The sequence below is a fragment of the Virgibacillus salexigens genome (assembly GCF_000723585.1).
GTDB lineage: Bacteria > Bacillota > Bacilli > Bacillales > Amphibacillaceae > Virgibacillus > Virgibacillus salexigens.
The window spans coordinates 634,386-692,056 of the sequence record NZ_CCDP010000001.1 but is presented as its reverse complement, the minus strand read 5'-3'; the positions used below and the strand labels follow the sequence as shown (position 1 = coordinate 692,056).

At 34.5% G+C, this 57,671-nt stretch carries 47 protein-coding genes and 2 pseudogenes (2 of these 49 cut by a window edge); 18 read left to right on the top strand and 31 right to left on the bottom strand.

The window, feature by feature from the left end; genetic code table 11:
- The 16 genes from BN990_RS03235 to BN990_RS03170 all read right to left on the bottom strand — a co-directional run.
- Window positions 1-511 carry the 5' portion of a sugar phosphate isomerase/epimerase family protein gene (locus BN990_RS03235; RefSeq protein ID WP_021289715.1) on the bottom strand. The gene continues 362 nt to the left of window position 1, outside the view, so only the first 511 of its 873 coding nucleotides appear in the window; its start codon is at window positions 509-511; its stop codon lies off the left edge, out of view.
- A 25-nt stretch (window positions 512-536) separates the two neighbouring features.
- A complete protein-coding gene (locus BN990_RS03230) occupies window positions 537-1,847 on the bottom strand; it encodes an alpha-L-fucosidase (RefSeq protein ID WP_081856100.1) in 1,311 nt (436 codons plus the stop codon).
- A 30-nt stretch (window positions 1,848-1,877) separates the two neighbouring features.
- The gene (locus BN990_RS03225) at window positions 1,878-2,939 is read right to left on the bottom strand and encodes a Gfo/Idh/MocA family protein (protein ID WP_038242331.1); all 1,062 of its coding nucleotides are present in this window, start codon (window positions 2,937-2,939) and stop codon (window positions 1,878-1,880) included.
- Window positions 2,940-3,190: 251 nt separating this feature from the next.
- Window positions 3,191-4,492, bottom strand: coding sequence for a glycoside hydrolase family 125 protein (locus tag BN990_RS03220; protein WP_021289718.1), 1,302 nt, complete (start codon window positions 4,490-4,492; stop codon window positions 3,191-3,193).
- A 38-nt stretch (window positions 4,493-4,530) separates the two neighbouring features.
- Window positions 4,531-7,056, bottom strand: a complete 2,526-nt coding sequence (locus BN990_RS03215) for an alpha-mannosidase (protein WP_306465007.1) — start codon at window positions 7,054-7,056, stop codon at window positions 4,531-4,533.
- Complete coding sequence (locus tag BN990_RS23460; RefSeq protein ID WP_306465008.1) at window positions 7,040-7,267, bottom strand: polysaccharide deacetylase family protein; 228 nt, start codon at window positions 7,265-7,267, stop codon at window positions 7,040-7,042. Before BN990_RS23460 ends, BN990_RS03215 begins: the two co-directional genes overlap by 17 nt.
- A gap of 165 nt (window positions 7,268-7,432) precedes the next feature.
- A complete protein-coding gene (locus BN990_RS03210) occupies window positions 7,433-9,034 on the bottom strand; it encodes a type 2 periplasmic-binding domain-containing protein (RefSeq protein ID WP_021289720.1) in 1,602 nt (533 codons plus the stop codon).
- Window positions 9,035-9,112: 78 nt separating this feature from the next.
- Window positions 9,113-10,018, bottom strand: coding sequence for a carbohydrate ABC transporter permease (locus tag BN990_RS03205; protein ID WP_021289721.1), 906 nt, complete (start codon window positions 10,016-10,018; stop codon window positions 9,113-9,115).
- Between the two features lie 14 nt (window positions 10,019-10,032).
- Window positions 10,033-11,037, bottom strand: coding sequence for an ABC transporter permease (locus BN990_RS03200; protein ID WP_051739007.1), 1,005 nt, complete (start codon window positions 11,035-11,037; stop codon window positions 10,033-10,035).
- A gap of 348 nt (window positions 11,038-11,385) precedes the next feature.
- On the bottom strand, window positions 11,386-12,750 hold the full coding sequence (locus BN990_RS03195) for an alpha-L-fucosidase (protein WP_038242328.1): 1,365 nt from the start codon (window positions 12,748-12,750) through the stop codon (window positions 11,386-11,388).
- 372 nt (window positions 12,751-13,122) lie between these two features.
- Entirely contained in the window at window positions 13,123-15,297 is a 2,175-nt protein-coding gene (locus BN990_RS03190) for a helix-turn-helix domain-containing protein (protein WP_158295215.1), read from the bottom strand.
- A gap of 99 nt (window positions 15,298-15,396) precedes the next feature.
- Window positions 15,397-16,017, bottom strand: coding sequence for a YesL family protein (locus tag BN990_RS03185; protein ID WP_021289726.1), 621 nt, complete (start codon window positions 16,015-16,017; stop codon window positions 15,397-15,399).
- A 173-nt stretch (window positions 16,018-16,190) separates the two neighbouring features.
- Entirely contained in the window at window positions 16,191-19,271 is a 3,081-nt protein-coding gene (locus tag BN990_RS03180) for a beta-galactosidase (RefSeq protein ID WP_038242325.1), read from the bottom strand.
- A 245-nt stretch (window positions 19,272-19,516) separates the two neighbouring features.
- Window positions 19,517-19,651, bottom strand: a complete 135-nt coding sequence (locus tag BN990_RS21760; protein ID WP_021289728.1) for a YvrJ family protein — start codon at window positions 19,649-19,651, stop codon at window positions 19,517-19,519.
- A 71-nt stretch (window positions 19,652-19,722) separates the two neighbouring features.
- Window positions 19,723-19,941 (bottom strand): DUF2922 domain-containing protein, encoded by a 219-nt coding sequence (locus tag BN990_RS03175; RefSeq protein ID WP_038242323.1) that lies wholly within the window; start codon window positions 19,939-19,941, stop codon window positions 19,723-19,725.
- A 32-nt stretch (window positions 19,942-19,973) separates the two neighbouring features.
- The gene (locus tag BN990_RS03170) at window positions 19,974-20,198 is read right to left on the bottom strand and encodes a DUF1659 domain-containing protein (RefSeq protein WP_038242320.1); all 225 of its coding nucleotides are present in this window, start codon (window positions 20,196-20,198) and stop codon (window positions 19,974-19,976) included.
- A 135-nt stretch (window positions 20,199-20,333) separates the two neighbouring features.
- On the opposite strand from BN990_RS03170, the gene BN990_RS03165 reads away from it, so the two are divergent.
- Window positions 20,334-21,395 (top strand): LCP family protein, encoded by a 1,062-nt coding sequence (locus BN990_RS03165; RefSeq protein WP_021289731.1) that lies wholly within the window; start codon window positions 20,334-20,336, stop codon window positions 21,393-21,395.
- Between the two features lie 36 nt (window positions 21,396-21,431).
- On the opposite strand, the gene BN990_RS03160 is transcribed toward BN990_RS03165, so the two are convergent.
- Window positions 21,432-22,166, bottom strand: coding sequence for a WecB/TagA/CpsF family glycosyltransferase (locus BN990_RS03160; RefSeq protein WP_021289732.1), 735 nt, complete (start codon window positions 22,164-22,166; stop codon window positions 21,432-21,434).
- A 204-nt stretch (window positions 22,167-22,370) separates the two neighbouring features.
- Between BN990_RS03160 and BN990_RS03155 the strand changes: the two genes are divergently transcribed.
- Window positions 22,371-23,441, top strand: coding sequence for an LCP family protein (locus tag BN990_RS03155; protein WP_038242316.1), 1,071 nt, complete (start codon window positions 22,371-22,373; stop codon window positions 23,439-23,441).
- A gap of 41 nt (window positions 23,442-23,482) precedes the next feature.
- Here the strand turns inward: BN990_RS03155 and BN990_RS03150 are convergent, their stop codons facing one another.
- Window positions 23,483-24,538: a glycosyltransferase family 4 protein gene (locus tag BN990_RS03150; RefSeq protein ID WP_038242314.1), complete on the bottom strand. Its 1,056-nt coding sequence runs from the start codon at window positions 24,536-24,538 to the stop codon at window positions 23,483-23,485.
- A 41-nt stretch (window positions 24,539-24,579) separates the two neighbouring features.
- Entirely contained in the window at window positions 24,580-25,689 is a 1,110-nt protein-coding gene (locus BN990_RS03145; RefSeq protein ID WP_038242311.1) for a glycosyltransferase family 4 protein, read from the bottom strand.
- A 133-nt stretch (window positions 25,690-25,822) separates the two neighbouring features.
- Here BN990_RS03145 and BN990_RS03140 point away from each other — a divergent pair, with 133 nt between their 5' ends.
- Genes BN990_RS03140 through BN990_RS03120 form a run of 5 tightly spaced genes read left to right on the top strand, consistent with a single transcriptional unit; the run spans window position 25,823 to window position 31,480 of the window.
- Entirely contained in the window at window positions 25,823-27,115 is a 1,293-nt protein-coding gene (locus BN990_RS03140) for an O-antigen ligase family protein (protein ID WP_038242308.1), read from the top strand.
- On the top strand, window positions 27,072-28,133 hold the full coding sequence (locus BN990_RS03135; RefSeq protein WP_051739005.1) for a glycosyltransferase family 2 protein: 1,062 nt from the start codon (window positions 27,072-27,074) through the stop codon (window positions 28,131-28,133). Before BN990_RS03140 ends, BN990_RS03135 begins: the two co-directional genes overlap by 44 nt.
- A gap of 53 nt (window positions 28,134-28,186) precedes the next feature.
- Window positions 28,187-29,281, top strand: a complete 1,095-nt coding sequence (locus BN990_RS03130; RefSeq protein ID WP_038242305.1) for a polysaccharide pyruvyl transferase family protein — start codon at window positions 28,187-28,189, stop codon at window positions 29,279-29,281.
- Between the two features lie 13 nt (window positions 29,282-29,294).
- Window positions 29,295-30,710: a lipopolysaccharide biosynthesis protein gene (locus tag BN990_RS03125; RefSeq protein WP_038242293.1), complete on the top strand. Its 1,416-nt coding sequence runs from the start codon at window positions 29,295-29,297 to the stop codon at window positions 30,708-30,710.
- A gap of 44 nt (window positions 30,711-30,754) precedes the next feature.
- Window positions 30,755-31,480, top strand: coding sequence for a glycerophosphodiester phosphodiesterase (locus BN990_RS03120; RefSeq protein WP_038242290.1), 726 nt, complete (start codon window positions 30,755-30,757; stop codon window positions 31,478-31,480).
- Window positions 31,481-31,571: 91 nt separating this feature from the next.
- Here BN990_RS03120 and BN990_RS23565 read toward each other — a convergent pair whose 3' ends face one another.
- The 5 genes and pseudogenes from BN990_RS23565 to BN990_RS03100 form a co-directional block, all read right to left on the bottom strand.
- On the bottom strand, window positions 31,572-32,012 hold the full coding sequence (locus BN990_RS23565) for a GW dipeptide domain-containing protein (protein ID WP_370457706.1): 441 nt from the start codon (window positions 32,010-32,012) through the stop codon (window positions 31,572-31,574).
- 129 nt (window positions 32,013-32,141) lie between these two features.
- Window positions 32,142-32,900: pseudogene (tagH, locus tag BN990_RS23560) on the bottom strand (teichoic acids export ABC transporter ATP-binding subunit TagH); the annotation flags it as partial.
- Window positions 32,901-32,915: 15 nt separating this feature from the next.
- Window positions 32,916-33,743 (bottom strand): ABC transporter permease, encoded by an 828-nt coding sequence (locus BN990_RS03110; protein WP_038242275.1) that lies wholly within the window; start codon window positions 33,741-33,743, stop codon window positions 32,916-32,918.
- 113 nt (window positions 33,744-33,856) lie between these two features.
- Window positions 33,857-35,044 (bottom strand): annotated as a pseudogene (locus BN990_RS03105) (CDP-glycerol glycerophosphotransferase family protein); the annotation flags it as partial.
- A gap of 38 nt (window positions 35,045-35,082) precedes the next feature.
- Window positions 35,083-37,716, bottom strand: coding sequence for a CDP-glycerol glycerophosphotransferase family protein (locus tag BN990_RS03100; RefSeq protein WP_038242273.1), 2,634 nt, complete (start codon window positions 37,714-37,716; stop codon window positions 35,083-35,085).
- A 270-nt stretch (window positions 37,717-37,986) separates the two neighbouring features.
- Here BN990_RS03100 and BN990_RS23090 point away from each other — a divergent pair, with 270 nt between their 5' ends.
- The 9 genes from BN990_RS23090 (at window position 37,987) to csaB (ending at window position 50,855) form a co-directional block, all read left to right on the top strand.
- Window positions 37,987-40,266, top strand: coding sequence for an SH3 domain-containing protein (locus tag BN990_RS23090; RefSeq protein ID WP_051739003.1), 2,280 nt, complete (start codon window positions 37,987-37,989; stop codon window positions 40,264-40,266).
- Between the two features lie 174 nt (window positions 40,267-40,440).
- Entirely contained in the window at window positions 40,441-41,490 is a 1,050-nt protein-coding gene (locus BN990_RS03090; protein WP_038242270.1) for an acyltransferase family protein, read from the top strand.
- A 147-nt stretch (window positions 41,491-41,637) separates the two neighbouring features.
- Window positions 41,638-42,036 (top strand): glycerol-3-phosphate cytidylyltransferase, encoded by a 399-nt coding sequence (tagD, locus tag BN990_RS03085; protein ID WP_038242268.1) that lies wholly within the window; start codon window positions 41,638-41,640, stop codon window positions 42,034-42,036.
- On the top strand, window positions 42,029-43,210 hold the full coding sequence (locus BN990_RS03080) for a CDP-glycerol glycerophosphotransferase family protein (protein ID WP_038242266.1): 1,182 nt from the start codon (window positions 42,029-42,031) through the stop codon (window positions 43,208-43,210). Before tagD (BN990_RS03085) ends, BN990_RS03080 begins: the two co-directional genes overlap by 8 nt.
- A 244-nt stretch (window positions 43,211-43,454) precedes the next feature.
- On the top strand, window positions 43,455-45,542 hold the full coding sequence (locus BN990_RS03075) for an SH3 domain-containing protein (RefSeq protein ID WP_051739002.1): 2,088 nt from the start codon (window positions 43,455-43,457) through the stop codon (window positions 45,540-45,542).
- A 48-nt stretch (window positions 45,543-45,590) separates the two neighbouring features.
- Window positions 45,591-46,328: a WecB/TagA/CpsF family glycosyltransferase gene (locus BN990_RS03070; RefSeq protein WP_306465010.1), complete on the top strand. Its 738-nt coding sequence runs from the start codon at window positions 45,591-45,593 to the stop codon at window positions 46,326-46,328.
- Complete coding sequence (locus BN990_RS03065; RefSeq protein WP_021289760.1) at window positions 46,325-47,893, top strand: putative polysaccharide biosynthesis protein; 1,569 nt, start codon at window positions 46,325-46,327, stop codon at window positions 47,891-47,893. The genes BN990_RS03070 and BN990_RS03065 overlap by 4 nt, the downstream gene beginning before the upstream one ends.
- Window positions 47,890-49,752: a DUF5693 family protein gene (locus BN990_RS03060; protein ID WP_038242261.1), complete on the top strand. Its 1,863-nt coding sequence runs from the start codon at window positions 47,890-47,892 to the stop codon at window positions 49,750-49,752. The genes BN990_RS03065 and BN990_RS03060 overlap by 4 nt, the downstream gene beginning before the upstream one ends.
- On the top strand, window positions 49,752-50,855 hold the full coding sequence (gene csaB / locus BN990_RS03055; protein WP_021289762.1) for a polysaccharide pyruvyl transferase CsaB: 1,104 nt from the start codon (window positions 49,752-49,754) through the stop codon (window positions 50,853-50,855). Before BN990_RS03060 ends, csaB begins: the two co-directional genes overlap by 1 nt.
- Before the next feature lie 97 nt (window positions 50,856-50,952).
- Here the strand turns inward: csaB and BN990_RS03050 are convergent, their stop codons facing one another.
- The 7 genes from BN990_RS03050 to BN990_RS21460 all read right to left on the bottom strand — a co-directional run bounded on the left by BN990_RS03050 (window position 50,953) and on the right by BN990_RS21460 (window position 56,878).
- Entirely contained in the window at window positions 50,953-52,317 is a 1,365-nt protein-coding gene (locus BN990_RS03050; RefSeq protein WP_021289763.1) for an ArnT family glycosyltransferase, read from the bottom strand.
- Window positions 52,318-52,320: 3 nt separating this feature from the next.
- Window positions 52,321-52,662 (bottom strand): EamA family transporter, encoded by a 342-nt coding sequence (locus BN990_RS03045; protein ID WP_021289764.1) that lies wholly within the window; start codon window positions 52,660-52,662, stop codon window positions 52,321-52,323.
- Window positions 52,659-53,030: a DUF2304 domain-containing protein gene (locus BN990_RS03040; protein WP_038242259.1), complete on the bottom strand. Its 372-nt coding sequence runs from the start codon at window positions 53,028-53,030 to the stop codon at window positions 52,659-52,661. The genes BN990_RS03045 and BN990_RS03040 overlap by 4 nt, the downstream gene beginning before the upstream one ends.
- Before the next feature lie 7 nt (window positions 53,031-53,037).
- Entirely contained in the window at window positions 53,038-53,757 is a 720-nt protein-coding gene (locus tag BN990_RS03035; RefSeq protein ID WP_021289766.1) for a glycosyltransferase family 2 protein, read from the bottom strand.
- Window positions 53,735-54,931, bottom strand: a complete 1,197-nt coding sequence (locus tag BN990_RS03030) for an acyltransferase (protein WP_051739001.1) — start codon at window positions 54,929-54,931, stop codon at window positions 53,735-53,737. The genes BN990_RS03035 and BN990_RS03030 overlap by 23 nt, the downstream gene beginning before the upstream one ends.
- Before the next feature lie 62 nt (window positions 54,932-54,993).
- Entirely contained in the window at window positions 54,994-56,046 is a 1,053-nt protein-coding gene (locus tag BN990_RS03025; RefSeq protein WP_021289768.1) for a glycosyltransferase family 4 protein, read from the bottom strand.
- A gap of 100 nt (window positions 56,047-56,146) precedes the next feature.
- Entirely contained in the window at window positions 56,147-56,878 is a 732-nt protein-coding gene (locus BN990_RS21460) for a glycerophosphodiester phosphodiesterase (RefSeq protein WP_021289769.1), read from the bottom strand.
- Window positions 56,879-57,064: 186 nt separating this feature from the next.
- Between BN990_RS21460 and tagD (BN990_RS03015) the strand changes: the two genes are divergently transcribed.
- Together tagD (BN990_RS03015) and BN990_RS03010 are read left to right on the top strand one after the other, a co-directional pair.
- The gene (gene tagD / locus BN990_RS03015) at window positions 57,065-57,463 is read left to right on the top strand and encodes a glycerol-3-phosphate cytidylyltransferase (RefSeq protein ID WP_021289770.1); all 399 of its coding nucleotides are present in this window, start codon (window positions 57,065-57,067) and stop codon (window positions 57,461-57,463) included.
- Window positions 57,456-57,671, top strand: the start of a protein-coding gene (locus BN990_RS03010; RefSeq protein ID WP_038242243.1) for a CDP-glycerol glycerophosphotransferase family protein. 930 nt of this gene lie beyond the right edge of the window; the window shows 216 of its 1,146 coding nt (coding positions 1-216); the start codon lies at window positions 57,456-57,458; its stop codon lies off the right edge, out of view. Before tagD (BN990_RS03015) ends, BN990_RS03010 begins: the two co-directional genes overlap by 8 nt.

Sequence of the window (57,671 nt, the reverse complement as noted above, 5' to 3'; positions counted from 1 at the left end):
CCATTTGTATTACACGATGTACTCGATCGCTATGTTGTACAGCCATTCCATGATTCTCTATTGTCGTAGTAATACCAAATGCCGCTGCATAATCAGCAATTTGTCTAGAACCCTCGATAATTTGTGGCAAACTGTTTTCAAAGTACTCAATCGTCCGTTTCTCTGGGGGGAGTGTGAAGGCAGTCACATCATGACGCATATGCTTTATCCCCATACGTCGAATTAAATCCACATGTGCTTTCAAACGATTTACTTCTGCATGAAATTCCTCATCCGTGGGCTGGACAAAGTTAGCTGGAAGCGCATAATTGGATAGTTCAATACCTTCCTTTACAGCTTTTTCCTTAATAGCATCAGCTAAATTTGGATTGTCTACTAAAGTAAAGCCATACGGAACGATTTCCATATGTTCTCCTCCATTTTCCTTAATCCACTCAACTATATCGAGTACAGTCATTTCTCCAGAATTAATTGCATCTAACAAACTATACGTACTTAAACCTACTTTCATTTTTTATCACCTCTCATAGTTACTATTATTTTAAAAACAATTCAATAACTGGAATACTTACATTCGGCTTCTGTACAGGTAGATTTAATACAACAGAATCTCTGTCAATCGTTGTTTCCGTACTTGTAATGACTTCTTTAGGATCGTATTCAGCAAATCTAACTTCTGAAGCATCATGTAGAAATTGGCAATAAGATACTCTACCTGCTAAGCCTTTTACATGGATATGCTTGTATGGCCATGAAAATATGTGAAGATATAATTGGCTACCTCTTTGGGTATAACGGCAATCAATAGGCGCTTCAAATTCACTTTGTTTTGAACCATAGATAGAGCGAGCGTGTAATCTCATCCATTCTCCTATTGCTTTCAGACGAACTACCGAGTTTTCATCAATTTCTCCACGACCATTTGGTCCTATATTCAGGAGAAAATTACCGTTCTTAGAAACTGTATCAATCAGCATCTTTAATAATGTATCTGAAGACTTCCAATTTAAATTATCTCGATGATAGCCCCAGGATCCATTCATTGTTTGACATGCTTCCCAAATGACAGGTTGATTATTTTCTTTGTTAAGCCTATTCGGTTGAAACTGTTCAGGAGTCATGATACCTCTATTTAAATCCAACCGATCATTTAGAAGTATATTCGGCTGTAATTCTAGAACTAACTTTTCTAGTTCCTCTGATCGCCAATCAACAGCTCCTTTTCCCTTTGCCCAGCCCCAGTCTCTGTGAGAGTAAGAAAAGTCAAACCATAGATAATTAATTTCTCCGTAATTTGTTAATAATTCTCGGATTTGCCCTTTCAAATATTCTATATACGTATCCATGTTGCGATTTGCTAAAGAGCGCTTAGAAACATCGTCTCTTAATGGATGAAGCCCGTCAATTATAAAGTCAGGATGGTTCCAATCAATTAGTGAATGATAAAACCCTATCTTTAAACCTTCCTCACGCATTGCTTCTACTATCTCATAGAGCAAATCTCTCTTTATTACTGTATTTGTAACCTTATATTCCGTGAGTTTTGAATCCCATAAAACAAATCCTTCATGGTGTTTTGTGGTGATCACAACGTATTTCACACCTGCTTTTTTAGCATACTGTGCCCACTGCTTTGCATGTAGTAAATCGGGATTAAAATAATCAAAGTACTTTTTATACGCTTGTAAATCTATTTTTTCGCGCGTCATGAACCACTCATGTCTTGCACCAGCAGAATAAAGGCCAAAATGAATAAACAAACCAAATCGGTCGTGTATAAACCATTGAGGATCTCCGTAATTATTAGGCCAATTAATATACTTTAAATTCTCAGTAGGTACATTCACGAAAGAATACCTCCATTAAAATAATGTCATTTAATCCAATCGAACCTCTTCTCTTTTTTCACTAGATTCATAGATACCAGTTAGTATTCTCATCATTTCTATACCATCGTCAACAGGGCAAAGTGTTTCTCGTTCTCCTTTAACACAAGAAATAAAATGGTCAATCTCATGCTGAAAGCCCGTTTTAAAATCAAATGTCAATGCATCAATTTGAGGTGTGGTGTTTAGAATCGTATTATTTTTCTCAGTGATAAGTTGTAATTCTGGCTCAATTTCAGCACCTCCCTTATCTCCAAATACACTAACAGCAATTGTATCTTCCCTTGCGTGGAGCGTAAAACTGACATCAACCATTAATGACGCACCATTTTCAAAACGAATTACTGCATTAGCCATATCCTCTACCGTATTTTTATAGGGATCATAATCTGCCGCTTTATAATATGATTTATTTTCTATATTCGAACGGTTTCCCAATTTATGATAAGCATTACCACTTATCGATTGAAGCTTTGGTTTCCCCATAAGGTACCAGCACATATCAATAACATGAACGCCAAGATCAATAAGCGGGCCGCCTCCAGACCTCTCTTTATCGGCAAACCATCCACCCGGATTACCTAATGCACGAATACATGATGCTTTTGCATAATAAATATCACCAATATCTCCAGAGTCGATAAAACGCTTTAATACCTGTGTATTGGTCCCAAATCTTCTAACAAAACCTACTTGCAATGTTTGTTCACTTCTTTTTACTGCTTTCTGTATGTTCAAAGCTTCTTCAACAGTTTTACATAAAGGTTTTTCGATAAGTACATGTTTACCTGCATCCAATGCAGCTATCGAAATTTCAGCATGCGTATTATTCCATGTGCAAATACTTACTGCTTCAATCTCCGAATCTCTCAGTAGATCATAATAGTTTGTATAAAATTTCTTAGCATGGTGTTTTCCTGCTTTTTCTCTAGCTCTTTCTTCATTTATATCGCAAACCGCATAAATTTCTACATCTTGATGATTCTCGTACGATGCCAAATGCATCTCTGAAATAGAGCCTAACCCAATTATTCCAACCTTTATTTTTGCCATTGTTTTAGCTCCTCTTCACTTTTATTCAAATCTAACCTTGAATCATGTATTACCCAACAGAGAAAATTGTGGCAGCACCTTTGTGACCTAAATCCTTGTATCCCCTAACAGAATCGGGTATTTACTGGTAGTTGGCTCCACTTATCCTCCTACGACGAACGATTTCTTACTTATTTTGTCGACATTTCCCAGGAAATAGAAAATAATGTCTTACTTTTTTACAACTATCTGCAAATTAGTATTTTAAACCTTTACTTAGCTAGTGGACTCCCCTTCACAAAATATCCTAGCCTACTTAATACAAATTCACTAAACATCGAATTAGCCCAGGAGAACCATGGTCTCGTAAACCTTTCAGGGTTATCAACATGAAACCCTTCATGCATGAAATTTGTATTTGCATCCGTTTCTTTGAGAAGATCAAGAATCTGATCCTTTTCTATGCCTTCCTTCGCGGTCATCCCTTGCATTGCCAATGCAATAGGCCAAACATAGCCTTTAGGCGTATGTGGACTTCCTATTCCATTAGCTATTTTACCCTCATAATAATATGGGTTATTTACGCTAGTAATGAACCTACGTGTATTTTGATAAATAGGATCCATCACATCACAATAGCCTAAGTACGGCATGGATAGTAAGCTAGGTACATTTGCATCATCCATTAAATTATAATTTCCCCGTCCGTCTGTCTCATAGGCATAAATGATGCCGTATAGCGGATGTTCGACCTTACCAAACGTTTGTATTCCTTGATTAATTTGATCGGCTAAATGAATAGCTCTTTTCTTAAGATTTGCATCATGAAAAACTTCATCAGAAATTGTAGCAACTTGGCTTAGCACTACCACAGCAAACATGTTTGCTGGTACTAAATATCCGTATTGACACGCATCATCGCTAGGACGAAATCCACTCCATGTCATACCAGTATTATTTACAGGTAGACCCTTTCCTTCATTTGCTAACGTATCTTGCGGAGGACAATTTTCTCTTATAAATTGATAACTAGACTTTCTAAAATGGTATTGTTCGATCTGCCATGTATGAATAACCTGATGAACGGCTTTTATAAAATCTGCGTTAAAATGAGATGTTCTCCCTGTTGATTTCCAAAACAAGTAGGCTAATTGTATGGGATAACAAAGGGAATCTATTTCATACTTGCGCTCCCATATCCACGGTGTCATATCCGTTTTATCTTCGTTATAGCAATTTCCATTTGCGGTTTCATTAAATGCATTTGCATAAGGATCATGATTAATATAATTAACCTGCTTTTGTATTACGCCTTGAATAAGATCTGCCATATGTTTATCATGCTCTGCTAAAAGTAAATAGGGTCTTACTTGAGCTGTTGAATCTCTTAACCACATCGCTGGTATGTCTCCAGTAATGACAAAGGTAGATCCATCCCATTGTGGTCGAATCGTCGTTTCATAGGTGTTCTTGAAACAACTTTCGAACATCGTTTGTATTTTTGGATCACCGCTGAACTTTTCCTTCACTTGATCAATAAGGTCGGTCATTGATGTAGGTAGGTTTTTTGACATAGTCCCCGTAACACATCCTTTGCAAGTTGCTACTAATTCTAACCAATGGTTTCAGCTTTCTTGAAGCCAACTGTAACGATTTCATTCTGATTTACTGGTATTACTAATTTGCTAGAACTAGTAGGTATGGATAAGGTCTCTAATTCTTCTTCAAGAATATTACTCCTGTATACTTGAACAGATCCTATTGGCATACGTGTTGATAACCAAGCTTCTGTTTCTGCCATATTAAATCCACGAAAAATGATATCATTTGATGTATGCGAAACCTTTAATGCTGTGAAACTAACTTTGGTAGACTCCCATTCGATAAAAGCGTATGTTGGGGGAAGCTCTCCTGTTTGAAGTCCCAACTGATTGACTGTCCATGGTACTTGAGATTGGTAAGAAGCTTGATAACTTGCAAGCCTGCTTTGTTCTCCTTCATGAGGAAAAATGGAATACGAAACGATGTGTTCACCTAAACATTGAGCGTCCGGTGTCGGAAAATAGCCCCAATCTCCCAATTCTCCTACAGCTCGAAGTAATGTAATTGCGATTGTATTTCTGCCATCACGTAATATTTCATATTCATTTAGACCAAGATTACTAACTGTCAAGCCACTCTTTTCATTACTTATATTTACAAATGCTTGCTGATGTTGCGAATGATCTGGGTTTTTCCATTCTTTTGCAGGCTTATTAAATCTTTTGACAACTTCAAACACCGAATCTGTATAATGAACATCGGATAGAATATCTGTTGGAAATAATACGCGCATACGGTGATCCTTAGCCTGATTGTTAAAGGAAGTAGTGATATACACTCCCTTACTATTTTTCTCCAACCTCACTCTTGTAGTAATTTTATGTGTAATTGTTTCAGATACTCGTTGCGACTTCCTCTCTGTAAACCAAACGAGCTCCTTCTGTTCTTGATGCAAATATGTGGAAGCACTTATTGGTAATTCCCATTCATGAACGATTTCATATTCAGCCTGAAAGGGCGTATCCTTCACAACAAATATTTTTGCTTGTATATTTCGCGTAGTGATTGTTTTTTCACCGCTTGGTTGTTTATACATGTATTCATTACCAATGTCACCTGTATCTTCATAAATACATAAATCGTTATATTGTTGACCATTTATTTTATTTGTTACTGTTAACGATCCATTTGGATTAATTTTTACATGCAAATAATGATTCTCCATTTCCCGATCATTACAAATTAAAGAATCCCACACACAATCATTTGCAGATCCCTCAGCTAATACCAAAGCAAATGAGTTATACCCTAGCGCAGGGATATTTTCAGCTTCAAAAGTCAGCCGTAATCTTCTTGCCATATAAGGCCGTCTGAATTCGTCCTTCGGTAAATCAAAATCAAACTCGATACCTAAATCTTCTATCTGGCAGTCTAGTATATTCCCGTGATTATCTAGCACTTCCCTATCCTGAATAGAAAAATTCTTCAGCTTTTGTTTATTTATTCCCTCAGATAGGTACTGTTTTACAACATCCAAATTAATCGTAATAACTCCTGTACGATTGTGACCAGTAGTATTAAACACAACAAATGGAATGGTTGATTTTCCCCATTTGTTAAACATGGACGTATCTATTTCTCCTGACAAAAATGTAAGGCTTTTATTAATCATCCCTTTTGCCACTTGGCGAGTCTTTTCAAACCGCGTAACCATTTCCCGGTGGACGTCATCAATGCTACAGCCACAGATACTATCATGCGGATGATTCTGCATTAATGTTTTCCATCCATATTCAAATAAGTCATGATCATATGCATCCCCCTGTAACCACGCAAATGAAGCAAGTGGTTCTGCAACCTTTTCTAGAAGTACTTGATTCTGTTGATTTAATTGTTTTAAATAAATACGTGAAGATGCTGTATTAACAAGTGTTCCCCATCCATCCGTATGTTGACTTCTCAACTCGCCATCAATGATTTTTACATCGTTTGGTATCGCTGAAGATAGTTCCTTGCAATAATCATTGAAATTCGAATGTTTAAAATCTATATTGGGATACAATTTCTTTGCAACTTGTATAGCCTCTGGTAAATTATATTGAACAGGTTGATGATCACAACCATTCATTACTAGCATCTGTGATGATGAAGCATATTTTTCTAATGACTTTAGTTGGCTTTGCCAATAGATTTTCGCGCTTTCATCATCCAGGGGTATTTCATTTCCATTACAGTACCAATTAGCAAATAGAATACCGATTACCGTAGATCCGTCTGGTGAGCGCCAGCACATTTCCGAATAAGGCGATTCATAACTGGATGCCTCTTGAATCATGTTATTAAATCCTGTTGGCTTTACCCCTCTCCCAAAGACAGCATGATGAATGCCGGCCTGACGTAATAGCTGAGGAGCTTGCCCAATATTACCGAATGTATCTGGAAAATAGCCAATCTTAGTCACGCCGCCCCAATCATTTGAATCCTTTATACCATATAATAAATTCCTAACATTTGATTCACTGCTCGTTAAAAAAGCGTCCTGCAAAATATACCAAGGACCAACATGAATCCTTCCTTCTTTAATATATGTTTTCAACTTTCATTTCAGGTCGAACTTGTACATAATCATCCAGCATAATCGTTTGGCCATCTAAGTGAAAGCTTTTGTAACCCTGATTATTTTCCAGTGCTTCTAAGAGTCGATCCATCAACTCAACCAGAAGAATATGATGTCTTTCATATGGTAAATACCATTCTCTGTCCCAATGAGTATGGGAAATAATATGCACTGTCTGATTATCTTCCAATCTTCTCCCTCCTCCTATTAGGATATTCGATAATTGTAAAGTATCTGCTAATTTGCCTTATCAAATTTACAGAACCTTAGTTCTATACAAACATGGCTAGTATGCTTTTCTTAAAAAACAAGCATACCAGCCACTTACAACTATTTGACCCTGACTGAACTACAGTTAACTATCAGCCCAGCGGTCATAGGCATCTTGATAGATTTGAATATATTCCTTGATATTCATCTTTTCGATCGTCTCCACATATGTTTCCCAATTTGACAGAGGTTCAACTCCCGTAATAAATTTAGCTTCCATCTGTTCAACATACGATTGCAAATCAACCTCAATTGTATTTGCCTTCTTTTGTTCATCTGATGTTAAATAAACTAATGGGTAGGGCACTTCAGCGTATGGTTCAATCTTTTCTTCCGTTTCTGAGGCAATAAACTTGTCGAATTCTGATAACGGTCTTCCCTCAATAGGCCCACTTATAGTAGGAGTTGAAATACCATAATCGGGTGTAATCGTTCCCCGATAATCTTCCTCTGAATTAAACCCTTCAGGTATCTCACGGTCGACCTTTTCTCCTCCTTCTTCATCCTTCCATTCCCACATGTAGCCTTCAGGACCGCGATTCAAAAATTCATACCCTTCATTCGTATAAAAATAATCCACCCATCTGATCGACGCCTCAGGACTAGGGTTATTACTTGTAATTGAGAATGTACCTCTTTGAATTGCGGGGCTTCGAGGTATAATTGCTTCTTTCGATACTGAACTTGTTAACGGCTGAAACATTGGGTTATTTGTTGCTTCTTCTTCTGTTTCGCCAGTAGTAAAAAAGGAATAATAATCAGGAAATACACCAATTCGATTTTCCTGTCCCTTGGCTTTCTTTTGTTCATCCGATTGCGAGAAGGTTTCCGGGTCTAACAATTCTTCTTTATATAATTTATTCATAAACGTTAAGTATTCTTTATAGTTCTCTGTAATTGGGGTATATCGCACGTTGCCATTAACTTCCTCTATCCCCCATTCTTTCATTCCAAAAGCGCCTAATAACCATGGCCTTGAACTATTCATTTTTACGTCAAGTAATGGTATTTCATCAGCTTTTCCATTACCATTTGGATCCTCAGTCTTGAATCTTTGCAGTAATTTATAGAACGCGTCTACTGTTTTAGGTAACTCTTCAACACCTAATTCTTTCAGCCATTTTCCGTTATACCATAAAGGTCCTTTGTACCAGCTCGATGTAGGACCATCCGCTACAGTAGGTAGTGAATAAATATGTCCATCAATCGTTGTAATTGACTTTTTGACATCTGGTCTCTCATCAAGAAGCTTTTGCAAATTCGGTGCATGCTCGGCAATTAGATCTTCTAAAGGTAAGAGCACATCTTGTTGTCCATAATCGACTTCCATTGCAGGGGTTAAATTACTAGTACCTGCACCATAGATAACATCTGCTATATCCCCACTAGCAAATGCTAGATTCAATTTTGTTTGGAAGTCATTGAGAGGTGGTGTAATGTATTCAAAGTTCATATTGGTCATCTCTGCATATTTTTGTAATGTAGGCATTTCATTCCACTCAGCAAGACCTGTTCCAGGAGCCATCATTGATAGCTCGATTGGATCCTTAACAATAGGAAATCCTTCGTCATTTACTTTTATATTCTCTTTTGCAGTAGTTTCTTCACTTGCATTTTCAGACTTACATGCGGCTAACCCAAATAAAATGAATGCAACAAGCGTAAATAGTATCCATACTTTCTTCATACTACAATTCCCCTTCCTTTAATGTTTTTTTCCTAACAAATCGTCCAACATTCCCCCCTTCTTCCAATTACCTATTAACTAGCCTTTTAAAGAACCAATCAAAACGCCCTTCACAAAATACCGCTGGAGGAATGGGTAGACGATTATTACTGGTAATGAAGAAACAATCATAACCCCATACTTAACAATCGCAGCAAGCTGCTGTTTACTATGCATTGCTTCCGCCATACTTCCAGAAATATTTGTATTTTGTGAGGCCATTTCTTGTAATACGAGTATTTCTCTTAACACCAATTGTAGTGGGTACATATCTTTATCAGATAAATAAATTAAAGCATTGAAGTAGCCATTCCAGTGTCCAACTCCATAAAATAGAGCCATCACAGCAATAATTGGTGCTGATAAAGGTAAAATGATTTTGGTGAATAATTTAAAGTTTGAAGCCCCATCAATGATCGCTGCCTCTTCTAACCCTTTTGGAATAGAAGTTTGGAAGAATACACGGGCAATTACAATATTCCATACAGCTGCAGCATTCGGTAAAACCATTGCCCATATCGTATCAATTAATCCTAAGCTTTTTACGACGAGATAGGTTGGAATTAATCCACCACTAAAAAACATGGTTAATACAAACATCCCCATCAATAAATTTCTTCCTGCAAAATCTTTTCGAGATAATGCATATGCTGCAGGAATCGTAACCGCTAAATTAATCAATGTCCCAAGAATGGTATAAAAAATCGTGTTGAAATAACCTCTCCAAATATCATTGTTTTGAAAGATTAATCTATATCCTTCTAGTGTTATATCTTTTGGAAGCAGCCACATTTCGCCGGAATTGACAGCCGACGGATTACTGATCGAGGCACTTATGATATATATAAGTGGATATAAAACAATAACAAGAGCAGCTGTTAAAAATAAGAACACCAAAACCTTAAACAACTTATCTTTTTTTGTTTCTTGAATTGAAGTACTCATAAGCTGATAACCTCCTACCAAAGACTTGTCTCACTTGTTTTCCTAGCAATGTGATTTACTATAACAAGTAAAATCGCATTGATCACTGCATTAAATAGTCCAACTGCAGCGGCAAAACTATATTGTGCATCTAATAAACCAGCCTGATAGACAAATGTAGCGATAACATTTGAAGATTCAAGGTTTAATGGATTTTGTAAAAGTAATATCTTTTCAAAGCCCATTGCCATTATGTTCCCCATATTCATGATTAAAAGGATAATCATCGTTGGAACAATCGCTGGAATATTAATATGCCATATCCGCTGTAGCCGGGAAGCCCCATCCACAATAGCTGCCTCATGATGCTGCGGGTCCACGCCTGACAGTGCAGCAAGGTAAATGATGGTTCCCCAACCTGTACTTTGCCAAACGCCAGAGAAAACATATACGGTTTTAAACCATTCTGGTTCACTCAAGAAAGCCACTGGTTCTAGCCCTAAGAGCTGCATTCCGTGATTTATAATACCAGTTGCAGGTGATAAAAATGCTATTACCATACCCGCCATAACTACTACGGATATAAAATGCGGTGCATAGGTTACTGTTTGCACTGTACGCTTATATAGGCCATCCTTTGCTTCATTTAATGCTAATGCTAGTATAATAGGTAGTGGGAATCCTACGATTAATTCATAAATACTTATTCCTAACGTATTTTTAATTAGATCCCAAAAATAATAGGATTCAAAAAATCTAGTAAAGTGTTCTAAGCCTACCCACTCACTTCCCCATATTCCAAGCGTAGGAATGAAATCCTTAAACGCAATTTGAACGCCATACATAGGCACATAATGGAAAATTATAAAATATAAGAAGGCTGGCAATACAAAGATGTATAATTGCCAATTTTGTAGGATCTTTCTATTTTTTCCTTTTTTCCTCGTTTTTTTCTTTTTCACCGAATCTTGATTTCTGATAGGCTGAGTATGCTGAACATAATTGTCTTCTTTAGGTAGTGGTGAATTAGCAGGGCTCATCGAATCTCCCCCTTTCCCATTTAAGAAACTGCTTACATGTTACATTTTTCAGAAAATACAATCAATATGTCGTTTTCGTCATCGCTTGTCAAAAAACATCTTTCTATATGCACAGCAATAGCTTTGCAGCTTGTACTATGTCATATTTAACTGACTATGTTTCACTTTACATAAGCAAAGACGGTAGCTTTAATGTCAATCCAAAAAACAAACCCTGCAATATATGCATGTATCATACATATATTGCAGGGTTACTAAAAAGAAAATAGTGGGGGGATATTTTACCCCCTCTACGTTTCCGTACAGTTAATACCTAAATACAATTACCGGGCCGCTCTTCCACCTTTGTTATCTAATTCGAAAAACCTCAACAATTGTCTTTTCGTCATTAAGTTGATCTGGTATTGTCACCTTTAACCCTTTATTTATTTGTTTAAAATCTAGGTTCCACTCATAGCCTACTAGCGTAACTTGTTGTGCAAGATGTTCGTATGGAATAAGCACCTCATTTTCATCCAAACCAACCTGTTTGGATAATCGAAAACAATAGGTTATGTCGTCCTTTCTGGTAAAAGCAAAATCATTCGTATAATAAGGGGCACATATTCTTGTTCCATAAATAGCTTCCCCATAAATGGCTAACCATTGCCCGAGTTCTTCCATTCGTTTGATAGCTCCTTCAGGTAGACGACCATCTGGTTGAGGAGCTACATTTAAAGCCAAATTGCCACCTTTTGCGACAACTTCTATTAATGTATGAATGATTTCTGTAGTTGATTTGTAGGTATCTTCATATTTAAATGAGAAGGAGGTTCCCATTGTAATACAGCTTTCCCAAGGTACCTGTATTGGATGATCTGGAATTGTTTGTTCAGGGGTAATATAATTTTCAAATTCTCCTCCCATCATTCGATCAGCAGTTAATAATCCAGGTTGGACACTTCTAGCTTTTTCAACTACTTCACCTAAGCAAATATCTTGTTGATCATTTCCAACCCATCCAGCATCCAGCCAAAGTATATCAATGTCACCATAATACATCATTAATTCCATTATTTGATTGTGATTAAATTGGACATATTTTTCCCATAACCGAGGGTATTGTTTGGGATCATAGGAAGGCCCCCTCCACGTTTTCTTACCAAACTCCGCCCCTGAGGACCAATAATAAGGAGTATGCCAATCTGCTTTAGAATAATATGCTGCGATTCCAAGGCCCCTTTCGCGAAACGCATGGAATACATGCTTACAGATGTCAGCATATTTATGCATATGGAATGGACAATCTTTAGCTGTAATTCGATAATTTGTTTCTTTGGTATCCCACATACAAAAGCCATCGTGATGCTTCGTCGTAAATATCACGTATTTAAAGCCTGCTCGTTTTGCTAAATCAGCCCATATCTGCGGTTGAAAGCGAATTGGATTAAATGTTTTATTCAAATTAACATATTGACGCTTAAACTCCTCTCCATCTGCTACCCAGTCAATACCTTCTCTTGACCACTCTGCATCGTCATCACTTAATGCCCACGATTCCACAATCCCTAATTGTGAATATGGCCCCCAGTGCATCATTAATGCCAATTTCTGATCTTTAAACCACTCTAATCGTTCTAACACCTTAGGGTCTCTAGGCTCTATCCAACTCTCCTCAGCACTATAGTGATGCTTTCCTTCTTCCACAACATGATTTGTTGTTTCATCTTTCATGACTATTAGCTCCTTTAACTAGAATAGACTCTACCACTTCCAGCTTGCTTTCTTCCTCGCACCTAATCAATATGTGGTTCATTTCTACTTGTACTTCCTTTTCACTAAAACGATACTAACAAGGAGCCTCTCTATTATTACTATGTGAAAGTTCTATTTCTATGTGGTTGTTGATAGAATAACGTCAACAATCACAAAAGGAAACTAATCAAAAGGCAGCTTACTTCCTACCCAACTGGGTATACTCCCAGTGCATAGAGCTATTATCCTCTTTTGAGCTAAAATCATTGACCTCTCGATATCTCTACACCACTTCCAATCCCCACAAGAGAAAAGTTACTGCAATTAAATAACCTTATAAGAATTCATTTATTACTGATTTAATCTTCGATACTCGCCGGGAGTAACACCTATTAACTTCTTAAATTTCCGTGTGAAATTAGCTACATCTTTATACCCTACTGCTACCACAATATCCTTTATTGGATGTTGTGTTTCCTTTAACTGTTTTTTTACGTTCTCCATCCGTAATTCTTGTACATACTGTGTGAATGTAGCTCCAGTTTGTTCTTTTATAAACCTACTAAGATAAGATACAGATAGTTTAAATTCAAGTGCTACATTCTCCAATGACAGCTCATATAATTGATAATTTTCATTTATATAGTTTAAAATATCATTTCTTAATTGGTCATTATGACTTTTTTTCTTCCTCTCTACTTCATGACAAATTTCAACAACTAAACTTTCAAGCTTTTGATGCAGCTGTTCCATCGAATGAAAGTCGACAATATGGTTAAAATCTTTTATTAAATTACTTAAACCAATTTCAGAGATTGTCTTAACGGTCGTATTAATTACATCAAAACAAATACATTTTAGCACCTGTATAGAGCAGTCATTATGAGCTAGTTTCGAAAAAATTTGATGCAACGTTTCAATTGCGACTATTTTATCTCCTTGTTTAATACTTTGAATCAGCTTTATTTGTTCTTCCTTTGGATAGCCAAGCGACTGTTCAGTCTCCACACTGATGTCTGCAAAGTAAATTACACTACCTGGCGGATTTATAAATTTATACTCTATCGTTGCCAAAGCTTCTATATAGGAGCGGTTAATCTGAGACTTCTTTGTATATACAGTCCCTACTCCTATCGTAGGTTCCTTTATAGTGAAATTCTTCATATATTGCTGCATTTCTAAAATAAGTTTCTTTTGCTGCTCACTAGGGTCTTTTATGTTTCTATCCATACTAATAATCATTGCCATGGCATCGTTATAAAGTAAATCAATACCATGAGCACTGGCTTTATCAAATGATAAATTGGATAATTTCCCAAAAAGTTTTTCTCTTTCTTTTATATTTCCTTCTTTAAACAACCCCTTATCGAAATATACGATACCGACAAAATAGTAGCCTTGCTCCATGTGTATATGCAGTGCATCTAAGATGACATCAATTTCACCATTATTTGAAATACTTCCTTTTAATAACTTTACAAAAACCTGATCCCTTGCAAATGGTTTTTGCATATACATCGTTTCGTTCAATGTTTGATGATCTTCAAATACACTGGTAATGGTTTTTCTAATGGTTTCTAGTTCATTCCTACCTTCGAACTCTCTATTCCCGTTATTTCCCTTCCTCGTAATTTCAACAATATTTCGAATTGGTTTGTATTGATTCTTCCCGATTAAAACAGCCAGTATAAAACCTATTATTAGTAGAATGATAAGCATCCCTAAGATTAGTAGGGTCGTATTATCCAGACGTTTAAAAAATTGATTGGTATCCATAAGCGTAATGAATTTCCAATTACTTATTTCTGATTCTACCGATACAATAGAATAATCTTTCCCATTTACATCTAAACTGCTTATGCCATGCTTTCTTACGGAATCGAAGTCAACTTCATTCTCTTGAATGAAGTCATCATTAATACTAGAAGCAATTACTTGGTTATCTTCATTAACAATATAAGCATTCCCCTTAAAATCACCTAAAATATTTTCTATTAGATCTGTCATGTTACTTTCTTTAATTAAATACATGACCGTTCCATATGGACTAGGGTTTCCAGGGGCTATTGGAAACAAATAGGCAATCATATTCTTATGTTCATCATCATTAATAACTACATGTTTTATTGGCTTTATGAAGGGCAATGGTGTATGTAAATCATTCATGAAATCTTTCTTTTCCCACTTATTAAAATGATATTTATTATTTAGTAAAGCACCAAATGAATAAGAACCACTAGTAGAATAAATTCGTTCATTATTATGATAGTAAATAAATAACTCCTCTATAATAGAACTGTTGGCTTTATATTTCCTCAATTCATCAATTGCTTCCCCGCTATAATAATCATGGCTAAACATATAAGGGGTTAGCCTTGGGTCATAAGAGATTCTAGCTGCTAATGTCTCTAATTCTTTCATGCGTTCATTTGTTATATTTTCTACTTGCTCTAATTTATTGATATTAGCTTGTTCTATTTCTTCCCGTAAGTTTGCAACTGAATTATAATAAATGATCATACTCATAATTAGAAAAGGCACTAGAAATACTAGCAGATAGGATATAATATATTTATACAACAAACGGGATTTATTCCTTTTTCTCCACATCGTTTCCCCCCCTGCCTATTCATTCGTCTGCTTCTTCTCTACTAGTACACATGCCCGTTTGGCTAACCACATCAGAGGAGTAGCAATTATTGATGAACCCGCAAAAAATAACATGATTGGTAGATAACTAAAAAAATAGAAGAGTAATATTAAACTAATAATCATTGCTATTGTTTCTAACGGCTGTGCCAAAGCTATTAGAAAGGCTTGTTTGACGTATTGGTGAAACTTTAGGTTATAGCGTGAAAGGATAGGGAAAATGTATAGAAGTATAATAATATAAAAAGAACTAATAATTAATAATAGACTATGTAAATAAAAGGATTGAATGTAATCATGAGAAATGGAGATATCAAAGTATAGAAATCCTCCTATTAATAATAAGACGACCCCCAAACCATTACTTACTTTAAATTTTTCTTTATAAATGCTAAAAAAATGTTTCATGGTTGGCTTATCAATATCCCTTTCAAACCAACTATGTAGTATTGCAAACAGAGCAGTAGTAGCTGGTGTAATACCGAATATAACGAAACCTAACGCTGTAAATAGAAGCCATAGAAAATGTAAGTAAGCAACTTTATACAACCAGTTACCAAAATCATAAAGTAGCTTTATAAAACCATGTAAGAGCATCAGTTTATCCCCCCTTTTTTGAAAACGCTTTCTTTTATGTTTAGAAAAATACTTTGCTAAAGGTAAATTAGTAGGTTTTCTCCATTATTATATCATACAAAATTTCTCATTTATTAACATATTTAAAAATAAGACTTAATTATCAGAAATTAAGTCTTATTCCATCATTTCCTTTAGATTCCCGTTGATACAGCCACTTCTTTCGGCCGATATACCGATATTATCTGACCGTTTTTGTCTGTAGAAAACATCACGATACGTTCTGATTGCAATAGGAATGAATAGTTTTGTTTTGTTAATTGGTCCGTAATGGCAACTTTCACATCCCTAGAGAATTCAGAGACAAATATAAATAAATTTCCGGTTTCAAACGATAACTTTCTTCCATAAATCCCTGGGAAATCACCTTCTTTCCAATAGAATTCAGGAGAAATCCCAATTTGTTCAATAACATAGGAGTACAATGCAGCTAACGGTTCGCTGCGTTCATTTAATTCCATTGGTAATCCACACCAAAATAATCTCCCTTTTCCCATTTGATACGTATTTACATCATTGGTGTATTTCTCTGTATTCACCTCTTTCATGGATTCAGCAATTCTGTCTTTTCCAAAGGCAGCAAAATACTGCTTTCCTTCTAGTTGAAAGACTTCTTCCCGGACAAGATTGGTTATTGTTGTTTCTCCTACTGTAGCCATCATTCGTTCGGTATTTTTCCAATAAGCATTTATATTAATTGGCCCTGTAAATAGCAAGTTGACTTCATTATTTTTAACAATCTCTACGATTTGATTAAGTGCCGTTGTACTAAAATTATGTGGACTTGGTACGATAATTAATTTAGGAATAGCCGTCGTTAACTCCGATAAATGATATTCACTAATAGCTCGAAATGGAATATTCATTTCATAAGCTAATGTTCGCGTTAATTTTGTCGTTGACTGTACAGAAAATCTACGATTGGAGAAATCGTTGGAATATGGATATACAACTACAATATCTTCTAATTTTCTTTTTTTAAAAAGATCTCTGATATTATTTATGAATTCGCCAAAATCATAGGATACATTTACTTCTGGTTTTTCAGTACCATCAGCTCGTATTGCCCCAATATTTGACTCATTAATATTATTCATATAATAATTCGTATTCCACAGCCATTGAACTGCACCTGCGCCACCGGTCGAAAAAGCATATGCATATTTTCTCTCTAAGATATTTCTTAGTTCTTCTTCACTTCTTTTAGCACGATTATCAGGGGTTTCAACATACATAATTCCAGTTTCCTGAATAAGGTTAGGTTTCGTAAGTGTTTTTGAGAAAATCCCATCCCAAATCAGGTCATCCAAAAGCCACCATGTATGATTCGTCGTATAATTAACAGAATCACTATAAAATAGAGGAGAAGGCCTAAGTCCCCCTAGTGCTTCATCTTGACCTACCGTAATAAGTTGATTGGTTGCTAGTTGTTTAATCGAATATGTTAATTCCCGTACCCAATTATTATGCATATCCATGGTATACAACGTATAATCTAACCACTTCATCCCCCTTTTTCCAGTTATCATATCTCGAATACTGAAATTGATTTCTGACGATTCGGGAGGATCGATTGCTTGAAAAGAAGGCAAATCTTCTTCGGTTACATTCCACCTTTCCCGAAGCTTACTAATGGACCGATGACGATTTTTTAGCCAAGCTTGATAATTCTTCCGATCAAATGAATCATGCAGCGACTTAGGTCCTGCAAATGGCCTTTTCGGATCAAACAAAGACGGTTCATTAATCAAATCCCAATTAATATTCGTCGTTTCAATATGTCTGGATACAATAGAGGTAATAAATCGCTTTTGCGCATGAATGCTTCTAGGGTCTAAATATGGATTATCACCCTCCCATGCTTCTGGAGTGAAAGTGAAGAACGTGAATGTTACTTCTAATTCATGTTTCTTTGCGCATAAGATGAATGCATCTATAGCACGTAAAATTCCTTCATCCATGTGCCCATCGATAAACATCATATGGCGCCATCCCGTCCATAATCCTGTCCGAATATAGTTGATACCAGCACGCTTCATATGGGCCATATCCTGATCCCACATATGTGGGTTCGGTAAAAATAAGTAATAACGAGCAACATCAGATGTCATATATGTCATTCCTACAATTGGCATTGGTCGTCCATCTTTTATAAAATAGTCACGCTCACAAGTTAATGGTTCCCCTTCTGCTAAGAGTCGCTTGTCCATTCCCCAAAAACCTTGTTGAAGAACTCTTGTCTCCCCTTTTTCTGACTCAGTAATACAGGTTAGCTCATACAAACCAGGTTCTATATCGATGGGGAGTATAAATGAATGATTTCTTTGCAGCTCCGTAACATTAATTCTCATAAACTTAGAATATAGAAGTTCATTATTTTTATAGATCTTAAATGACGTGGTCCATGCTATCGCACCCTCGATAAATGATTGCGATTGTAAATAAACAATCGGACGCTCCCCATTCTCATAAGAAGCGTAGTTCGTTTTTAAATGAAATTCGGTTACCTTCCTATTCGAATAGGAAATTAAATCTTCCAATAATTCGAAGCCTAATTCAGTCCAAAATTGTTTTTGTATTTTTTGATTGATAAATATCCATCGACCGCCTGCAAAACTTCCATTTGTGTTTTCAATTAATACACTAGGAGCAGTAACATTTCTACCATTGCTCGTAACTCCTTGAACCAATGGGTAAATACCTGCATCCATTGGTCCGGCTGAACCCATTTCTGCAGAAATGGAGCTTGTCTTGGTAACATGTAAGATAAAATTGTATGTATCCTGAATTGAAAATAATGTATCTTTACCCTTAAATATCGGAATATTTTGGTTATATGCTAATTTTTTCACATTTTCCGAACGAACGCTTAAGGCTTCATGAATATTCAGTTGCTGATGATAAGCAGTCTGCTCTGCTTCCTTCTGCCACTCTCCATTTTTGATAATACAAGGAATTCGAAAGGGGATCCCTCCCAAGTGAATGAATCCATTTCCAGACTTAAAATAGGTATAAATTGATTTCCAAGCTTGTTTTGGAAAATAGGAACCATGTAAGTTAATAAAACAAGTAACTTTATTATTATCAAAAGCTTCCTTTAAACAACATGCGTTTACGACTGTACTCGTTTTCTTTAGTTGATATAAGAAATATGAGCTTGGCCGTTCCCCATCAAAAGGAAAAAAAGGATCATAAAAAATTAGCGTTTCCGACATAATATCCCCCTACCTTAATGTATTATGTAGCTAGCTTACTTTGTTTAAATAAAGCCGTAAATATGTCATTTTTTATCTCTATGTCATTCTTTACCTATAACCTAAATGATAATTAACATGTTATTTTACTAGTACAAATAATAGTTGTTCAAACGTTTGTTTATCTTTTAAAACCCCAATAATAACACTGTGTACCCCCATTTGAAGAAAATAGGGGGTACATTAGTGAGAATGCTTTCCTTTTATTATTTCAAACGATCTGGCAATGCATGAATGGATTCAATTAGAACATTTAATTTCCCCTCAATACGATGCAACAGATAGAAAGTTACCGCAATTGGAAAACCCACTTCCGTCATAAACGGGACCCATGTCTCCATGCCCTTATTCTCCTCCTTTTTAATAAAATAGACCGGAAGCCAAGCCACCGGTCTACCTGTTATGCATTCATTTATACGTCAAGATCAATTTCTTCTACAACACGCTCAACAATTCTTGCACTCTTCTTTGCAACAAGATCTCCCCCACTTGAAGTGAACGCATTTTGAGCAATGACCTGTTCCATTGCTGTATTCACATCAACGGAATTAGCTGGCTCAACTGGATGATCAATGCTATACGTGACTATTTTACCTTCCACATTTTCAAACTTCAATTCGAGCTTTTTCAACTTGTTTCCCCCTTCCCTTTTGGTTTTTTCCGTTATTCTGCCAAAATTTCCGATGTGTCTTTACGTTCAACCACCTCAAGTGGTAACTGTTGCAGGTTAGTAAAAGCCTCAGCGATGATATAAAGTTGTTCCGCAGTTGCAGCAGTTTTGACATTATTAAAGCTCTTTGTTTTGGTAACCATTTTTCCTGTGCTTTCATTGATACCATTGTCAAAGACCAACCACAATGAAGAATTGGTTAATTGAGAACTCGCCATGTAATCACCTCCCTCTAGCCTTACAATCGAAAGAAGTTAACGTAAAGTGGCAAATTCTCAAAATACTTTTGCATTTACGAATAGAATTTTTAATAGTAAAATAATGATTAGTATAATAGATGAGGTGTAAACATAGTGTTTGTCGAAAATCAACGAATGGGGAAGCGAAAACAGGAGAAGAGACGCAAACGAAGAAAACTGCTCATATATGCGGGAATCCCCCTCACACTAATTATAATAGCTGTTCTTTCCTATGGATATCATATTTATTCTACTGCACAAGATACTGCAGATGACTCCTATCAAAAAGTCGGTCGAGAAAATGAACAATCCCAATTGCGTCATACAGCTGTAAATCCAATTGAAGATAATGTATCTGTGCTTATTATCGGGGTAGATGACAGTGAAAACAGAGGATACAATGAAAAAAGCAGATCGGATGCATTATTATTAGCAACATTTAATAAAGAAGAAAACAGCGTGAAATTACTTAGTATCCCCCGAGACTCCTATGTTAATGTTCCAGAATACGGTTATACCAAGATTAATCATGCCCATTTTATTGGTGGTCCGAAGAAAACGATGGAGACTGTGGAAAAATTCATGAATATACCTGTTGATTATTATCTTCGAGTAAATTTTGAAGCGTTTATAGAAGTAGTCGATTCCTTAGGTGGAATTGAATATGATGTGCCCTTTCAAATGAGGGAAATGGATTCGAATGATAATCAAAATGCCATTCAGTTAAGCCCTGGCCTCCAACAATTAAATGGGGAAGAAACACTAGCACTTGCAAGAAGCCGTAAATATGATAGTGATGTTGAACGTGGTAAAAGACAACAAGAAATTATTAAAACCATTGTAAAAGAAGCCGCTTCTGCATCTTCTATTTTTAAACTAGACGATCTTATTCAAGCAGTTGGAAGTAATTTAAAGACCAATCTCTCCTTTGATGAAATGAAAAGTTTTATGAGTTACGGGATGAATACGGATCTAGTAATGAATACTGTTAACTTTGAAGGAACCGGTGGAAAATTAGACGATGGTCTCTGGTATTATCAAGTAGATCAAACGAGTAGAACAGCGATCGAGAATGAATTACGGACACATTTAGACCTGTCCACTTCAAATGCTGAACAATCAGAATACAATAGTACAACGGATGAGGCAATGTCTAATTCAACTACGAACAATTAATAAAAACAAGCGTGGCTAGTGAAAAGCCACGCTTAGTTAATACCTTCTCGAGTAAATTCGCAACATAAATTCCAGTACTGTTAGAATTCGTTTAAAGCGAAATGGTTGCTTTAACAATCGATACAACCATTCCAAGTTAAGATCGACCCACATTTGAGGAGCACGCTTCACCTCTCCCGCTAATACGTCAAAGACACCACCAATTCCCATAAATAATCCTTTATCAAATTTATCTTTATGTTTTACGATCCATTGCTCTTGTTTTGGTGAACCTAATGCTACAAAGATCATATCAGGTTGACTTTCCTTAATAGATTGAGCAAATGTTTCATCCTCAATATCGATATAGCCATGATGGTGTCCTGCAATTGTAATATTGGGGTAAGTTTTTTTTACTTCAGATACAGCCTTATAATTAATTTCTTCCTTCGCTCCTAAAAAATAGCAGCTTAGCCCTTGTTCATTCGCATAATTTAATAAGTCAAGCGTTAATTCATATCCAGTAACCCGTTCTTGCAACGGCTGCCGCTGATATTGAGCTGCCTTTAATATGCCTACACCATCCGGAACGATATAATTGGCAGCCTGTATAATTTGTCGATACGAATCGTTTTCTCTTGCCTTCATAACAATTTCTGGATTTGCAGTTACTACAAAACACTTCTGTTGGCGATTTAAATGAGGGATTAAGTGATGGGTTACAAATTCATCCCTCGTTGTATTAATAAAGGGAATATCCATAATTGTAACGGTACTCTCAAAATGCTTCATTCCTATGCAACCTTTCATGTGCGATAAACGTCTATTCAATAGAGCTTACAGAATTGTAATATACATGTTATTTACGAATACACATATTCGTAGTAAAATTAAACTTAGTTTTAAAAAAAAGCAAGAAAATTATCATTTATTATTGTTTAATATTACCATTATATATTTCGATTTTCTATTAATTATTTAAGGGTGAATATGAAAATGTCTAATAAAACAACGCGCACAAGAGTTGTTAGAAGAAAGAAAAGAAAATTAAGAAAAAGAGCATACTTTATACTATTGCCGCTTATCCTCGTCTTTCTAGGAGTAGCTAGTTATGCATCTTATTTATATATAAAAGCGGATAGCGTTCTATCTGACTCCTATGAAGATGATGGTAGAGAAAAATCCGATCTAAGAGAAAGCAAAGTCGACCCCAATGTAGACAATGTCTCTGTACTAATAATGGGGGTGGATGCAAGTGATCTGCGTAATAATGCAGATAATGCTCGGTCAGACACATTAATGGTAGCTACATTAAATAAAGATGACAAAAGTGTTAAATTACTAAGTATTCCACGTGACTCCTATGTATATATTCCAGAAGTTGGTTATAAAACAAAGATTAATCATGCTCATGCATACGGTGGAACCCAAGCAACAACAAAAACAGTGGAAGAATTATTAGATATTCCAATTGATTATTATGTCAAGGTTAATTTTGAAGCATTCATTGATGTGGTTAATGCTGTTGAAGGGGTTACTGTCGATGTTCCATATGAATTACACGAACAGAATTCAAAGGACGAAGCTGGAGCTATCCATTTACAACCAGGAGAACAACAGCTTAATGGGGAAGAAGCCCTTGCATTAGCGCGTACAAGGAAATTAGATAGCGATATCGAACGCGGAAAAAGACAGCAAGAAATTATTAAAGCAGTAATAAATAAGGCAATATCGCTTGATTCTGTAATGAAATATGATGATGTACTGGAAGCAGTTGGCAGCAATATGACTACGAATATGACGTTTAGTGAGATGAAAAGCTTTATCTCCTATGGTACCAAAGGGAAGAATCTTGATTTTGAAACCATGACCTTAGAAGGGCATGATTACCAACCAAACGGTACCTATTACTGGCAATTAGATGACATAGCCTTAGAAGAAACTCAAGAAACACTGAAGCGGCATTTGGACATCTCAACAAACAGTTCCTTAACGGATTCAAATAATCAATCGAATGAACAAAGTTCAGAAACAGAATCTTCTGTTTCCAATGATGGAACACAATAAATATCAAAAACCCTTCTGGTAATTTACCAGAAGGGTTAATTTTATGGTTTATGTTTAAGCGCTTTGAAAAAATTCGTTAATGGTTTATATTTGCTATTAATCAACTCTAAATTCTCAATCAATGCTTGTAGTGCCAGCATAGCAACTGCAAAAATAGCTACTGACCCCCATACCGTAGTCATGGAAAATAGTATTGCCGCTAAACTAAACATCGTACTTAAAGCATAAATAAACAGTACTGTATGTTTATGCGAGAACCCCATGTGTAATAATCGATGATGTAAATGCGAACTATCTGGACTAGATAACGGCTGTTTGTTTACATATCTTCTAATAATCGCAATAAGCGTATCCGAAATCGGAACTGCTAGGATAAATATTGGTATAATAAATGAAATTATCGTCACATTTTTAAACCCTAACAGCGCGAGTACAGCTATCATATAGCCTAAAAATAAGGCACCTGTATCCCCCATAAAAATCTTTGCGGGATAAAAATTGTAACGAAGAAATCCAACGATACTAAAAAACAATATCAGCGCCATCGTTGCTACGTACACATCACCCATGGATACTGCCATTCCTGCAATAGTAAATAATGCAATTGCTGATACACCAGCTGCCAGCCCATCTAGACCATCGATCAGATTGATAGCGTTAGTCACCCCAACAATCCAAAATACTGTTATCAATGAACTCATAAAACCAAATTCAATTTGGCCTCCAAACGGGAGATTTACAAACTCAATATGTAACCCCCCACCAAAAACGACAATACAGGCGATCCCAATTTGTATAATAAATTTGAATTTTGCCGATAAATCAGTAATATCGTCAAAAAATCCTAATACAATAATAAGAAAAGCCCCAATAATAATAGCGAAATGATAAGTGCTTGTTGGCTGTAATATAAGTAACCCCAGTAAAAAACTAAGAAAAATTGCTAAACCACCCAATGTCGGGATAGGTGCTTTATGAACTTTTCGAACATTTGGCTTATCGGTTGCATTTAATTTCTTTGAGAATTTAATAATAATTGGAGTTATTATGAGTGAAAATAACAGGGTCAGACAGGCTAGCAATGCTATTTCAAGCATGTAGCCCACCTCATTTAAAACAAATTTATACGTCACGATAATTAGTTACTTTTTTTCATGCTTCGATATACATTATAAATGTTTTCGGCAAAAATCTCCAATGTAAATTTGGCGGAAGCATGATTGTATAACTTTTCTCCCATTAATCGTAACATACCCCGTTTATAAAAAAATAATGCATCATTCATTGCCGCAATTAACTCCCTTGTATTCCCAGGCTTAATTCTCCAGCCAACAGACTTATCTACAACTAACTCACTAACACCTCCAACATCTGTCGAAATAACTGGTGTTTTTACTTTTGCTGATTCTAATAATACAAGTGGAAAACTTTCACTTAAAGAAGTAAGCAACGTTACATCTGCCAACTGATAAAGATGTTCAATATCATTACGATAACCTAAAAAATGAACGTGATCTGTGATCCCAAGTTCAGTAACCATCTTTTCTAGCTGCTGTTGCAGAGCACCCTCTCCAGCTAGCATGAGATGACAGTTACCAGCTGACTTCAACACTTCGGAAAATGCTTCCAAGGCAAAATGATGCCCTTTTACTTCCTCTAGTCTTGCTACCATTAAGAAGACAAAATCATCCTCTGCTATCCCAAAATCTTGTTTGCGATATTTGCATTCGACATGATGCGTAAAATCAATTCCATTTAGTGCAATAACAATTTTTGCTTCATCAATGCCAGCATCAATTAAGAAATCTTTAAAAGGATGAGAAATAGCAACTAATTTATCAGCTTGTCTCATCGCATTAACATTTAATTTGCTAAGTAACTTTCCATACATTCCCTTTCCCATAAAATCCAAAAATGGATTACTATGTATGGTAACCACCCATTGAAATGGTACAATCTTCCTTAATATATTTGCGTAAACGTTGGCTCTTGGGCCATGTGTGTGTATACAATGAATGTGTTCTTGTTGGATATACGATTTCATTTTGTGTATTAATGGAATGCTGAATCGGGAATTGCAAGAAAAATGAACAGTTTGAATACCTGATTCATTGGCACGCTTTAATAATTCTCCGTCTTCCATTACCCCAAGTACAAACTGCTCGTTATTAAATTCCTTCATTAAATTTAAGATATGGTACATTCCACCGCCTGTCTCATTTCCAGCGTTTAAATGTAATATTTTCATGAATTATCCACCCTCGATGTTTACTAGTAACTCAATATAACCAAGTGTGGTGGAAATTATAATCAGAAGTGAATATAAACAGAAATCGTGTCAATAATTGTATACGAAGGAATTAAAATTCAGGGGAAATCATATGAAAATAGATGCTTATACGCGAAATAAACTCATTTTTGTGCTAATTATCATACAACCGATTATCGATTTGTTAACATCATTCACATCACAATTCCCAATATCCATCGGTGCTTTCTTTCGAGCATTCACTATGATGGTATTATTCATTTCATTGTTCGTTATTTTTTATCGCACAGATAAAAAATTACTTTTCTTTTTATCTGCTGCTTTCTTAGGAATAGGAATTAGTTTTTTTCTAAATGCTTTTACGAAACCAAATTTTATATGGTTCTCCGAATTTAATTTCTACTTAAAGGCAAGTTACTTCATCGTAATTGTTTTTGCCATCATCTATGTCAATCAAAAAAAGTCGCTATATAAACATGACTTATACAAAGCTACAACCATTGCTAGCTTTATTGTTGGACTTTCCTATTGGTTGGCCATTATAACCAATACAAGTATGGACAGCTATCGATATTATACTTCTGGTCATTCTGGATGGTTTTTTTCAGCAAATGAACTAAGTGTCATTATCCTTATTTTATTCGGAATATTGAGTATCAACCTCATGTACAATAAACAATTATCTTCATGGATTGCTTATCTACTTCTATTAAGCATGATACCAATGATTGGCACAAAAACTGCCTTCTTAGGTGGTTTGATCCTAATTAGTATGCTCATTATCTATCATCTATGGAGATTAAAATTACAAATCTGGAAAGATATACATGCTTCTGCCTTATTCGTTATTCTCATCCTATTTTTTTGTCTCATTCCGTATACCCCAATGGGGACAAATACGCAGCCTGGATACGGACTTCCAGAAGATCAACTAGAAATAGATACCACTGAAGAAAAGGCAATTTCTTCCAAAACGGCACTTTTTTTTCATAAAGTGCTCAGTTCCAGGGATATCTTTTTTGTAGAAATAAAAGCGGATTATATGGAAGCAAATACCTTCCGAAAACTATTTGGGCTTGGATACGCGGGTGATTATCAGAAGGAGCCAAAATTAGTTGAGATGGACTTCTTTGATCTATTCTTTAGTTTTGGAGTGGTAGCAAGTAGTTTTATTCTCTTGCCTATCATCATCTTAGGGAAACAATTACTCCTTTCCTTCGCTCTAACCGTAGAACATCTCTTTCTATTCGTCATCATTGGTCTAAGTCTTGGAATAGCTTTTTTAGCAGGTCACGTCCTTTTTGCACCATCTGTGATATCTTATCTTGCTATTCCACTTTTGCTTTTAGGAGTCGATGAATATGATTACACCGAAACTAGTAAGCTTCATAATTCCTGTTTATAATGCAGAACATTCCTTGTTCCCTTGTGTCCAGAGTATCTTAGGACAAATGTATCATCCTATTGAAATCATTCTAATTAATGATGGCTCAACAGATCACAGTAAAGATTTATGTAATAAATTGGCGGAAGTGTATGCATCCATTCATGTCATTCATCAAGAAAATACAGGTGTATCTCAAGCGAGAAATAGAGGTATCCGAGAAGCTAATGGAGAGTATATACAATTTGTTGATGCAGATGATTATATCGATTCCATGATGACTAAAAAACTCGTGCAAGCGATGAAGTCAAACAAGAAATGCGAACTTGTCATTTGTGGTTATGAAGCAATCACAACAAAAACAAGCCGAAAAAAATATACACCATGTATCGAAGGCATGTTAAAAAATAATAGGTATCTTACTCATATTGGTGAGTTATATAAACAAATTATCCTACCATCTCCCTGCAACAAATTATACCGTACCGATATCATACGCGAACATCAGCTATCTTTTACGGATAAACTATCAAATGGAGAAGATTTGCTATTTAACTTAGACTACTTGCGTCATTGCAAGCATATTCATATCATTGGTGATACGCTTTATAAATATCTAATGAAAGATTCCTATTCCCTATCTCGAAGATACCGTAAAGACTATCTTCAAGAACAACAGCGCCTACTAGAAGAAGTCACTCGGTTTCTAAGAGAGAAAAGGGCGTTAACGACAAAAAATCAGCAAGTCATAGGCGAAATTTATGCGAATAGTATTATTAATGCCTTGACCAATCTGTTTCATCCAGATAACTCGATGCCTCGCAATAGAAAAAAAGAACAAATGGATGACATACTTCTTACCGCCAAACGAAATGTCGACATGAAGTATTTTCGAGGAACATCTCAAAAACGGTTAGTAAGTATGTTAATTCGCCTTCGAGCTACCTATGGGCTCTATGCTTTTTTTCGAGTTAAGCCATTTCTCCAACATCAGCAACGGGTACTATCTACTATTGTAAAGAAGGTAAAACATGAGTAACTACCATGTCCAGCAAATAATTTAGGAAACACCAGTTACTGAGGAGGTTGTTTATGAACAATATCATGCTTTATGCTTACACCCAACATAATTTAGGAGATGATTTATTCATCAAAATCCTTTGTGATCGCTACCCAAATACAACCTTCCATTTACTTGCCCCTCGTGACTATGACAAGACATTTTTAAAATTAAAGAATTTGAACATTATCCCACGTGATTCGCTTTTTTTTCGTGGGGGAAATTGGCTAGCAACAAAGATGAATCAGCAACAACTACTCTCTGCTTTCCTATCAAGGGAATGTGATGCAGTCGTTTATGCAGGTGGTTCATTGTTTATTCAACATGCTGACTGGAAAAGGCAAATGAAACAAGTAAAAGCAATGTATATAAAGGAGAAGCCTTTCTTTTTATTAGGGGCGAACTTTGGTCCGCATTCAGATCAGGCTTTCCTAATGGAGTATCATCAATTATTTCAACAATTCACCGATATCTGCTTTCGCGATCAGTATTCGTATACATTATTTAATGATCTACCTAATGTTAGAGTTGCTACAGATATGGCTTTTCAGTTAGAAACAACGGATACAAAAACAGCGTCAATGATGTCGGTTATTATTTCCGTAATAAAGCCATCGATTAGGTCATCATTGCGTGGATACGATGCTATTTACTATAACAAGGTAAGTGAAATTGCGCGTTATTTTATGATTCAAGGATATACTGTAACGTTGATGTCCTTCTGTGGTTATGAACGAGACCATGAAGCAATCAACAGCATTATCCATTTGTTATCAGATGATGAGAAAAATCAGATTCGCACCTTCTATTATCAATATAAATTGGAAGAAGCTTTAACGCTCCTTTCATCATCGGCTTTTATTGTGGCTACAAGGTTTCACTCCATGATATTAGGCTGGTTATTTCAAAAACCTGTATTTCCAATCGTTTATAGCAGTAAAATGACGAATATTTTAAACGACATAAATTTTCAAGGGAGCTATACTACCTTCGATGGCTTAAAGAATTTAAAAGCGGAGAATGTTTATGAGAGTATAAACACGAATACAGTTGATATCTCGAATCAAATTTCTAAGGCAGGTAAACAATTTTTCCAACTAGATTCGTATTTAAAAACCAAGACGTAAAGGACTGGTTATCATGGCCAAAGGAGAAAAACTAGCAAAAGATACAATGTTATATGGTATTGCTACGTTTGGTTCGAAAGTACTTGTTTTTTTCATGCTGCCAGTTTATACACATTATTTCACCACGGAAGAATACGGAACATGGGACATAGTCCTTACTACTTCCAGTTTGCTAGCTCCATTTATTAGCTTTGAATTGGTTTCAGCTGTCTATCGTTGGTTAATTGTTGAAAGAGATAAACAACAACAAATAAAGATTATTACGAGTGGTACCATTGCTTTAGTACGAAACCTGCTTTGCTTCACAATCCTAGCTTTCATATGCCTTGCATTTATTTCCATTCCCTATGGAATGCTAACCTTACTATTAATTAATGTTGTTATTATCAATAGCTATATGCAGCAATGTGCTAGAGGACTAGGTTTCAATATCTTATTTGCTTTACTTGGATTGTTACAAACAACGATACATATCCTGCTTATTCTCCTATTCTTATTTGGATTTCATATGCGTATCGAAGCGTTCTTCTATGCTTATATTCTTGCTAATATGGCAGCAATCCTTCTCGCCTGGATATTGATGCGTTTTCATCGGTTTTTATCTCTTCAAACCTACTCGAAATCGTTAATTAAATCCTTTTTAGCCTACGCTATTCCAATTATTCCTGGAGCAATAAGTTGGTGGGTGATGAATGCCTCTGATCGGTTTATTATTGTACGTTTCTTAGGCATTGATTTCAATGGTCTATATGCGGTCGCAAACCAAATCCCTGCAATTCTTATTATGATCAGTACGGTATTTAACTTAGCTTGGAAGGACAGTGCCATTGTTTATTTTAATGAATCCGATAAAGATAATTATTATACGAATGTATTTCAGCATTTCTTCCGCTTACTTGCTACATCGGTTATTTGTATAACCCTTCTCACCAAGCCAATCTTTTCGATCTTTATCTCAGAAAAGTTCATTGAATCATGGCAATACACAGGCTTGTTATTAGTAGGAACGATGTTTAGCGCTTTCTCGTTGTTTTGGAGTGCTGGCTTTCATGGTGCCAAAAAGACCAACGTTATATTTATTACTTCCATCATCGGTGCAATCGTAAATATTCTCATCCATATTTTATTTATTCATTTTATCGGTTTATACGCAGCTGCTTGGTCCACGGTAATTGCATTTTTTATCACCTGGATTATTCGTGTACATACTTGTCGGCCGTATTTTACAATTCGCTTAAATCGAAAAGATATGCTGATTCTATTCCCACTGTTGTTCGTCGCAATCCTAGCACCTTACTTTGTAGGAACAGGAGAGTTAGGCTTGCTTACTGGATTGTCCATCATCCTGTTTTTGGCTTATAATAAGCCTATTATCATCGGAGTAACAAAGCTGCTTGTTCATCGGTTTAAAGATTCGAGAGACACATGATCTATGTTATACTTTCACTACGAAAAAGTTAGGGAGATGGACAAATGACATTAAATTTTGCACATAGAGGTTCGTTAACAGAGGCACCTGAAAATACATTACCTGCTTTTCAACAGGCATTAGTACATGGCGCAAAGGCGATTGAACTAGATGTTCAACTTACGAAGGATAACTATCTTGTTGTTTGCCATGACCATAAATTATCACGGTTCAACCCATCAGCCAATCAGCGAATCATTGATGTCACGTTAGAAGAATTAAAGCAAATAGATGTTAGTGCTCCGTTCGGGGACAATTTCAGCGCGGTTACCATACCAACTCTTGATGAAGTATTAGAGGATTGCCCAAATGATATCTTCTTAAATATTGAAATCAAGAACATTCCTGTTATTTACAACAAGATTGAAGAACGACTCATCCATTGCTTATCGGAACATAATCGTTTTAATAATATAGTGATCTCCTCGTTTGATCATGTCGCTTTAAAAAACATACAAACAGTCGTTCCAAGTGTACCTTTAGGAATGTTGTTTTACTATCGAATCCTCAACCCTTGGGAATATGCGAAGCAAAGTGGATTAAACATTACAAGTATTCACCCAAATCATGTCTATACGGATCAGCACTTTATCGAACAATGCCATGCCAATGGTTATCAGGTATATCCATTTACTGTGAACAAAAAAGAAAGGTATCATGAATTAGTCTCTTATGGTGTAGATGGTGTGTTTTCTAATAACCCGGAAATATTCTCACAAACGAAAGCATAACAAAACCCAAGCAGCTGACTTTGGATAAAGTTAGCTGCTTGGGTTTTATAGCGGGCAAATCAAAGAGAACAACGCTCTCATAGATTATCCCTTATTTTATATCTTCTAAAAAACGCTGATGTATCCACACGCTATTCCCTTCTAGGATACCATTATACCAAAGGTTTTTCCCTATTTTAATCGTTCGATTTACAACAAATTCTTTTCCTCTAAACGATCCAAGATCATCATAGACTAAGTTCCTTTTACCACCCCATGGGCGTTCAAAAGCCTGGCCAGCCCCCATTATAGAGTACCGCTTTTTATCAGAATCTATTAATACTTCATCTTTACTATTGACATCATTTGCTTTCATCCAACCTACTATTCCTTTTTCACCACTCGGCTCGTTACTTAGTAAATAAAAAACGCTATTGCTAAATTTCGCTTCTCTTTTTATATAGTATACGCAATTCTTATAGTCCTCAGAGGGAACTCTATCTTGTTTATTCGTAGACAGATGAGAATAAATAAATGAACGATTAGCATTTATATGCCCTATCTTTGATATAGGTTGGATAATAAATTTTCCTCTATTCTCAAAAGGATGATGTTCGTCAATAATTGCTTGATTTTCATCAGAATCGTTAGTATCTTCCGCTAAGGGGTCTATTCGATAAAGTTTATATTCTTCTTTTTCCTTTTTGGACATTTTTTTCCATTTATTTAGGAACGCTTCATACTTTGGTATTACTTCTTTTACTGGACCAAAATCTTTCACTTTTCCATATTCTAGCCAAAGTATTTTTTCACAAAACTGCTTCATCTGACCAATAGAATGACTTACAAAAATCATGGTTTTTCCTTGTTTTTTAAATTCTTTCATTTTATTTAAACTTTTCTCTGCGAAAGCTTTATCACCAACGGATAAGGCTTCATCAATAATTAGAATATCAGGATCAACGGTAACAGAAATTGCAAAACCTAGTCTTGATTTCATTCCGCTTGAATAGGATTTCACAGGCTGATCAATAAAATTTTCTAATTCTGCAAATTCAATAATTTCTGGTTCAAGCTTTTTAATATCATTTTTACTGAACCCAAGCATTAATAACTTTAGTTCAATATTATCCCTGCCCGTAAGATCATTTTTCAAACCAGCAGAAACAGCTATTAACGCAACTTCTCCTGAAATATCGACGTTACCATCAGTTTCTGGAACGATACCCGCTAAAATATTGGATAATGTTGACTTACCAGATCCGTTTACACCGACAAAGCCAATAATGTCTCCTTTTTCAGCTTCAAAATTAACATCCGTCAGTGCGTAAAAGTTTTCTCCATAGCTTTTCGGGGTGATTAAATCCAATAATCGTTCTTTTGTACCATTATATAGTTTATATTTCTTTGATACATTTTTTGCAATAATCGCTTTTTCCATTGTCATCACAAGCCTTTATAAGTAATCAATAAAATGTCTACGGAATTTCACATGAAGCATGGATCCAAACAGGAATAGTACAATAACAATTCCCCAGAACACCAAAGTATACTCCCATTGTGCAATGAAATGCCATTCCGTACCAAATAAAGCAGCTCGGTACCCTTCAATCAAATAATAGAGTGGGTTTAATTTTAAAATCGTTAATATCTCAGGAAACTCATTCCCAACTATACTAAGTGGCCACAAGACACCTGATACATAAAGGAACATTCGAAGTATGGAATTAAGTAACATATGAACATCCCTAACTATCGTCGATAATGTTGACGTTATTAAAGATAAAGCAAAGATTAAGGCACCCGCTGCAAAAATATAGTAAATTAATTGCAGATAATAAATGGAAGCGAAATGTCCAATAAAATTCAGTAGAATAATGGATATCCCCAACATCACAAGGTGGACATAGAACTGGGAAAAAATTACATACCCAGGAATAATACTCATTGGGAAATTCATTTTGGACAGCATCTTCAAACGTGCATAGATGGATTTCGAACCCTGAATCGTTCCTTGATAAAAGAATATCCAAAGAAAGAAAGCTGCTACTAGCCAAGGGAAGAAATCAACTTCTTGTCCATCAGCTAATACCACAGGTTCTCTACTTCTAAGTGTTGTAAATACAAACCAGTAAATAACGATTTGTATAGCTGGGTTTAATATTTCCCATAAGATGCCTAAATAATTATTTTTATTCTTACTTTTTAATTCATAAACAGATAGTCTTCTAAGCAAATAAAAATGATCAATTTGCTCTTTAATAACTTTAATTGCAGATTTCATACGTATATCCTTTCAAGTATCCATATACTATCTTCTTTTTTTCGTTATTAAATTATACAAGTAAAAATTATAAAACACAATGAAAATCAGGGCTACTTTGCCTGATTGAAATGCTATTGTTGAAAGACATTTTCTACCACTCTTTTACTTGCTTGGCCATCCTCTAGATAACAGAAACTGTTATAAAATTCCTCAGTGATTGTTGAAGGGATAAAACCATTTTCCTTTATTGCTAATACTTCGTTGATAATTTCTTCTGTAGTTTTCACTAAAGGTCCCGGTGCTTTTTGTTCGAAATCAAAGTAAAAACCTCTTAAATTATCCCGATAATCTTCTATATCGTACACATAAAAAAGCATTGGCCTCTTCAAATTAGCATAGTCAAAAAACACAGAAGAATAATCTGTAATTAATAAATCAGCAATTAAATAAAGTTCTCTAATATCTTCATGATGAGAAAAATCATAGACAAAGCCTTCGTATCCAGTAAGGTCTAAATTCTCAGCAACTAAATAGTGAAGCCTTAAGACAATAATATATTCATCACCTAACTCTTCCTTCAGTAGATCTAAATCCATTTGCAAATCAAATTTATATTTACCCTTTGCATAGAACTGATTATCCCGCCATGTTGGAGCATACAGGATAATCTTCTTATCCAAAGGTAAGTTTGTAACTTTTTTTATATCATTTACGCTCTTTTGGTTATTTGCATTAATTAAAAAATCATTCCTCGGGTATCCCGATTCAATGACATTACGGTTAAACTGAAAAGCTCGCTTAAATATCTCCGTTGAATATGCGTTTGGAGAAATAAGAAAATCCCATTTACTTGCTTCCTTAATAAAATTTTCTTTATATTTGGTAGTATTTGTACCCGGCATATGAACTTCATCCATATCAGCAGCTAATCGTTTTAACGGAGTACCATGCCATGTTTGAATATAAATTGTTTTTTGAGGTTTATGAATCCATAATGGCAACCTAGAATTTACTATCCAATATTTCGCTCTTCCAAATATCAATAACCATTTCAATGAAAATCTTTTTATATATGGAACATTTAATGAGGAAAAAATTTCTTCATATTTCTTATCAACACTCCAATACAACTTATAATTAGGATATTTTTCCTTTAGATATTCATAAATTGCCCTAGGATTATCACTAAACTGTTTACCATGAAAACTTTCAAACATTATTGTATATTTTTTTCTTGGCAAAAAACTAATTATAATAAAAATAAATTTATACAATTTAATTAATAAATTACTACGTTTGATTTTCCTAAATATTAATTTAAAATTATACATAATCAGTACTCCTTCGTACTAACAAATCAATCATTTTTCACCTTTGAAACGATTGATTTATAAATCCTTTTACAGTTTGAATGATCCTGATATTTAATAATTTCCGATATATCAACGTCATAGTTGGCAAAACCATGTTTGATTCTATCTTCAATTAGCTCAACTAGTTCTTCTTCATTGTTTGCAATACCTCCAATAAATGTTTCTTCTATCGGTCGGAGTATTCCTTTTCTGAAGAACCTCTTTTCATCGAAATGATAATAAATAACAGGTTTATTCATGAGAGTGAAATCGAAACTTACACTGCTAAAATCTGTAATTAGTAGGGCATGTTTGATTAATAAATCTTGGACACTAACTGAACCTAAAGATATAAATCTAATTCGATCATTTAAATTTTTTATATCTTTATTAAAATAATTCTGTGCTCTATAATGCGGATAAAAGTTTAAATTTATATTATATTTATTTAATAGATCAATTAGTTTTTCGTTATTTATTAAACTCATATATGAGTTGTAATAACCACTATTCAGGAATTGTTCGTCAGTGTTAATCCAGTCTCTCCATGTTGGCATTAGCAAAATATCCCTTGGTTTAAATTTCATAACTAAATTATCAAAACGCGCTAAACCACTAACAATTACTTCATTTTCATCATATCCCAATTGATCAACCGCAATATTATATTTTTCAGGATCGCTACTCACTACAAATAAGTCAAAAGGCACCTCATAATACTGTTTATGATATTCTACATTTTTTCTCCCTAAAACTCCATGTTGTAAGAAAACCTTAAATGTATCCTCATAATTAAAAAATCCTTTTGCTGGTTTGAATGGTAGAACATTCTCTAGATCATGAGTACCCATAAGAACTTTGGCTTTAAATGAAATATTATAGTGCTCTTTTGACCCAAAGTCTAATATATTTGGATCACCTTTTAGCTTTTCATAATCAACTGAATTTTTTTCTATTACATAGTACGCATCTATATTGGTATTTTTTCGCAACCATTTATATAATACAATTCCATTGTCTTGTGCAGTATTATACCTTTCTCCTATTAACCAAGTATTTGAATCCTTCTGAATTTTAGTAGGTAAACTAATTGTTTTTGGTATGCTAAAAGATTCTACTTTCAAGTTATCGAACGGAGTAGTTGTAATCAAAAAATGATGCTGATTTAAATCTACATCGCTTATTGCTAAGTAATCATAATAATTATCCTTTTTATAATCTGAATATTTATATTTAATCTTTTCTTTCCTAATAATTTTCTTATTCTTATCTTTAACTACAATAAAGAAATCCATGACTGTTTTATCTTTAGCTTTTATAGAAATCAGATTAAATTGTTTAAGGTCAATTATAAAATTATCTTGTATTGGTACAGCAATTGATTCCAAAGAATTTCTATCTTCAATAAATAAATAAGCCTGGCAATTTATAAATTGATTTAATGATGTCACAAAACCTTTTACTTTAAAATCATTTACATTAGTAATTAAACGCTTAATTTTAGGTTGCTTAATTTTTAAGCCTAAAGAATTGTCCGTACGCTTATAAAAAGTTAATTTAATAACCTGTGAACTATAAGTAATTTTAAATTTACCTTTATCCTTTAGAGAGTCAAGTAAATTAAACTGATATTTTATAGGTTGGGAATTTTTGCATAATATAAAAAAACGCTTTTTTGAAAAACTATTTAAGATTTGATTCTTTGGTACTTTCGCTTCCCATCCATTTAGATATACTAAATCACATTCTGTTTCTAAACCTGTTTCTACATCATTTATTACTAGTGAATATTCTAATTTAGTATCCAACTCTTCTATATCTAATAATAATTCTATACATTCTCGTTTGTCTTTGATATATCTAATTGATGTATTTAAACGATGAGACTTGAAACTCAAATATAAGTACGCATTTGATTTTTTAACATTCACTTTATGGTTATAAGTATTAAAAAATGAATTAACATAATTATGCTCTATACATATAGGGTAAAATTGATTATCGATGCTTACAAAAATTTGCCATTTACCAATTGAAAGCATAGAAAAGTTAGAAAGAGTAATTTTATTAGTTTGTTCAGCATATTGAGTATCTACGGTTCTAATTTTATTGTAGTTTAGAGCATATATTTCAAATTTATTAATTTCTTCAACCGGAAGTAAAATATTACCCTCTAATAAGTCAAAACCTGTTCTCATATTTTGCAGATAAAGCTTTTTACTATTGAATTTATATTTATTAAAGTAGTTTCTAATTGATATATTTTTATTTACACTAATTGCGTAGTATTTTCCATCAATAATTGCAAATTTACTATCTTCTACAAATTCTTCAGATGGTTTAATCAACATTAATTTCTTATTAATAAACAATTTAATGGAGCTTTTGCCATCTTCCATTTCTGTAAAATAATCAAAAGGTATTTTAATTTCTAAATTATTCCCTTGTAAATCACAAGGGATTTCTCTTGATATTTTTTTATCAACTAACAGAGACTTGACATTTTTTTTCATTAAAAAATTTTTTAATTGCAAATTAAACCGTAAGTAATTATTTTCAAGTTCGAACCCATGTACGGTAACTTTTTTTACGAGCTTATTTCTTAGATTTTTTATTAATTTGTACTTTCTCAGTTTCATTTAATACTCTCCTAATTCTAGGTTTATACTTATATTGCCTTTTTTATATCAAATTATACTATAAACATCCTTCATGAACGTGACAACTAAAAAACGACGAAATAATTATATCTCTTAACCTATTGAATTTCAAATATGGGAAAAATACCTTAAATTTCCTTAGCTTTTTTAGTATAATAGTTTTGTTGGGCGTAGAAAGGAGTGAGAAGTTTATTAATAATATATATCTATAGTCTCATATGAATCCATAAAAATTATAGGAGAGGTAAATTGAATAATAATAAAACAGTTTTTAAATTTATATTAATTTTTGCTTTTGCTTTTTTTTTAATGAAAGTCCCAAATACAACTAATGCTAATGAACTTGATCCAAGCTCATACTTAGTTTCATCTAATAAAGGCGATGTCGCTTTATTTGAAAAACAGAGCGACGCTAGTAATATATTGATACATATTAAAAGTAATGCTGAAATAACACTACTAGACAGTTTCGAGGACTTTTCTTATGTACAATATATTAATACTCAAACAGATGAAGTTTTACAGGGGTTTGTAAGAAATGAATATATTAAAAAAAATAATAGTGTCACCCCCAACATAAATAATGTGAAAGATCCAGAAAAAATAGAAAAAGACATTATTGCACCAGGAATTAATGAAGATTCGGAAAAAAACAAAAAGAAAAATGGACGTGAAATAGAAAATGGAGAAAAGAAGGAAAAAGTAGGAGAACTTGATGGAGAAAGGAGTAAAGCAGAGAAGAGTATTGAAAATAACAGGAGAAAAGAAGAAAATCATAAGATCACCAACTATTCTGTTCAGAAATCTAACTTACGTGGAATTGCACTAAAAAAACCAACTAATGTGTATGAAACGCAATCATCTAAATCTGACAAGCTTAAATCGTATGAGCAAGGAACGGTTCTTCAGTACAAATCATTTACTTCTAATTGGTATCAAGCAACCGTTTATATCAACGGAAAACCTACTACTGGGTATATTCATGTATCTGATGTTGAGAATAGTAATACTTCACAGGAATTTGAAGGGTTTGCACTTGATGGTAGCACTAATGTCTATTCAAAGGCTTCAATCAATTCGTCAGTAATAAAGACCTATAGAAAAGGTAGCTATTTAAGGTATAACTCTCTAATCCCGAATTGGTACCAAGCAACTGTATATGTCAATGGAAAACCAGTTACTGGGTATATTAACAAACTTGATGTTATAAACATAGATCCAAACAATCAAATTAGTATAAGAACTCTTGGATTGCTAGATACTACTAATGTATATATTAATACTCAGGGTTCTAAGATACTTAAAACTTATCCAAAAGGAAGTATCTTAGAAGTAAGAACGTTTTCTAAAGATTGGTACCAAGCCACAGTATATATAAATAATGAAGCAAAAACAGGATATATATCAACAAGCGAAGTAGAGGTTATAAATCCAAACCAAAAATTATTAAGCGGATATTCAGCTAATAACCCTACCGCTGTTTATTCTAGAGCTTCGAAAAATTCCGAGGTACTGAAAAGATATAGCTATGGAAGCGACTTAAAATTTAATACTTTTTCAAATAACTGGTATGAAACAAATGTTTATAAAAATGGAAAACGATATACTGGCTATATTCATAGGGATGATGTTGCCTTTGATAATGTAGTACGTACAACTAAATATAACTTATCTTTAGAAGATGCATTAGAAATGCAGATGAAGGTTGGACCACAAACTGACCAACCATATGCTTACGTTTCTAAAACTTTTATAGATGAGCATCACAAAGTTACTGCAAATGCTCTAAATGTTAGAAGAGGCCCGGGAGTTACTTATAATTCAATTGGGCAACTTACAAAAGGAACTTCAGTTACTATTTTAGAAGAAGTAGATGGATGGTATATAATTGAATTTGTAAGTAATAAGTGGGTCTACGCAAGTCCAGATGATGTATTATATTATTTAGATCCAACTAATTTTATAAATGACCCTATTCAACAATTCCAGTTTTTAGATCTTTCTAAGCCTAGTGGTGCTACAGTTCAAGTCCTAAATAATTTTTTACGAGGCAAAGGCCAGCTTGAAGGAAAAGGTAAATATTTTTTAGAAGCTGGATTAGATAACGGGATAAATGACCTATATTTAATTTCACACTCACTTTTAGAAACCGGAAATGGAAATTCTAGGTTGGCTAATGGTGTTAAACATAACGGTGTAACTGTATATAATATGTATGGAATAGGAGCAAATGACGGCTGTGCCATAGAATGTGGCGCTGAAAGAGCATATAAAGAAGGATGGACCACACCAAACAAAGCTATTATAGGTGGTGCTAAATTCATAGCTGACGCATATATTAAAGATGGGAAGAACACTCTATATAAGATGAGATGGAATCCCGACTCTATGGAAAAATACCAGGAGGCAGCATATCAATATGCTACAGATATACGTTGGGCATCAAAACAAATATATACAATGTATAACTTGTATCAAGAAATTGAATCCTATCTTTTATATTTAGATATTCCTTTTTATAATTCTTGATCTTTTGTGTTAAGAGGGGGTAATCTTTACAAGTCTATATTTAGACTTGTAAGATTATCCTTATTTTTTATATTTTCATATAGTAGCTCATAATATTTCCATTTATAAAGTTGTAAACTTATAATAAAAATGATATAATTAAATGCTTTTAATTCATAGAATAGAGGTTACAATATGATTAAAGAGTGGAATTTATTAAGAACAATAGCTTGTCTAAGTATTGTGTTATTACACAGCAGTACAATTATTGGCCGTAGTATTGGGTATACTGCTATAGAAAACTATTATATTATAAGAATAATACTAACATACGCAACACCAACTTTTATTGTTTTATCAGAAATAATATTATCAAATAGGTATCAAAGTCAATTGCCAGAGAGGTTTTTTTTGAAGCGCTTTAAATTAATATTTCTTCCTTTTATTAGTTTTGCTATAATTGATGCAATAGTAGTAAACTATCTATCAGTTAATGATATTAATATAATTAATAAGATAATTTCAAATCTAGCAGGTGGTTATGAGGGTTACTTTATTCTAATAATTTTCCAATTCTATATACTTCATTATATTATATTAAAATATAGAATTTCAGTAGAAAAACTCTTACCAGTAAGTATTACAATTATGCTTGCCCATTTAGGTTTGTTAAATAGTGACCTCGACTTAATAGCGGAATATAAGACATATTTAAAGCTACCCTTCACTGCTTGGCTTGGGTATTTCTCAGTAGCTTTTTTAATAGGAAAGCATTATGTGAAAATAGCGAATTTTATTAGAAATTACAAATGGATGACTCTTATTCTTGCCTTTTTTTCAATTCATTTAATTTTAGTATCCTTTGAGGCCGGTTACAATCAAGTAGATTCTAGAAGAATTGATATATTTCCCTTGTCTATATCTATAAGTCTTGCAGTATTAGCTTGGGGACAAATTATTCCGAATTATAAACTAATAAACATGATTAGTAACTTTTCTTTGGGAATATACTTAGTTCACTGGCAAATACTAAGGTTCTTTTCACCTTTTTTATTAGAATTCACAAAAGATGTCTCTCCAACCCTGCAGATTATAATAATGTTCATATTTACTCTAATATTATCCATGATAGTTATAAAAGTAATCTCTCTTCTTCCATTTGGAAAATATATAATTGGAAATACTAAAAGAGTTTATCAAAACAAGAAAAAAGTTATAAATTCAGGTAAAGAAGAAATAGCTTGAACTATAACTAAAATATCATAGTTTACTTTTATCAATTTTTAAAATGAAGTCAAATTGTTATTATATTGATAACCTTAATTATAATTGTGGTATTAATTTTATGGTACAATAAAATTAAGCATTCATTTATTGCGGAGGTTTTTCATAATGAAAAAAGTAATCACTTATGGAACATTTGACTTACTGCATACAGGTCATATAAATATACTACGTCGCGCAAAAGAATACGGAGATTATTTAATTGTTGCAATATCAGCAGATGAGTTTAATGCCTTAAAGGGAAAGAAAGCTTATTATACGTTTGAACAGAGAAAAGCTATACTCGAGGCGATTCGTTATGTCGATTTGGTTATTCCTGAACATACGTGGGAACAAAAAATGGAAGATGTTCAAAAATACGATGTCGATGTCTTTGTTATGGGGGACGACTGGGAAGGTAAATTTGACTTTTTAAAAGATCATTGTGAAGTCGTTTATTTGCCGAGGACTGTTGGAATCTCCACAACAAAAATTAAGACTGACCTAAACATGACAAATAATGGTTAAAGAAATCCTTATAAGTGTATACCTCTTTGCTTTCCGTATACTCTTTAATTTCTTTAAATTATTCCCACTAAAACAAAAAACAGTTGGTGTTTCTACGTTTGGGGATAATATTTACTATACAACTGAAGCTTTATCCAACTTGTCCGACGAAGAGATTATTATTCTTAAAGATGGGTCATGTAGGTATCCGTTTGATGATACAAATGCAACCATTATTCCGTTTTCTTTAAAAATTCCATTTTCATTTATAAAATCAGTTTACCATCTTGCAACTGCTACTACTATTTTAGTAGATACGTATTATGGATTTTTAGCGGCTACCCATTTCAAACAAGGAGTAACCTGTATCCAATTATGGCATGCTGGTGGGGCAATCAAGCAGTTTGGTCTAATGGACCCTACAAATAAATATAGAACAACAAAAGCAAATGAACGCTTTGCCAATGTCTACCGGAGCTTTGATTACACGGTGGTCGGTTCGGAAATGATGGCGGAGACATTTAAAGAGAGTTTTGGGCTTACAGATAATCGCATTCTGCGTACTGGTATACCACGCTCAGATGTTTTATACGATCGTTCGATGAAGGATCGTATTTATCATGACATGTTAACTAAACACCCCATGATTAAGAATAAACAAATTATTTTATATGCGCCAACATTTCGAAATAACCAGTTAACTAATTATCAATTAAAGTTAGAGATTGATAAGCTGTACCGTGAACTGTCTGATGATTATGTGCTGTTTATTAAACCTCATCCTGCGGTAACTTATGAGATAAGTGAAGTTTATAAAGATTTTGTATATGATGTGTCGGAATTCTATGATACGAATCACTTATTGCTTATCACTGACTTATTAATTACCGACTATTCATCCATTCCATTTGAGTATGCTTTATTGGAAAAACCAATGATTTTCTTTGCTTATGATGTGGATGAATATAGTTTTACCAGTGGCTTAATTGATGATTATGAACACAAGATGCCAGGCCCAGTCGTAGCGTCGACAGAAGCTATTATTCTAGCAATTAAGGAAAATAAGTTTAATTATAAACAAATCAAAGACTTTGCAAAACAATGGAATGAGTACTCAAATGGTACATCCAGTTTAAACTTAGCGAAACATTTGACCGATACAGAAGAAAAGGAAAAAGAAAGAGCAATTGGTTAACATCCCATTTTCATATGGGATGTTTTTTAATTCCTTAACTAATCTTCCTCTTTAAGTACTTCATATTTTTCTTATTCACAGCATACCATACTTTCCATACCACACACTGTTAAGTTTTAGTAAATAATGTTAATTATCTGTAAATAATACTGAAATTCCTATACAAATGTACTACTATTGATGTGTCGCAATGAAACAATAAAATAGTGGCTTTTATTAGTTAAAGGGGGAACCTTTATAAAACATGAAAATATTAAACAAATTCTTCTTTGTTCCAATTATATTATTAACACTAATCTTACCTCAAACAATTTATGCTCAATCGGATATTCACGGCCACTATTTTGAAAAAAGTATGGTATCTCTTATTGAAAGAGGAATAATGCGCGGCTATAGTGATGGAACCTATCGACCAGATCATGCCATTACACGAGCAGAGTTTACCGTTTTTTTAGTTCGCGCTTTAAATTTATCAACCAATGCATCCCAAAATAAGTTCACTGATATTGAAAAGGAAGATTGGTATTATGCAGCAATTACCACAGCTGTCAATAACCAAATTATTGGTGGTTACCCTAATAATGTATTTAGACCAGATAAACACATATCTCGTCAAGAAGTAGCCGCAATGATGAAGCGCGCTTTAGATTTAAAAGGAATAGATGCTGATAAGGCACCTCTTCTATTTAATGATAATAAAGAAATTAATCCCATGTTTTACGGTGCGATTCAGAAACTAGTCTATTTAAATATCATTGCTGGTAAAAAAAATAATCAAGGGTTATATTTTGCACCACTAGATAGTACGACTCGAGGTGAAATGTCTGCCATTTTAAATCGTATGTTGCAAGTTATAGGCGAGCCAAAAATAAGAATAGACTACACCCATTACAATTATTCTTTTAAGGAAATGATTGATATTCAAGTAACCAAAACCCCTAAAGTGGATGGAGCAGGAAATTTCCTTGCTAGTCGTTCTCTTGTAGAATACTATGCAAACCCTAGGAATTTCTCAAGTGAATCAAGTGACTATTTACAGTTTCTTAACCTTTCAGAAAATGCAAATCTAGATCCGAGTGAGATTAATAGAAAAGTCCTGCAAAACAAGGGTTCCTTATCAGGACAAGCAAATTCATTTATCGAAGCAGGAAAACAGTATGGAATTAATGAAGTATATTTAATGGCACACGCACTCCATGAAACTGGTAATGGAACATCAAGGCTTGCTACTGGCATTCCTGTGGATAAAAACGGCAATATTGTAGCCAAAAACAAGGCAACTTATACCGTTTATAATATGTATGGATATGGAGCAGTAGATAATGACCCACTAAACGGCGGAGCAAAATATGCTTTTAATAAAGGGTGGTTTTCTCCAGAAGCAGCTATCATAGGCGGAGCTAGAGATATAGCAAATCATTATATAAACGACGGCCAAGATACATTATATAAAATGAGATGGAATCCGAGTAGCCCTGGATATCCCCAATATGCTACTCATGTACAATGGGCGATTCTACAAACAAATCGAATTCAAGAGATTTATAATTTATTAAACAATTATGTATTAAAGTTTGATGTACCAACATTCAACCAACAACCAGGAGCAACATCTAAACCTAGCGGCGATAAACAGTATCATGTGGACACAAAACGGCAAGGGGAAAAAATGAAGACTACAGCTAACCTCAACCTTCGAACTGGTCCAACAACCACTTTTCATATTATTAAAACATTATCGAATAATACGATAGTTACCATAATTGGAGAGAACGGTGGCTGGTATAAAGTTAATGCTGGTGGAGTAACTGGTTGGGTATCAAGTAATTACTTACGTAAAGGAATAAGGTTATCAGAACAATTTTTAAAGCCGTCTGCTGAAGACAAAAAAGCTCCAAGTACATCAAAGATCTATAACCATTTAAGGGCAGTTACAACCGAGAATCATGTTCATATGAGAACAGAACCATCTACACGAAACAAAGAAACAATTATAAAACTATTATCAATTGATACATCAATTGAAATAATAGATAAACATGATAATTGGTATTATGTATCGGATAGCCAAGATAAGGGATGGATTTCAAAGGATTATATTTTACTAACTAACCTCTTCCAAGTAGAAAACATTGAATCCAATTTACTTGTCCGTAATAAACCAAATCTTCAAGGAGAAGTTATTGGTAAGCTTCAAGCAAGCGATTATGTGAACGCTAATGTTACAGCCAACAATCAAGTTGTTCAAGAAGGAGATTGGCTTATGGTTTATTATAAAGACGGATACGGCTGGGTTCATCAGCGCTATCTGCATAAACAGAATAATTATTAAGTAGTAATATTAACACCCGATGCGTGAACTTCAAAGGAGCCTGAGTAAATGATGAAACATATAACAATAATGAATGTTCCTTTTCTAAATACAGATCATCATTCGTTTGTATACTTACTAAACAAACGAATTCAACAAAAAGAGAAAACATTTGTTGTAACGGCAAATCCAGAAGTAGTGATGAAGGCACAAGAGGATTTGCATTTTATGCAGCAATTGCAACAAGCAACGTATATCGTCGCGGACGGAATAGGAATTGTAAAGGCAGCTAAAATATTAAAACAGCCTTTACCTGAACGAGTTACTGGCTATGATACAATGATTGATTTATTAAAACTAGCAGAAAAAAATCACTATCGTATTTTTTTACTTGGTGCACAGGAAGAAACCTTACAAAGAGCGATAACTAACATCCAGAACCAGTTTCCAAATATTGAAATTGTTGGTTGTAAAGATGGCTATTTTAACCTGGAATCAAATGATATTACAGATCACATTGTACAGTTACAGCCTGATATAACATTTGTCGCGCTGGGATGTCCAAGACAAGAGAATTGGATCGCGAACAATCTATCAAAATTCAATCATGGATTGTTAATGGGAGTTGGGGGGTCTTTCGACGTTATTGCAGGGAAGGTTCAGCGAGCACCTGTAATTTTTCAGAAGTTGAATTTGGAATGGCTTTACCGATTAATAAAACAACCAACCAGATGGAGAAGAATGCTTGCACTTCCACAATTTGCTTTCCACATTGTTAAGCAAAAGAAAAAGGAAAAAGTTTCATGAGCCGTTCTGCTTTTGTTAGAAGTACGTTACTATTAACGGTCGCCACTTTAGTATCTAAAGTATTGGGAAGTGTTTTTCGAATACCTCTTCAAAATATTGCTGGTGACCATGTCTTAGGAATCTTTAGTCTTGTATACCCGGTTTATATGGTGGCTCTTACGTTATCTGTAGCAGGTATTCCTATTGCTATTTCAAAGCTAATCGCCGATGCTCGAGCAAAGGGTGAATTATCATTTGTAAAAGAAATTTACGTAACAGCAAGTATTCTGGCTTTATTGTTCGGTATCTCTAGCTTTCTACTAATATATAGCTTATCCACTCCTTTAGCTTCTGCTTTAGGAGGACAGTCTACAAGACTTGCTTTAATTGTAGTTACAGCCACCTTATTAGTTGCACCGTATATGGCTGTTTATCGAGGTTACTTTCAAGGCTTTGAGGATATGAAACCGACTGCTATCTCACAAGTTATTGAACAGTTCATCCGCGTTGGTTTGATTTTAGTTATTGCCTATTACTTTGTTCAACAAGACTTTTCTGATGCTACGGTAGCTGGTGGTGTCATGATTGGTTCGGTTGTAGGAGCATTTACATCACTTATCTATTTAAGAGTGAAATATATTCGTTCACCTTTAAGGCAAACCTTAACTAGGAAATATACGTTAAAGCTATTCTCCTCTTGGAGCAAACAGATATTAAAACTATCGATACCGATTGCTATTGGCACAATTACCATGGCTTTAATAAATTTTATCGACTCTTTTACCATTCCTTATGGTTTACGTAGTATAGGTGAATCGGAAACGGGGATTAATTATCTTTATGGTATCTATGGCCGTGGCCTTTCCATTGTCCAAATTGCGACTGTTTTTTCGACGTCGATTGTTCTCCCACTCATTCCGTTAATAACAACAAAGCTAGCAGAAGGAGAGACACAACAAGTAAGGTCCGTCATAGAAAAGACATATCGCATGACGCATTTACTTTCATGGCCTGCAGCAATGGGGTTACTAGGTCTTACATTACCAATTAATTTAGCTTTATTTACTGACTTAGAAGGAAGCGGAGTTCTAGCTATCCTTGGACTAAGTTCTGTTTTTACTTCGTTAACCATTTTAAGTACCGGTATTCTACAAGGTATGAACTTAGCTAAACAAGCAGCCTTCATAATTGTTTGCGGTATATTAATGAAAGCCCTATGCAATATTTACTTCATTCAATTATTTGGATTACGTGGTGCAGCTTTCTCTACGTTATTGGTATATATTGTTTTATTAATTATCAATACATGGTATATCTTTAAGCATTATCCATTTTCCATTAGACGTAAGCTAATAACAAAAATAATGATTGCTTCCATATCCATGGGGGCTGTTATTGGAGTACCAACCTTGTATGTATCTATAACAGATTGGTCACGGGTTCAAGCTCTTCTCTATTTGCTCGTAGCTATGTTCATTGGAGTTACTATCTATGTGTTACAACTATACCTATTTAATGTGGTGAATAAAACAGACATCGTAAAGAATATTCCTTATTTCTCCCAGAAAGGAAGAGCAGAAAAATGAACAAGCAGAAATGGATTTGGATGACGTTAATCGTCTTACTTGCAGTTACAATACCCGGAATTATTGAGCGTTGGCAGACAGAGACAGAAAATAATACGTACGAAATCGCCGCTCCTTATCAAGAGATTGATCAGCTAGCAACAGATCATGAAGAATTAAATACAGAGGACATTCTTTCTTCTTTAAAAAAGTCTGGCTTAAATACGGTTAGCATAAGTCCTCTATCATTAAATTGGATGGAGAACCAAGACATCATTACTATCTATAACGAACAGGAGTTAAACGATGCGTTACGATTTAGTAATCAAGACGAAATGGTGGATACGGAAGCAAAAGGATATTACATCACTCAACCAAGGGATGCTTATTTTAATAAACTGATTTCCGAAAACCTACAGCCTTCTTCCGTTACAATTAGTGGTCAGGATTTTTACTTTATTGAAAAAGAAATGGATATCCTATCTAGAAACATTGCTTACAATGAAGAGACGTTAGATCAAGTAAAACAGCTTGGACTTAACTATATGTTCCGAGTAGAAAATACAAACCAGAAATGGAATCAAAAAAGTGTCGATCAGCTCATCAAGTTAAAGGAAACAGATACTACTAATTTATTATTTTATGGTCAGGATGTCATTGGATATCCAAATATGGAAGAAGTAGAACAATGGACAAACCAATTAACCGATGTAGGCTACCATTTTTATTCCATTGAGTTCACTCAACAAAAAGGGTTACAAACAATAGCTCGTAATACTGACTACAATACGATCAGATTGCATAGTATGGACTTAAATAATAAAACACTACCGGAAAATATTGATCAAGCTGTACGAGCTGTCAAAGAACGGAATATACGATCTATTTTCTTCCATATTCAAGCAGGTGATCCAACTGAAAGCTTAGAGAATGCGAATGCATTTGTTGAAGGTGTTCATCACAACTTAGAGAATAATTTCCAGCAAGGCTCTCCTAAGCCATTTACCGAAATAAACACACCAATCTGGACCCAAGTACTCCTCTTCCTTGCCGGCATTCTGTTTACAGGTTTAGCTGCAACGATCGTAAGGGATAGAAAATGGATGATTGCTGCTATCGTATTCATGACGCTTTTAGTAATAGGATATTATCTTACTGAAAGACTATTCCTCATACAGGGCTTTGCACTAATTCTTGCGATAGTAGCACCAATTTATGCTGTACTATCTACAATAAATACAGGAGATAAGCAGCTAGGCGGTATTACTTTGCATTATTTAAAGGCACTAGGGATAACCTTTGTCGGTATAATCATTGTCATTGGCCTACTAAACGGTAATGCTTTTATCACCGGATTTGAAGTGTTTAGAGGAGTAAAATTAGTTTATCTTATTCCTATTCTATTTGTCGGTGTATTTCTATTCTGGAGAGAAATCGTAATGCTATTAAAAGTCCCAGTGAAGTACTGGCATCTTGCAGTCATCTTTATCATTGGCGTAATAGGCATCTATTATATTACGAGAACAGGTAATAGTGCGACTGTAAGCGACATGGAACTGATGATACGAAGCACATTAGAGGAATGGCTATATGTTCGCCCTAGAACAAAAGAATTCCTCATTGGTCTTCCATTTTATTTATTAGCAATCTATGTGTTCAAAACGAATAAATTACTGGGAAAAGTCTTGGTGATTCCAGGGATCATTGGCTTTCTATCAATCATGAATACTTTTACCCACCTTCATATCCCATTGCATATTTCCTTACTAAGAACAGGTTATAGCATTGTTATTGGCTATCTCTTAGGACTGTTGCTTATCTGGATTTATCGAAAATGTGTACCCTTTATTACAAAACGCATCCGAAGGGAGTGGGTATAATGCATATTGTTGTTTCCGGTTATTATGGATTTGATAATGTTGGCGATGAGGCTATTTTGTTTTCCATTATAGAACAGCTTCGAATGGTTCAACCTACCATTAAAATTACCATATTATCTAATAACCCAGAACAAACGAAAAGAACCTATCAAGTAAATGCCGTAAACCGACGAAAGATTAATGAGATCATTCAAGCATTACGCGATTCAGATGGATTAATTAGTGGTGGTGGCAGTCTTTTACAAGATAAAACAGGGATGTTGACCATCCCCTATTATACGGGCATCATCAAATTGGCCAAATGGCTGCAGAAACCTGTGTTTATTTATGCGCAAGGGATGGGACCAATTAATGGGGTTTTAAGTAAATGGTTAGTGAAATATGCGTTAAATCATGTGGAGCAAATCACGGTACGCGATCAAGCTTCACAGCACTTACTGAATCAAATTGGCATTAAACATATGTCTACAATTGTTCCCGATCCTGTTTTAGGTTTAGATTCTAGCTCCTATGACCATCAATGGGAGACGGCTGATAAATTAACTCAAAAGTTCATTACTGTGAGTGTGAGGGATTGGCCAACGAATAAGCCATTCACTCAAAAGATAGCATCTACTTTAGATCAGCTCGTTCAAGATGGATATGCTGTGGTGTTCGTACCAATGCATGGGGAAAAGGATCAACGTAAATCGCAAGAGACAGCTGAACGAATGACAGAGCATAGTTATATTTCGCCAGCGAACGCTTCCTTAGAAGCTAAAATTGCGCTTATCGGTGAATCCAATTTACTCATTGGCATGCGTCTGCATTCACTCATATTTTCAGCAATTAATTATACGCCATTTGTAGCAATTTCGTACGACCCAAAAATTGATGCTTTTGCTGCGCTTTGTAATCAACCTGTAGTCGGACATGTAGAAGAAGACAATTGGGACGATAAACAGTTATATCAACAAGCAACCCATGCACTCGACAATGAAGAGCTAAGAAGAATGAAATTGAGAGAGATTGTACGCATGTATCAACGCGATGCAAGAGCCACACCAGAACTTGCGCTAGATACTTTCTTTGGGCGAGAAAAACGTCCATATAGTAATGTATAAATGTTAAATGGAAACACCCAAGTAGATTAGCTGACACCAATCTGCTTGGGTAATGAAAGGGAAAAATTCGTATTCAAACTAAAAAATGCGAACAAAGCTAGGAAGCAGCCTTGTTCGCATTTTTTAGTTTCGATCGTTGTAAGAGGTTTCTGATGTTCGTAATTAACGTTACGATAGCATAGCCATTTAATATACACATAACTGGTATAATAAAAAAGCCATATCTTGGAATAGTTAGGAATAGATTGGATAATCCAATATACAGGATAAGAATAGAAGCAATTGCGATTGCTTCTTTTTTTCGAGAAATAAACGAAATAATCACCGTAATAAATGCTAGATTTACAATTAGATGATGGATCATCTTGACGAAGTTCACATAACCATATGCCGTGTAGAAATAGATGGCATCTGGAAGTTTAAATAATTCGTATGTTTTTCCTACCGTAAACCAAGCTAACCAGAGTCCAAAATTTGTTTCAAACCCTTCTTTTATTTTCATGAGTGCATATTCCTTACTATCCATGCCCAGTTCCTCTTGTTCTTTCCAATAATCCGAAAAGCTGTACATATCAAAAGGGTTACTCCCTGCAAACCAACTGTTGCCTGAATGTGTAGATAATAGAATAAACTCTTGAAACACAATAAAATTTCGAATTACCCATGGAGCAATAACCACGGCAGCACCCACTGCCCAAAGAGCACTAATGACGATTGACGTTTTTATTTGATGACGATATTTTAGAAACAAAATAACAAATGCAATTAGTACCAAAGGCGCAATTACTGGTCGGAGCATAACTCCATAACAAAATACAACTGCAAATAAGATATGAAAGATTTTCTTGTTTTTTTCTAACGCTATTAAAAATAAATAGATCGCTAAACAAAAGAAAAAGATACCCGGTATTTCAGTTAACGCTGTCCGAAAATAATGGTAAGGTGTAAAGTAGACGGCATAAAAAGCACTTGCAGCAACCCCCATCCATTGATTCTTAAACGTCTTCAAAGCAATGTTATAGATGAGTAAAATAGTAGCTAAACTTAATACCATATTAAACACAGTTACGATGATCATTTGTTCGACACCTAAGGTATTCGCGATAAGAAAGAGTACCACTAATATCATGGGATAACCAGGTGTTACAAATGCATTGCTTTCCCCATTTGTGTTGTAACCATAGATGCCATCTTCAATGATTTGATTTGCCATTTCCGTATATAGATAAGCGTCCCGACTCCCATACTTCCATGTATGCTCTTTTAGCGCCGCTATCCTTTCACTTATCACGCCATCGTCTAATTGTTGTTGAATCTCTTCATCAGTTGGTTGAACAAAATTACTCCCTGGATGCTCGATGAAAAAATAGATATAGATGAAAAAGGAAAGGAACAAAATGAGTCCAAGGATATATAATGGGGCCTTCTCATATAACTGTTGAAAAAAAGTAGATCGATTCATAGATTACCTCGCTATTAAATATACTCCAAAAACAATAATTGCTGCACCAGCCCATTGAATTGGGGTAACCGTTTCTTTAAAAATAACGTATCCAATAACAACACCTAATACATAAGCAAGACTTTGGAAGGGATAGGCAATGCTAAACGGCATTCTAGACAATATGTATAACCAAAGGCCTGTTGCTAATACATAGATTAGGCCACCACCAATAATATATGGCGATTTTATCACTTCAACTATCGTTCCTAACCCCATGGTGCCAATTTGCTGCATGCCCACTTTCCATAACATTTGACCACTAACTAAAAGCAAAATATTCACAACGAGCAAAAGATAATTCATATATTTTCTTTCCTTTTTTCCTCAAATTCTGAGCTTGAATTACGCTGCTGTTCTTTTAGTAATGCAAACTCTTGAGTTAAATGAATAACTTTCTGATTTAATTTCGAGATGCGCCTCGTTAAATCAAAAATCATAATAATCGTACTCAGTAAACCAAATAAGAATAATAAACTCGGTGCATAAACGATTCCTAACCAATCAGCGATTAGTTCCAACAATCCTCTTGAAAGACTCAGTATCCCCAAGATGACACTTAAAAAAAGCCAAATTAATGCATCTTTTGTTTCGAGAATCCCTCTCCGAACAGATTCAATAACGATGACAAAGAACAAACAAACAATAAAAAAACTAAATAAATTGATATTCATTGTTGCCTTACTCCTTAACAATAGACTGCATTAGGATGGAAAGTGTAACTTTTCCAAAGTAATATATGCTCTTCATAGGCGTTATCGATGATTCGCCACCAAGACGGGCATGCATATTGGCAGTGACTTCTTTAATTCTCATGTTTTTGCGATTCAAATGCATAAGTACTTCCGGCTCAGGATAATCTTTGGGATAATGATGAGCAAATAAAGTAATTACTTTACGATTAATGGCACGGTATCCAGAAGTAGGATCAGTAAAACGCTTTTTAGTTAGAAGCTTTAAAACAATATAAAAATAATAAATGCCAATTCTCCTTGTTTTACTCCCCTTATAATCCGTTTTCTTCAAGAACCTAGAGCCGATAACCATATCTTCTTCCTCCTTTATAATCGGCTCGATTAATTCTAATAAATCATGCACATTATGCTGGCCATCTGCATCAAATTGAACTGCAATTTCATAGCCATGGTTATATGCATATTTATAACCTGTTTGCACTGCTCCGCCTATTCCTAGATTTTGGGGTAAATGTAATGACACAATGTCAAATGTATCAATTATTTCTTTTGTTCGGTCCGTGGATCCGTCATTCACCACGCATATCTCTAATCTATCGATCTGATTGCTTAACTCCATTAAACTTGTTAATGTGGTAGCAATACTAGCTTCTTCATTATAGGCAGGTACAATAATAATCGTCTTAGGAATAGTTTTGATATTCATGGATATTACTTCCCTTCTGCTTTGGAATTTTAAATAATTTTTGCAGATTCATTTTTCCAAATAGCACCCAATAAAAAGGAATAAATCGATACGTTACACGTACAGCCAACCAGCTGAGTAAACCTACAAGAATAAATGTGATCACTTGCCATCCGTGATAGATGATTGGCGATCCAGAGTTAACTAACTGTCTGAATACCATTAGGAACAAGGGGTGGATGAGATAAATTCCAAAGGATGTTGCCCCTATTTCCATAAACACCATTTTGGTTCTTAATTGAAATGTTTGGTTTGCAAGATGAGCTAAATAGAACAAGAATACACCCGCAAATAAAGCATGCGTTGCCCATGTAAACTCCCCAATATAACTAGATACAAAACCAGGTAAGTAATTACCAATCGTTGTGAAAACACCAATCCTTGATAAATACATATAACCGGTATATAAAAATACCATTACGCCATAACCAAGGGTCAGTGGAATGATGATTCTCTCTTTAAAAAGTGGTTGCTTCCACTTAGCCTTTAAATCGTTATAATAGATTCCCAGAAATGCTCCCATAAAATAAAAAGATAAATAGGATAATGAAATCGACCCCTTCCAAGGAATATGGAAATAGTTGTTATTTAGAATAACCCATCCCCATTGCAATAGGAGGCCAATCCAAATGGCGTGTTTTCTTAAAAACGTTAATTTCTTAAAGGCAATCAAAAACAAAGGAAATAGTAGGTAGAATTGCACACTAATAAAGACGAAATATAAATGAGTATGTGCTTTCCCTAATGCCAATAAGGTTATAAAGCGGTTAATGGCAAAGGAAATACTGGGATAATCATAATAGACAACCATTTTTATAACAAAATAGAGTAAAGAAAATACAAAATAGGGAATTAAAATAAACTTTAGCCGCTTGCCATAAAATCGTTTCATTAATCCCCAGTTTGTTTCTCTAGGATAGTAATTATAAAATAATACAAAACTGCTTAGCATAATAAATGTTGGCGTACCTAGTTTTCCAGCTATATTCAAGAAATTATAAATCGGAAAAAGTACTGAATCTGGTTCAACATTTGTCACACCGCTCGATGAACCGTGAACCGCCAGTACTGCCAAAATCGCAAAAGCTCGTGCTAGCTGTATTTCATCCAGTGTATTCTTTCGCAATTGATTCACTCTCATCACCATTACCTATATCATATTTCCGAAGTAACTTGTACTGCCAACCATTGCTTAGCTTACTTCGATTTTTCTTTACTTGTTTCTATCCAATTCAATATTGGTCGATATCTTTCACTCACAAGACCAGTTACTTCCACAATTAATTCAACCATTATCAAGACGGTCATCAAAATAATCGTCGTTCCCCACATTGCTGAACGAGTTAATATGACAGCTGCTAAGCTAAACAACCCACTTAAAGCATAAATCATGATTACCGTCTGACTATGACTGTAGCCCATACGGATAATACAATGATGCAAATGGAATTTATCAGGAGCAGCTAATGGTTTCTTATGTACAATTCTGCGGATGATCGCAAATAATGTATCTAAAATCGGGATAGCCAAAATAATAATTGGAACCATTAGAGAAAAAAGCGCCACATTTTTGAATAAGCCCATTACTGCAATCACGCTTATCATATAACCAAGAAACAGAGATCCAGTATCTCCCATAAATATCTTGGCAGGATGGAAATTATAAACCAAAAATCCAATCGTACTTCCTAATAGCATGAAAGAGAGCAACGCAATTGGATAATTCCCCATTGAAATAGCCAGTACAGAAATGGTTAATAACGCAATCGAAGATACTCCTGCCGCTAGCCCGTCCAATCCATCAATAAGGTTGATCGCGTTTGTAATGGCTACAATCCAAATAATTGTTAATGGTATCGCGGCAATACCAAATTCAATTCGGTCACCAAATGGCACCGTTATAAATTCAATTGTGTACCCGCCAAACACAGGCACCATTGCTGCGATTAGTTGCCCACCAAACTTCACCTTAGCAGATAGTTGCATTACATCATCCAAAATGCCGACAAACATAATAATCGTTGCCCCAATTAAAATTGGCCAATAGTTGTACGTCTGTGGAAGAAAAATGAGAAATCCTAGTAAAAAGCTGCTATAAATAGCAAGACCACCTAACCGTGGCATCATTTTTTGATGTACTTTTCGATGATTTGGTTTATCAACTGCACCAATTACAATTGCCAGTTTTTTTACAAATGGAGTTAAAATAATTGCTGCAATTAAACATATAATAATACCACTATAGCTCACAGGGAGAATCCTCCTATTATTTTTAATGACTTCACAAAAATAAAAATGCTCATAAGAGCATAACTATTTTATCCTACTTCTGTGCTAGACATGTATGAAATTAAACGATAACTTTCTGTAATTTTGAAGAAGTATCTGGATAATGATAAGCTTTATATTTTTCTAATTCATCTGTTGTTACCAAAACAGAAGGATACTTCTTAAATCGTTGCATTTGTTCTACGCTATTCACTGTCCATGCAACAACTTGAATACCTAACCCTTCGCAACGATTCACATATTTTTCTTTTAAGCCATCATGTTTCACAGCAATATAGCTTGCGTCCAATTTTTCAATAAGTCGAAAATGAGAGCGTCTCAATTTATTAACTAACGGTCCTATTTTGACTTCACTTGAAAGTTCACGAAGTTTTGCTAGTGATTTATGATCAAATGAAATTACATAAACTTGCTCAATCATATCAACCTTTTGAATCATTTCGAAAACTTTCTCTTCCACAGAATCATATAATTTTGTGTTTTTCATTTCTATTGAAACAATAACTTGATTTTTAGCTAATCGAAGAACTTCTTCTAAAGTAGGAATTTTTTCGTTTTTCTCAATAGAGAATTCCTGAAGTTCTGATAGAGTATAGTCACGAATTTCGCCAACCCCATCGGTCATTCGATCAATTTTATAATCATGCATAACAACTGGGATACCATCTTTACTAAGATGTACATCCAATTCGATATGAGTAAATCCTAATTCAATAGCAGCTTGAAAAGAAGACATTGTATTTTCTGGATATTTAGCTGGATAACCTCGATGTCCAATACCTCTAATAGTCATCACCATTCTCCTTTCTGCTTTCGAAAATAGTAGTGTTTATTTTCGATTAATTCCATTATAAATCTAATGTATTAAGCGCATATTAGCTAAGAGTAAATAGTTTGTAAATTTGATGAATATAATATAAAAAATTTCTAAAACAAGGTGTTAAACAAATAAAATGGTTAAAAACGGAGGTAACAGGAGATGAAAAAAGTAATTACCTATGGAACATTCGATATCCTTCATACTGGTCATATCAATTTATTAAGACGTGCCAAGAAATATGGTGACTACTTAATTGTTGCTATCTCTACAGATACATTTAATGCAAAAAAAGGAAAACAGGCATACTATACTTTTGAACAAAGAAAATTGATACTAGAAGCAATCCAATATGTAGATGAAGTAATCCCAGAACAGACATGGGATCAAAAAAGAAAAGATATTGAAAAATACCATATTGATGTTTTCGTTATGGGAGATGATTGGAAAGGAAAGTTTGATGATTTACAAGAACTTTGTGAAGTTATTTATTTGCCCAGAACGATTGGGATATCCACAACAAAAATTAAGAAGGATTTAACAAAACCTACACATGAATAGAGAGTTACTGATTACTTTTTATCTGATCATCTTTCGAATTGTTTTTAATCTTTTTCAATTCTTTCCTATTCGAAAAAAAACAACCATGATTGCTTCCTTAGGTCATAACATCCGCTTTACAGCGGAAGCATTAGAAAAACACACAGACGAATCGATCATTATTTTAAAAACAAAACGATGTCAACTCGAATTCAGGTCAACGGACCGG

Excerpts from the sequence above, each read along its gene's own strand:
- BN990_RS03045 (WP_021289764.1), bottom strand. The coding sequence starts at position 52,662 with ATGAATTATCTTTTGCTCGTTGTGAATATTTTGCTTTTAGTTAGTGGT.
- BN990_RS03190 (WP_158295215.1), bottom strand. The coding sequence starts at position 15,297 with ATGAGTATGATCATTTATTATAATTCAGTTGCAAACTTACGGGAAGAA.
- BN990_RS03100 (WP_038242273.1), bottom strand. The coding sequence starts at position 37,716 with ATGAAACTGAGAAAGTACAAATTAATAAAAAATCTAAGAAATAAGCTC.
- BN990_RS03040 (WP_038242259.1), bottom strand. The coding sequence starts at position 53,030 with ATGAATATCAATTTATTTAGTTTTTTTATTGTTTGTTTGTTCTTTGTC.
- BN990_RS03125 (WP_038242293.1), top strand. The coding sequence starts at position 29,295 with ATGGCCAAAGGAGAAAAACTAGCAAAAGATACAATGTTATATGGTATT.
- BN990_RS03155 (WP_038242316.1), top strand. The coding sequence starts at position 22,371 with ATGTCTAATAAAACAACGCGCACAAGAGTTGTTAGAAGAAAGAAAAGA.
- BN990_RS03225 (WP_038242331.1), bottom strand. The coding sequence starts at position 2,939 with ATGGCAAAAATAAAGGTTGGAATAATTGGGTTAGGCTCTATTTCAGAG.
- BN990_RS03200 (WP_051739007.1), bottom strand. The coding sequence starts at position 11,037 with ATGAGCCCTGCTAATTCACCACTACCTAAAGAAGACAATTATGTTCAG.
- BN990_RS03150 (WP_038242314.1), bottom strand. The coding sequence starts at position 24,538 with ATGCTTGAAATAGCATTGCTAGCCTGTCTGACCCTGTTATTTTCACTC.
- BN990_RS03195 (WP_038242328.1), bottom strand. The coding sequence starts at position 12,750 with ATGAAAGATGAAACAACAAATCATGTTGTGGAAGAAGGAAAGCATCAC.
- BN990_RS03140 (WP_038242308.1), top strand. The coding sequence starts at position 25,823 with ATGAAAATAGATGCTTATACGCGAAATAAACTCATTTTTGTGCTAATT.
- BN990_RS03145 (WP_038242311.1), bottom strand. The coding sequence starts at position 25,689 with ATGAAAATATTACATTTAAACGCTGGAAATGAGACAGGCGGTGGAATG.
- tagD (WP_038242268.1), top strand. The coding sequence starts at position 41,638 with ATGAAAAAAGTAATCACTTATGGAACATTTGACTTACTGCATACAGGT.
- BN990_RS03205 (WP_021289721.1), bottom strand. The coding sequence starts at position 10,018 with ATGAGTACTTCAATTCAAGAAACAAAAAAAGATAAGTTGTTTAAGGTT.
- BN990_RS03185 (WP_021289726.1), bottom strand. The coding sequence starts at position 16,017 with ATGCTCTTACATGGTTTTATAAAGCTACTTTATGATTTTGGTAACTGG.
- BN990_RS03210 (WP_021289720.1), bottom strand. The coding sequence starts at position 9,034 with ATGAAGAAAGTATGGATACTATTTACGCTTGTTGCATTCATTTTATTT.
- BN990_RS03075 (WP_051739002.1), top strand. The coding sequence starts at position 43,455 with ATGAAAATATTAAACAAATTCTTCTTTGTTCCAATTATATTATTAACA.
- BN990_RS03135 (WP_051739005.1), top strand. The coding sequence starts at position 27,072 with ATGATTACACCGAAACTAGTAAGCTTCATAATTCCTGTTTATAATGCA.
- BN990_RS03060 (WP_038242261.1), top strand. The coding sequence starts at position 47,890 with ATGAACAAGCAGAAATGGATTTGGATGACGTTAATCGTCTTACTTGCA.
- BN990_RS03130 (WP_038242305.1), top strand. The coding sequence starts at position 28,187 with ATGAACAATATCATGCTTTATGCTTACACCCAACATAATTTAGGAGAT.
- BN990_RS21460 (WP_021289769.1), bottom strand. The coding sequence starts at position 56,878 with ATGACTATTAGAGGTATTGGACATCGAGGTTATCCAGCTAAATATCCA.
- BN990_RS03070 (WP_306465010.1), top strand. The coding sequence starts at position 45,591 with ATGATGAAACATATAACAATAATGAATGTTCCTTTTCTAAATACAGAT.
- BN990_RS03180 (WP_038242325.1), bottom strand. The coding sequence starts at position 19,271 with ATGTCGGAAACGCTAATTTTTTATGATCCTTTTTTTCCTTTTGATGGG.
- csaB (WP_021289762.1), top strand. The coding sequence starts at position 49,752 with ATGCATATTGTTGTTTCCGGTTATTATGGATTTGATAATGTTGGCGAT.
- BN990_RS03110 (WP_038242275.1), bottom strand. The coding sequence starts at position 33,743 with ATGAAATCTGCAATTAAAGTTATTAAAGAGCAAATTGATCATTTTTAT.
- BN990_RS03050 (WP_021289763.1), bottom strand. The coding sequence starts at position 52,317 with ATGAATCGATCTACTTTTTTTCAACAGTTATATGAGAAGGCCCCATTA.
- BN990_RS03035 (WP_021289766.1), bottom strand. The coding sequence starts at position 53,757 with ATGAATATCAAAACTATTCCTAAGACGATTATTATTGTACCTGCCTAT.
- BN990_RS03080 (WP_038242266.1), top strand. The coding sequence starts at position 42,029 with ATGGTTAAAGAAATCCTTATAAGTGTATACCTCTTTGCTTTCCGTATA.
- BN990_RS03120 (WP_038242290.1), top strand. The coding sequence starts at position 30,755 with ATGACATTAAATTTTGCACATAGAGGTTCGTTAACAGAGGCACCTGAA.
- tagD (WP_021289770.1), top strand. The coding sequence starts at position 57,065 with ATGAAAAAAGTAATTACCTATGGAACATTCGATATCCTTCATACTGGT.
- BN990_RS03065 (WP_021289760.1), top strand. The coding sequence starts at position 46,325 with ATGAGCCGTTCTGCTTTTGTTAGAAGTACGTTACTATTAACGGTCGCC.
- BN990_RS03170 (WP_038242320.1), bottom strand. The coding sequence starts at position 20,198 with ATGGCGAGTTCTCAATTAACCAATTCTTCATTGTGGTTGGTCTTTGAC.
- BN990_RS03160 (WP_021289732.1), bottom strand. The coding sequence starts at position 22,166 with ATGAAGCATTTTGAGAGTACCGTTACAATTATGGATATTCCCTTTATT.
- BN990_RS03090 (WP_038242270.1), top strand. The coding sequence starts at position 40,441 with ATGATTAAAGAGTGGAATTTATTAAGAACAATAGCTTGTCTAAGTATT.
- BN990_RS21760 (WP_021289728.1), bottom strand. The coding sequence starts at position 19,651 with ATGGAGACATGGGTCCCGTTTATGACGGAAGTGGGTTTTCCAATTGCG.
- BN990_RS03220 (WP_021289718.1), bottom strand. The coding sequence starts at position 4,492 with ATGTCAAAAAACCTACCTACATCAATGACCGACCTTATTGATCAAGTG.